The sequence below is a fragment of the Pseudomonas mucidolens genome (assembly GCF_900106045.1).
GTDB lineage: Bacteria > Pseudomonadota > Gammaproteobacteria > Pseudomonadales > Pseudomonadaceae > Aquipseudomonas > Aquipseudomonas mucidolens.
This window is the reverse complement of sequence record NZ_LT629802.1, coordinates 3,439,061-3,496,731: the sequence shown is the minus strand read 5'-3', so window position 1 is coordinate 3,496,731 and position 57,671 is coordinate 3,439,061. Positions and strand designations below refer to the sequence as shown.

The window sequence follows — 57,671 nt, the reverse complement described above, 5'->3', positions numbered from 1 at the left end:
AAAGGATTCCGCAAAAAGCGATCCGAAGGGGAGGGCGCAAACAGGACGCCTGGATCGGCGAATCAAAGGGTCACACGGCCCACTAGTATATAGAGAGGGGGATCGGCACAATAGCGGGGTTCGTGGCGTTGTGAGACTACAGGTAACGAACGGCACGGCTTTCATCCGGCGGTCCGACGTGGGGGGAACTTTTTGCTTGAGTTTCAACTCCATAGCAGGATGCCCGAAAGCTGGGAAAGCGTTGGTTTGACTGATCGACCTGGAGCAAAAGGCGTGTCAGAAATCCGGCGACAAGATTATTCGCGCAGCCGGCGTTGCCCGCGCTGCGTTTTTCGTGTGTGCCAAAACAGTGCGCGCCGGAAACTTGCTTGAAGGGGGGAGAACTTTTGCGAAAAGACCGAGTCTATGTTTGCAAGCCTGATCGTTTAGTTATGCAAGCCTCCTTCAAGTACAACGAGGAGTGTTCATGCTAACCCAGGAAGAGGATCAGCAGCTTGTCGAGCGCGTACAGCGCGGCGATAAGCGCGCTTTTGATCTGCTAGTGCTGAAATATCAGCACAAAATTCTCGGGTTGATCGTGCGGTTTGTGCACGACACCCATGAAGCGCAGGACGTTGCACAGGAAGCCTTTATCAAGGCCTACCGTGCACTCGGTAATTTTCGCGGTGACAGTGCGTTTTACACGTGGCTGTATCGCATCGCCATTAACACGGCGAAGAACTATCTGGTTTCTCGCGGTCGCCGTCCACCCGACAGCGATGTGAGTTCGGAAGATGCTGAATTTTACGATGGTGATCACGGCCTCAAGGATCTCGAGTCGCCGGAGCGTGCTTTGTTGCGCGACGAGATTGAGGGCACCGTCCATCGCACTATCCAGCAATTGCCAGAAGATTTACGTACGGCGTTAACTTTACGTGAATTCGATGGTCTGAGTTACGAGGACATTGCGAGCGTCATGCAATGTCCGGTGGGGACCGTACGCTCCCGGATTTTCCGGGCTCGGGAAGCCATCGATAAAGCCTTGCAACCGTTGTTGCAGGAAAACTAAAGACAGCGGCGACAGCCAAGAGAGGAACCGCCATGAGTCGTGATGCCCTGCAGGAATCGCTGTCCGCAGTGATGGATAACGAAGCGGATGAACTGGAACTTCGTCGAGTGCTTAACGCATTTGATGACGCTGAAACCCGTGATACCTGGTCTCGTTACCAAGTCGCTCGGGCAGTGATGCACAAGGACCTGTTAGTCCCTCGTCTGGATATTGCTGCGGCCGTTTCTGCTGCACTGGCTGATGAAGTCACTCCGGCCAAAGCCACTCGCGGTCCTTGGCGTAGCCTGGGTCGCCTGGCGGTTGCTGCCTCTGTGACTGTTGCCGTATTGGCAGGTGTGCGCCTGTACAACCAGGACGAAATCGCCGGCGTCGAGTTGGCCCAGCAACCTCAGCAACCGGTTATGGCCGGTCCGCAGGTCAAGGGTCCAGCAGTGTTGGCCGGCTACAAGGAAAGCTCCGAAGCTGCCGGTCCAGTGACCAATGGTGTGCTTCAGGGGCAATCCGGCTGGCAAGATCAGCGTCTTCCGGGTTACCTGCGTCAACACGCTCAGGAATCAGCCCTGAAAGGCACTGAAAGCGCACTGCCATATGCCCGCGCTGCAAGTCTGGAAAACCGCTGAACCGCTAAGGAGCCTTATGCGTGCCATACCGCTCCTTGCGCTTCTGCTTAGTGGTTGGTCCACCGTACCTGCCCATGCCGACGAAGCTCAAGACTGGCTGAAACGTCTTGGGCGCGCCGAGCAGCACAGTTATCAAGGCACCTTCATCTACGAACGTAACGGTAGTTTTTCGACCCATGATATCTGGCATCGCGTCCAGGATGGCCAGGTCTGTGAACGGCTTTTGCAGTTGGACGGTTCTGCCCAGGAAATTGTCCGGGTCAACGGGCGTACCCAGTGCGTCAGCGGGACCTTGGTGGCCGGTTTGGAAAGTTCTCCGGGGGCTTCCTCCGGAGCGCTGGATCCACAAAAACTCTCTTCTGTTTACGAGCTTGCCGTCCTTGGCAAATCGCGTGTGGCTGCTCGTCAGGCAGTGATTCTTTCGGTGAAGCCCCGCGACCAGTATCGCTACGGATTCGAGCTGCACCTGGATCAGGAGACCGGCCTGCCGTTGAAGTCGTTGTTGCTCAACGACAAGGGGCAACTGCTGGAGCGTTTCCAGTTCACCCGGTTGAACACTGCCAAGACACCTGACGAGCATGATCTGCAGCCCAGTAGCGACTGCAAGCCGTTGCAACCCGCGAGTCCTGATCCATCAGGTGTGGCAGACATCCAGGCCTGGCATCTGGAGTGGCTACCCCCCGGTTTTCAACTGACCCGCAGCAGTGCCCGCAAGGATTCCCAGACCAAGGCCGTGGTCAACAGCCTGATGTATGAAGACGGCTTGGCGCGCTTCTCGGTGTTTCTGGAACCGGTCAATGATCCCAGTGTGGCCGAAACCCGCGTCCAGATAGGGCCAACCGTGGCCGTATCCCGACGCTTGACGACGCCGCAAGGCGAGATCATGGCGACGGTTGTCGGAGAAATTCCGCTTGGCACCGCTGAAAGGATTGCGCTGTCGGTTCGCAACGGTCCGGCACCTGCCAAACCATGATTCGTTAATCCTGTGCTCATCCCGATCGTTCTCAGCACACAAGCAGGTGTCATCGATACCTGCTTGTGTGCTGAGAACATGAAATGTTCGGAGAGTATTTTCACTTGCAAAATCTCCATATGTTTTTTATAGGTCAGAACCTCTCGGCTCTGGCCTTGTTTTGTTCACGGAAAATTAACGTCGGTAGTAGTAGCCTTCGGCGTTTCTTGAACCCTGTCGCCCAACCTTGTTCGTCGTAACGGGAGCTGTATGTCGATACCACGTTTGAAATCTTACCTATCCATAGTCGCCGCGGTATTGGTGCTGGGTCAGGCCGTTACCGCGCAAGCGGTCGAGCTGCCTGACTTCACCGAGCTGGTGGAGCAGGCATCGCCTGCTGTCGTCAACATCAGTACCACCCAGAAACTGCCGGATCGCAAAGTCTCGAATCAGCAGATGCCGGACCTTGAAGGCCTGCCGCCGATGCTTCGGGAGTTTTTCGAACGTGGCATGCCCCAGCCGCGCTCACCCCGTGGTGGTGGCCAGCGCGAGGCTCAATCCCTGGGTTCGGGTTTCATCATTTCGCCTGATGGCTACATCCTCACCAACAATCATGTGATCGCGGATGCCGACGAGATTCTCGTCCGCCTGGCTGATCGCAGTGAGCTCAAGGCCAAGCTGGTCGGTACTGATCCGCGTTCCGACGTCGCGCTGTTGAAAATCGAGGGCAAGAACCTGCCTGTGCTGAAGCTGGGCAAGTCCCAGGATTTGAAGGCCGGGCAATGGGTCGTGGCAATCGGTTCGCCGTTTGGCTTTGACCACACTGTGACTCAAGGGATCGTCAGCGCCATCGGTCGCAGCCTGCCGAACGAAAACTACGTACCGTTCATCCAGACCGACGTGCCGATCAACCCGGGTAACTCCGGCGGTCCACTGTTCAACCTGGCAGGCGAAGTGGTCGGGATCAACTCGCAGATTTACACCCGCTCCGGTGGTTTCATGGGGGTGTCTTTCGCGATCCCGATTGATGTGGCCATGGACGTTTCCAACCAGCTCAAGGCGGGTGGCAAGGTCAGTCGTGGCTGGTTGGGTGTAGTGATTCAGGAAGTGAACAAGGACCTGGCTGAATCCTTTGGCCTGGAGAAGCCGGCGGGCGCCCTGGTCGCGCAGATTCAGGACGGCGGTCCGGCTGCCAAAGGCGGTTTGCAGGTGGGTGATGTGATCCTGAGCATGAATGGCCAACCAATCGTCATGTCAGCTGACTTGCCGCATCTGGTCGGTGCGCTCAAGGCCGGCGGCAAGGCCAACCTTGAGGTGATTCGTGACGGCAAGCGCCGCAACGTCGAGCTGACCGTCGGTGCTATCCCCGACGAAGGTCAGGAGCTGGATGCCTTGGGCAACAAGGCCGGCACCGAGCGCAGCAGCAATCGCCTGGGCATTGCCGTGGTCGAACTGACCGATGAGCAGAAGAAGAGCTTCGACCTTCAGAGCGGCGTTGTGATCAAGGAGGTCCAGGACGGTCCTGCAGCCTTGATCGGTTTGCAGCCGGGTGATGTGATCACTCACTTGAACAACCAGGCGATCAATTCCACCAAGGAGTTCACCAGCATCGCCAAGGCGCTGCCGAAGAACCGTTCGGTGTCGATGCGAGTCCTGCGCCAGGGCCGTGCAAGCTTCATCACCTTCAAGTTGGCAGAGTAATCCGCTAACCGCAGGTCGATAAAAAGCCCCGTTCTCGGTACACGAGAGCGGGGCTTTTTTGTGCGTCTCGGGTCAGCTCATCATGTCTTTGACCAGGCGCTCCTGTTCGATTAGCTCGCGCTGGCGCGCGTCAATCCGCGACGACAAGGGAAAGTTGTTGCCGGCACGACGCTTGGCGAAGTCCAGCTGCTGAATAGCCTGTTGGTAATCACCGACAAGGGCGAAATATTCGGCGCGGGCCTGATGCAAGCCTATGATGTTGCCCGACAAACCACGGGTCTCGGCCACTTGATACCAGACGTCCGGATCGTCCGGACGCGACTTGAGCAAGCTTTCAAGGGCTTTCTCCGCCTCTGCCGTACGGTTCTGCTTGAGTAGCAGGCCTACGCGTACCTGATTCAGCGGATAATTGCCGGGGTATTGCGCGAGCATCCGGTCCACTCGCTGTTGAGCATCCGGCATACGATTGTTGATGATGTCCAGCTCGATCTGCGCCAGATTGTAGATGACGTCGTTGGGAGCCTTGGCCAGCAACGGCTTGAGGTTTTCCCGTGCTTCATTTAGCTGCGTGCCTTTGATTTGGGCGATGGCCAGGCCATACCGCGCAACGTCGCTTTTCGGGTTTTCGTCCAGTTGCGCGCGGAAACGCTTGGCAGCCAGTCCCGGTGTATCTTCGTAGTACAGCTGAACCCGGGCGCGAATCAGTTGATAGCGCAAGCTGTCTTCCTTGCCACCGGTACTTGCCTGTTCGGCGCGGTTGCGGGTGTCGGCAATACGCGACTCGGTTACCGGGTGAGTCAGCAGGAATTCCGGTGGCTTGGCGTCGAAGCGGTACTGACGCATCAAGCGCTCGAACATGGTTGGCATGGAGCGCGGATCGTAGCCGGCCTTTTCCAGGTTGAGGATGCCGATACGGTCCGCTTCCTGTTCATTCTGCCGGGAGAAGCGTCGCTGTTCCTGGATCGCTGCCGCCTGGCTGCCGGCAATCGCCGCAATGCCGGCATCACCGGCGCCGGCCGCTGCAGCGATGATCCCGCCGAGCAGGACGGCCATCATCGGCAATTGCATCCGTTGCTGAGCTTCCACGCCTCGGGCGAAGTGACGTTGGGACAAGTGCGCCAGTTCGTGGGCCATGACCGAGGCATATTCACCTTCGGTCTGGGCGTTGAGGAACAGGCCGCCGTTGACCCCGACAATCCCGCCCGGTGCGGCAAAGGCGTTCAATTGCGGACTGTCGATCAGGATGAACTCCAGGCGCCGGTCATTGACCTGGCTGGTCTCCACCAGTTTATAAACGCTGGTTTCGACATAATCCTTGAGCTGCGGGTCATTGAGTGCTGACACCTGGCCACGCAGGTACGCCAGCCACGCCCGACCCAGTTGGTGTTCCTGTTGAGGCGAGACAATGGCAGAACTGGCGTCGCCAAGTGACGGCAGGTCGTCAGCGAAGCCTGGAGAGGCAAGCAGGCAAGCCAGCGTCAGCAGGGTAGGGCGCAAAAAAGTCATGCACAAAGCCTTTCGACAAAGATCTTACTGTAGCCGGACACTGAGCTTGGGACCAGATATTCTAAGGGGCCCTTGATGCGCTCCCGGAGTAAGACCATGACTGACGCTGTAGCCCATGATGCCGAGCTGGATGCCAGCGGTCTCAACTGCCCGTTGCCACTGCTCAAGGCCAAGATGGAGCTCAATCGGCTGGGCAGTGGCGCGGTGCTCAAGGTGATTGCCACGGATGCGGGCTCCCAACGGGATTTCCGCACGTTTGCCAAATTGGCGGGGCATGCGCTGTTGCGTGAGGAGGTCGAAAGCGGCGTCTTCTATTACTGGTTGCGTAAAGCCTGAGCCGCCTGAAAGTACCTGTGCCTGTTGTCGGATCGCGGTAATGCTCAGGCCTTGTTCAAGGCCTGGGCAGCTGCCAGTACGGCATCCACATGGCCCGGGACTTTCACCCCGCGCCACGCCTGGCGCAGGACGCCATCCTTGTCGATCAGAAAGGTACTGCGATCAACGCCGAGGTATTCCTTGCCGTACAGTTTCTTCAGCTTGATCACCTCGAACAGCTGGCAAACCGCTTCATCCTTGTCGCTGATCAGCTCGAAGGGAAACGCCTGCTTGGCCTTGAAGTTCTCATGGGACTTCACACCGTCCCGGGATACTCCGAATATTTCGGTGTTGGCGTCCTGAAAGGCTGCGTACTGGTCACGAAAACCCTGGCCTTCGGTGGTGCAACCCGGTGTGCTGTCTTTTGGGTAGAAGTAGAGCACCACTTGCTTGCCCTTGAGCGCGCCGAGGCTGACGGTTTGCCCGCTGGTCGCCTGGGCTTCGAAATCGGCTACCGGTTGGTCGATGACTACAGCCATGAGAATTTCCTTACATCGGGTTCTGTGGGCGCCATGGTTCGATCAGCGCATCGAGGTTCAAGGCATCGGCAAAGTCCAGGAACTGGTCACGCAGCCAACTGATTTGTACGCCGGCCGGCAAGGTCACGGTAAAGGTCGCGTTGAGCATGGTGCCGCCGGTCTGGGGAGCCTGGTAGGTGTCGCAGGTCAGGTTTTCCAGTTCGACGTTGTGGTCGATAAAGAACTGGCACAGTTCGTTGACGATGTCCGAACGGTAGGCCGAGCTGACATAGGCCACATACGGCAGGGCCTGGGGACGATTCTCCAGGGCCGCGCTGCGCACTACATTGACGGTGAAGTCGTGTTTCTTGGCCAAGGTGGGCAAGCCCGCCTCCAGGCGCGCCAAGGCGTCCCAGGACCCGGAAATCTGCAGGACCAGCGCGCTGCATTCGCCATGGCGGGTCAGACGAGAGGTCACGACGGCGCAGCGATTTTCATGGCTGGCGCGGCACAGGACGTTAGTCAGCTCCATGGGGTTGGCGCCAAGGGCACTGATGACAAGGAATTGTTCGCGGACTGTGGGGGTGGACATGCAGCATTCCTAAAGCGATGAGCGGTCGATACGTAAGTACTGATATCGATCAAAGGATCAAGGGTAGCGAAAAGCGCCGCCAAGGGATAGGAGGTGGCGTTTTCATTGCGTGATCGCCCGCCTCAAACCCAGCCGTGCAGCCCGCGTTGGCCCAATGATGGCGTTGCCGGCAACTAAGTTGAGCCAGAACGCGTCCTTGGAGGGTACTTCGCTTGTGCAAGCATCTTGGCGCCAGTACCATTACGGCTCTCTTTTTCCGGCAGGAGCGGTTGCATGATTGCGGGCAGTATGGTGGCACTGGTCACACCCATGGATGCACAAGGTAATCTCGACTGGGATAGCCTTGGCAAACTGGTGGACTTCCACCTGCAAGAAGGCACCAACGCCATTGTAGCGGTTGGCACCACCGGTGAGTCGGCGACGCTTGATGTGGAAGAACACATCGAGGTGATCGAGTTCGTGGTCAAGCGTGTGGCAGGGCGTATCGCCGTGATCGCCGGCACGGGCGCCAACTCGACGCGTGAAGCGATCGAATTGACCAAAAATGCCAAGAAGGCCGGCGCCGACGCCTGCTTGCTGGTGACCCCGTACTACAACAAGCCGACCCAGGAAGGCCTGTACCAGCACTTCAAGACCATCGCCGAAGCCGTCGACATCCCGCAGATCCTCTACAACGTGCCTGGCCGCACCGCTTGCGACATGCAGGCCGCGACCGTGATTCGGCTGTCCACCGTACCGAACATCATCGGTATCAAGGAAGCCACCGGTGACCTGCAACGCGCCAAGGACATCCTGGCCGGTGTGAACAGTGATTTCCTGGTGTACTCCGGCGACGATGCCACCGCTGTCGAGCTGATGCTGTTGGGTGGCAAGGGCAACATTTCGGTGACCGCCAACGTGGCGCCACGCGCCATGAGCGAGTTGTGTGCCGCGGCGATTGCCGGTGATGCGGTTACCGCACGGGCGATCCATGAGAAATTGATGCCGCTCAACAAAACACTGTTTATCGAATCCAACCCTATCCCCGTGAAATGGGCGTTGTTTGAAATGGGCATGATGCCGGACGGTATCCGTCTGCCGCTCACCCAGCTCAGCGAAGCCTGTCACGAACCGCTGCGACAGGCCCTGCGCCAGTCCGGCGTCCTGGTTTAATTGAGGAAGCACTACGCATGAAGCGATTGGCCGGACTTTCCGCACTTGCCTTGATTATCTCCAGCACCAGTGGTTGCGGTTGGGTCTGGGGCCCGGAAGGCTACTTCCGTGACCGCGGCAGCGATTACCTGGAAGCACAACAAACCGCTCCGATGCAATTACCGGCGGACGTCAACGTTGCCAAACGTCTTGATCCGTTGCTGCCGATCCCGCGCAACGTGGCCGACGACACGATCAAGGGCGAGTACGAAGTACCGCGCCCGCAGCCGATTGCCGCAGCCGCGGCGGATGCCAGCGATTACAGCCTGCAGAAGAGTGGCGACTCCCGCTGGATCGTGGCCCAGCGCCCGCCTGCCGAAGTCTGGCCAGTGGCCTTGCAGTTCTTCCAGGACAATGGCTTCCGTATCGACGAGCAGCGTCCACAGACCGGTGAATTCACCACCGCGTGGCAGCCGCCGAGCGAACTCTCGGCCAACCTGGCCAAGCGCTTGCAGTCCGGTGGCATTGCAGCTGACAGCGAAGCGCGGGTCCGCGTGCGTATCGAGCCAGGTGTGCAGCGCAATACCAGTGAAGTCTATGTAGTCAGCGCCGAGCGTCCTGCCGGTAGCACTGCCGCTGTTGAATTCAGCAATCGCTCGGTCAACACCGGTGTCGATTCCGCGCTGGTCGACGAGATGCTCGCGAGCATGAGCCGCATCTCCGAACAGGGTGGCTCCGTGTCCCTGCTCGCGGCCCGCGATTACGACACACCTAGCCGCGTCAGCCTCACCGAAGATGGCAGCGGTAACGTCGTGCTCAACCTGGGTGAAGACCTGGATCGCGCCTGGTCGAGTGTTGGCCGTGCGCTGGAGCAAGGGCCGTGGCGTGTCGAAGACATCAACCGCAGCCTGGGCCTGTACTACATCAACGTCGCGGAAAAAGCCGAGAAGAAAGATCAAGAGCGTGGCTTCTTCAGCAAACTGTTCGGCAGTGAACCGACCAAGGAAGAGGTCGAGACCCGCGCCGAGCGTTATCAAGTGCGCCTGAGCAAGGTCGGCGAGACCGTGCAAGTCACCGTCGAGAAAAATATCAACACCGTTGCGCCAGCTGAAACAGCGCGCAAAGTGTTGGGCGTGATTCAGGACAACCTGGGCTGATTCGATGCGTTTTGCTGTTCTCGGCAGCGGTAGCCAAGGGAACGGCACGCTTGTAGCCCACGACGACACGTACGTCCTGGTGGATTGTGGTTTCTCCCTGCGGGAAACCGAGCGGCGCCTGCTGCGACTGGGGGTTCACCCCACGCAACTGAGCGCGATCCTGGTGACCCACGAACATGCCGATCACGTGCATGGCGTGGGTTTGCTGTCTCGGCGCTACAATCTTCCGGTGTACCTGAGTCGCGGTACCTTGCGCGGGATGCGCAAACCGATTGATCCCGCAGGTTTCCTGGCCGGTGGCGAGCACCTGCAAATCGGCGCTTTGGGTATCGATGTGATTGCCGTTGCGCACGACGCTCAGGAGCCGACGCAATACGTGTTCAGTGACGGCGAGCGGCGTTTCGGCGTGCTCACCGACCTGGGTTCCTACTGCGCCAAGGTGCTGGAAGGTTATCGGGATCTCGATGCGCTGATGATCGAGTCCAACCACTGTCGCGACATGCTGGCCCGTGGTCACTACCCGTACTTTCTCAAGCAGCGGGTCGGCGGCGAGCTGGGACATTTGAACAACCACCAGGCGGCGTACCTGGTGTATGAGTTGGGCTGGCAAGACTTGCAACACCTGGTCCTGGCCCACCTGAGCAGCAAGAACAACCTGCCGCAGCTGGCCCGGCAATGTTTTGTCGACACCCTCGGGTGCGACCCGGACTGGCTGCAACTGGCCGATCAAGATTCAGGGCTCGACTGGCGACACATCGCCTAGCCCACCTACTTAGCAAGCGGAGCCCATCATGGAAAAACGTGAAGAACTCTACCGCGGCAAAGCCAAATCGGTTTACAAGACCGACGACGCCAACCGCTTGATCCTGCTGTTTCGCAACGACACCTCGGCGTTCGACGGCAAGCGCATCGAACAGCTCGATCGCAAAGGCATGGTGAACAACAAGTTCAACGCCTTCATCATGCAGAAGCTCGAAGCGGCCGGTGTCCCGACCCAATTCGACAAGCTGTTGGGCGACAACGAATGCCTGGTGAAGAAGCTCGACATGATTCCGGTCGAGTGCGTCGTGCGCAACTACGCCGCCGGCAGCCTGGTCAAGCGTCTGGGCGTGGAAGAGGGCCTCAAGCTCAACCCTTACACCTTTGAATTGTTCCTGAAAGACGATGCCAAAGGCGACCCGTTCATCAACGAATCCCACGTCGTGGCATTCGGTTGGGGCACCGCTGAGCAACTGGCGCGCATGAAAGAGCTGTCCCTCAAGGTCAACGACGTCCTGAGCAAACTGTTCGACGACGCCGGCCTACTGCTGGTGGACTTCAAGCTGGAATTCGGGGTGTTCCACGACGGCTCCATCGTCCTGGGTGACGAGTTCAGCCCGGACGGCTGCCGCCTGTGGGACAAAGACACGCGCAAGAAGATGGACAAGGACCGCTTCCGCCAGGGCCTCGGTGATGTTATCGAAGCCTACGAAGAAGTCGCCAACCGTCTCGGCGTACCGCTGTAATCGACGCAAGCATCTGATAGCACGGAAAAAAATCGCCTTGGCGCTTTGCTTCCCGGTAACAGGCTGTTATGATGCGCGCCGTTGGAGAGATGCCAGAGTGGCCGAATGGGACGGATTCGAAATCCGTTGTACCTTCACCGGTACCTAGGGTTCGAATCCCTATCTCTCCGCCACATTCTACTGAAAAGCCCCGTTTTTACGGGGCTTTTTTGTGTCTGGCCTTTTTGTTCCCCCATTTGTCCCCCCACGAGGATTTTTGAAAGTTATCTTAGCTGCTACATGGCTGGTAGGGGGGCTAGGGGTCGAGTGTCCGAATCATTCCGTCCCGACCATATTTTTCAATGATTTAGCCCAGTCTGGAAAGATTGGGCTTTTTCATGTCTGCGATTTAGGCTTTCTGGTAGTTAAATGGTAGTGAATTGAGACTTGCTGACGTCTTACGTCGCCCTGTCGGGTTGGCGGTTGCCGGACAGTTGTCAGCGCCAATGCAAGCTGCCCCTCTATCTCCAGGCTATTCAGTTGCAGGATGATTAGGTGATGGGTTGGTGATCGTGGCTGCTGAGCTAGACGTTGCCTCGGAGGGCTGTTCACTCTGGGGTTTTGTAAGTGACTGGTTGCAGGTCGGTGAGTCTTACCTGCGCTGTCATGCTGGTATTTTCTACGAGGCGGCTGACGCGCTTTTCTTTTCGCATGGCGTTACAGAGGCGTCCTGAGGTGCGGAGCCTAAGCCCTGAAGTTTGAATCGCCCCGGATTCTCTAGACACCTTGCAAGCTCATTGCGTAACGCTTTTCAAACTCTACCGGTGACAGCTGATTGTTGAAACCATGGCGGCGTTTTACGTTGTAGAACATCTCGATGTAATCGAACACATCACTCCGAGCATCTTCCCGAGTGGTGTAGATTTTTCGCTTGATCCGTTCCCGTTTCAGAAGCTGGAAAAAGCTCTCGGCCACGGCGTTGTCATGACAGTTGCCTCGGCGACTCATGCTGGCAACCAAATTGTTTGCCTTCAAAAAGCTGCGCCAATCGGAGCTGCTGTACTGGCTGCCTTGGTCGGAATGAACCATCACCTCTTGCTTCGGTTTACGCCTCCAAACCGCCATCAATAACGCATCAATGGCCAAATCACTGGTCATTTGCGACTTCATTGACCAGCCAACGACCTGACGAGAAAACAGATCAAGCACCACCGCCAAATACAACCAGCCTTCATACGTACGAATGTAGGTGATGTCGGTGACCCAAACCTTGTTGGGTTCCACGACATCGAACTGACGCTTCAGCAAATTGGGTGAGGCGACAGCTGGCTTACCGCCATACTTTCCAGGGCGGCGTCTATAACCTGTCTGAGAACGCAGACCTTCAAGACGCATCAGCCTCGCAACACGATGACGACCACAATCCTCACCGACCTCGCGCAGATCGTCATGAATTTTGCGGTAGCCATAAACGCCGCCGCTCTCCAGCCACGAATGCTTGATCAAGCCCAGCAATCGCTGGTCGTCTTTAGCGCGTGCAGATTGCGGTTCAGACAGCCAGGCGTAATAACCGCTGGGATGGACTTTAAGCGTCAGGCAAAGCCGTCGAATCGAATAGTCGCCCGCGCGCTGCTTGATAAAGGCGTACTTCAGCCGCACTCCTTGGCAAAGTACGCGGCGGCCGTTTTTAATATGTCTCGCTCTTCAGTGACGCGCTTGAGTTCCGCTCGCAGACGACGCAGTTCAGCGTGCTGATCTTCATCCTGCTGCCGTTCTTCTTGAGGTTTGCTGTAGCGCTTTATCCAGGCATAGAGGCTATGCGTCGACACGCCAAGACGGGCCGCTACCTCAGCGACAGGCCGCTTCTTTTCGGTCACTTGATTGACTGCTTGAATTTTAAATTCTTCGGGGTAACGCGGGTTGCTCATGGCACCTCCTAATTGGCTTCAGTTTAAGGCAAAGAGGTGTCTACGAAACCCGGGGCGATTCAGCACTTTGCAGTACTCGATTTTGCGCTTGGCCTTGTAGAGCAGGCTGCGTTTATTCAACCTGGAATAGGTGCTGCGCCGCGCTGCGATCTGCCAGATCACTTCACGCGTTTCGTGCTCATCACGCTTCTCTACACCGGTGTACCCGGCGTCTGCGTACACCGCGTTTTCTTCGCCATGTAACAGTTCGGCGACCTGCGTGACGTCGGTCGCGTTCGCCGCCGTGCCATGAACGTGATGAACCGGCCCCGACTCCACATCGGCCCCGATATGTGCCTTCATTCCGAAGAAATACTGGTTACCTTTCTTGGTCTGATGCATCTCGGGATCGCGCTTGCCGTCTTCGTTCTTGGTCGAGCTGGGAGCATGAATAATGGTGGCATCGACGATGGTGCTTTGGCGGAGTGAGAGGCCTTTTTCCTGTAAATAACCATTGATGACCGCAAGGATCGCAGGCGCCAGTTGGTGCTTTTCCAGCAAGTGCCGGAAGTTCATGATTGTGGTGTCTTCGGGGATCGGCGCACTCAGAGTCAAACCCGCGAACTGGCGTATGGGCGTGATTTCATACAGTGCCTCTTCCATCGCTGGGTCGCTCAGGGAGAACCAGTTTTGTAGCAGATGAATCCGCAGCATGGTTTCCAGCGGATAGGGTTTTCGACCACCGCCAGCCTTCGGGTAATACGGTTCGATCAGCTTTAGCAAAGCGCTCCAGGGCACGACCTGATCCATCTCGGTGAGGAAGCGTTCACGACGTGTCTGCTTGCGCTTGCCTGCGTATTCAAAGTCGGAAAAGCTCATCTGGCTCATGGGTAGCTCGGATCAGGGGACGGGCATATTTCAGCACATCTACGGACTTGTTCGGAGAATCCCTAGCTAAATTGAATTTTTAGGAGCGTTCCTATTGCGGGTTTGCTCGGCCAGTTGTTAGTTAATAAAGTAATAAAGAGAAATAGTAGATTTGTGAGTTGTTCAGCTCTGGTTGATTGTATTTTTTTGCGATTAATTGGGATTTAGGAGTACTCCTATATCGCGCGTGTTGCGAGCCCTTTAAGCTTCGGTTCGCAAGTGCAAGTGCAAGTGCAAGTGCAAGTGCAAGTGCAAGTGCAAGTGCAAGTGCAAGTGCAAGTGCAAGTGCAAGTGCAAGTGCAAATTAATTTTGTTTTTCAGTGTTTAAGCACTAATACCTATTCAGGAGCATAAAAATGCGTATTAACTCTTCTGTACAGATTTTTGTGGCGACGTCTTTGCTGATGTCCAGCATTGGTGTTATGGCTGCCCCGGTTCTGTCGAACGGTGGGACCGTGCATTTTAAAGGTGAAATTGTTAATGCTGCCTGCTCGGTCAGTGCCGACTCAGCGGACCAGACAGTAACGTTGGGGCAGTACCGATCTGCGAAGTTCAAAGCGGTAGGCGATAAAACTGGATTGGTTCCTTTCACTATCAAGTTGCAGGATTGTGACAGTACAGTTTCTTCCAAGGCTTCTGTGGCCTTCACTGGTGCCGCTGATGCTGCTGACCCTACCGTGCTTGCTGTCAGCAATATCGGTGGCGGTTCGTCCGGTGCAGCTAGCGGTGTGGGTATTGAAATATCCGATAGTCAGGGGGCAGTGTTAGTGCCCAATAGCGGGAAATTCTCTGCGGCTCACCAGCTGAAAGATGGCGACAACGTGTTGGCTCTCACTGCGCGTTATAAGTCAACGCTTGCGGCTGTGACGCCGGGTGCGGCAGACGCAGACGCAACCTTTACCATGCAATACGAGTAACGCTTCTGTAGCACACGGATACTAAGGACGACAGTGCTGCCAGGGAAGGTGGCAGGGCTAATCGCATCTGGGGGTTGTTTTTGAGTGCTAAACACCGCTATGCGCGACTCTGTTCTGTCGTTCTTTGACTGCTGTTGCTAGCAACAAATACAACGTACTGATCAACGGTGGGGTTGTTCATATCTGTGGTGCAATTACGGCACAAGCCTGCGGTGTTTCGGCCGAGAGCATCGTGCAAATTTCAGCATAGAGAGTGGTGAAAACTCTGCTGCCAGCGTCGAGCTGGCTAATTTTTGTAATGCCGGAAACGGCGTTGTGCCTAACGCTGCATCCGAGTCACTGGTTCTTCTGCGTGAGGGTGCGATGTTGTTTCGTTTTACCGCTCGTGAGAGGAACGATGGTAACGAGAATACCTGTACCTGGTTTGCTGTTTCGTACCAATGATCGATAACGGGCAGGCGGTGTACTTGTTAATTTAAAGGGGTTTTTGTGTTGATAAAGTACGCTTTACGCTTTCGCAATGTAACAGCTGGCTTAATTGTTGTATTCGGCTCCTTTTACACCTTAACGGCACAGGCTGGTGGTGTTGCACTGGGCGCAACGCGAGTTGTTTATCCGGCCGGCGCCAAACAAGTATCGATGGCGGTGAGCAACAGCGACAAAAAAAATCGTTTCCTGATTCAATCGTGGGTTGATGACGTTGCTGAGAAGAAGTCGTCAGACTTTGTGGTGACGCCACCATTGTTTGTCAGTAAACCCAAAAGTGAGAATACCTTACGCATCATGTATGTCGGCGCTGATTTGCCGAAAGATCGCGAAAGTGTATTTTGGCTAAACAGCAAGGCCATTCCTGCTGTTGAACGTGACGATGTACAGGATAAGAACGTACTGCAGATTGCTATCTTGTCGCGGGTCAAGTTGTTTGTGCGACCTGCCAATTTGCCTTCAACTGCTGCTGACGCACCTGGGCAATTGAAGTTCTCGCGTCAGGGCGAAGTGCTGAAGATTGAGAATCCATCGCCTTATTATGTTTCGCTCGTCAGTCTGGCGATCGGTACACGTAACTTGCCAAATACTATGGTTTCGCCGATGAGTAACAGTAGTGTGTCGATTCCAGACAGTGCCTCAGGAGCTGTCAGTTACCAAACAGTAAATGATTACGGCGCCATCACTCCTGTCACAACGGTGCCATTGAAGTAATAAGTTTGAATTACATTACCGCTTAATATTCTCACATGCTCAAGTAAATGATTTTCCATCGCTGCATGGAAACGTTTGAGAAGCGTCATGTTGCGCCGTGCTTTCAGGTGCTGGTAGGGGCTTATGCTAACGATTAACCTTAATAAATCTAAGTCTGTTGGCAGTGTTTTTTTTACGGTCAGCTTTTGCATGGCTTGCGTTGTCAGTACCGCCACGAAGGCAGAGGAGTTCTTTAACCCGGCCTTTCTGTCTGGTGACCCAACTGCGGTCGCCGACCTTTCGCGTTTTGAAAAAGGTGAAGGGGAGGCCCCGGGCAGTTACCGCGTTGAAATCTATTTGAATGATGAATATATGTCCACCCAGAACCTGTCGTTTGGAGCTCGCCAGCCTGCATCACAGGGCGAAGTGCAGTTGGATGACTCCGGGTTGAGTGCCTGCATTACCCGTGAGCATTTGGAGCGTGTGGGTGTGAAAGTTGAATCATTGACCTTGCTGCAAGGCGCTCTGCCGGATAAATGCATCGATCTGGCGGCAGCCATACCCCAGGCTGGGGCGCGGTTCGACTTTGAAGGTCAGCGTCTGTACATCAGCATCCCACAGGCTGCTCTAAAAAGTAATGCACGGGGCTACGTTTCTCCCGATGAGTGGGATGATGGCATTAACGCATTGTTGCTGAACTACAATTTTACCGGCAGCAACACCCGTAACAGTATGAGGGGGGGCAGCGCCAACTACGGTTTTCTGGGGTTGGACAGCGGTGTTAACTCGGGTGCCTGGCGTTTCCGTAACACGTCCAGCTTGATCTACAGCAACGGCCATGGACGCAGCACTAACGAATGGCAGAACATCAGTACCTATGCGCAACGCACGATTGCACCCTTGAAGTCAGAACTGACGTTAGGTGATAGCTCTACCCCGAGTGATGTTTTCAACAGTTTGGGATTTCGCGGCGCGCAATTGGCTTCAGATGACAACATGCTGGCGGACAGTTTGCGCGGGTTTGCACCTACCGTGAGAGGGATTGCCAACAGTAATGCCAAAATCACCATCAAACAAAATGGCTATGTCATTTATCAAACCTACGTCGCGCCAGGACCTTTTGAAATTAGTGATCTTTACCCTACCTCCAGCAGCGGGGACTTGAAAGTTACGGTGACCGAAGCTGATAGCTCGGAAAATACTTTCACTGTGGCCTACTCGGGAGTGCCGGTGCTGCAACGTGAAGGGCGGGTAAAGTATGCGCTGACGGTGGGGCAGTATCGCAGTAACACGATGGAACAGGGTAAACCAGGTTTTGGCCAAGGTACAGTTATCTGGGGCGGCCCGCATGGCATCACGCTTTATGGTGGCTCGCAACTCGCCAACAATTACACTGCCTTCGCCGTTGGGTCGGGGGTTAACCTGGGGACATGGGGCGCAGTGTCGGCAGATTTGACCCAGGCGAATAGCGTGCTCGCCGATGACAGCCGGCATCAGGGGCAATCATTGCGCTTCTTGTATGCCAAGTCGCTAAACCAGTTGGGCACTAACTTTCAATTGTTGGGCCATCGCTTTTCAACCCAAGGTTTTTATACGCTGGATGATACCAGTTACCGCCAAATGAGCGGGTACAAGGTGGATGCTCAAGATGGGCCGGTGGAGGTAAAACCGACCTACCAGGATTACTTCAACCTCAATTACACTCGCAAAGGCTATACGCAAGTGAGCGTCACCCAGCAATTGGGGAATAAAGGCTCGGTATTCCTGAGCGGCAGCCGTCAGTCCTACTGGAACAGCGACAAAACCGATGATCTATGGCAGTTGGGATATAGCGGCTTTTGGCGCGACATCAATTACAACGTGACGTATAGCTACAATAAAAGCGCGAACATGGGCGGTGCGGATAACCAGTTATCGTTGAACTTGTCTTTTCCGTTGGGTGACTGGCTGTTCAAGGGCGGCAAGAGCACCGACATTACCAGCTCCCGAAACACGATGTACGGCACTTATTCGGCTAATACCGATACGCACGGTCAGATGACCCAGCGTGCAGGTGTAAGTGGTACCGCAACGGCGGATAACAACCTGAATTACAGCGTACAACAAGGTTACGGTGACCAGGGGGGCGCAAGCGGAAGTGCGAATCTGCGCTATCAGGGCGGCTATGGCAACGGCTCTGCCGGTTACAGTTACAACCGAAACTACCAGCAAGTCACCGTTGGGCTGAGCGGCGGTTTAGTGGGCCACGCCGACGGCGTGACCTTCAGCCAGCCATTGGGGGATACCAACGTGTTGATCAAGGCGCCAGGCGCCACTGGAGTCAAGATTGAAAACGCGACCGGCGTCAGGACCGACTGGCGCGGCTACGCGGTGATGCCTTATGCAACCACCTATCACACCAATCGAATCGCACTGGACACCACCTCGCTCAAAGACAATGCCGATCTGGACGAACCCGTCATGAACGTAGTGCCTACCCGCGGTGCACTGGTAAGGGCCGAGTTCATCACGCGCGTCGGTGTAAGAGCACTGGTGACTCTGTTGCAAACCAACGGCCAACCTGTGCCGTTCGGTTCTACCGTTGAACGGCAGGACGGCAAAGGCGGCAGCATCGTCGGTGAAAACGGTCAGGTTTATCTGGCGGGCTTGCCGCTCACGGGAGACTTGTCTGTGAGCTGGGGACCGGGCACACGTCAGGCGTGTCACGCCCGCTATCAGTTACCCAAAAGCAGCGAAGGCAACGTCGTCAGTTACGCCAAAGTAGAGTGCCAGTGATGGTGGGGAGTAGGGTGGTAATCATGTTAAGCAGAGCGATTGGACTGTTGCTAATACTCAGTAGCGTCCCGGCAATGGCCGATTGTACTGGCTGCAATCAAGCAATCAATTTGACGCTGACTGAAACATTGGACAGCCATGCCAATGAGCCAGGGCAAACGAAGATTTCGTCAAACTTTGCCGTGAATCAATTTGATACTGGCTTCGGGATCGGGGAAAAGAGCAGCTCATTCACAAGTTTGAACGGTTCTATGCCGCGTTACGGCAGCCGACCTGATGGCTGGGTTTATCAGTCCGTGGATGATTATCTCGCGGTTGCTGTTCGAGCTCGCGGGATTTGCGGATATTCTTATGCTCCCTACAATCGGCCAGCTAATAACACGAGGACCTGTAAGCCTGGCCGAACAAGCGGACAAATGGTGGCTACGACTTGGGAGAGCTCAATTAAAATTACGAAAAAGATGGTAGGAGGCGTTTACCGGAAGAACCTATTACTAGGTACTTGGGGAGGATGTAAGGGGGTGGGGTGCAATACTCAAGAAGCTGTTTATGCAAAGGTATATTTGAACTATAGTATTACCGTCCCTGAAAATTGCGTGCTCAATGCGGGTGACATAGTAACAGTGGATTTTGGCAGCATCTCCACAGGCGCTTTCAAAACGGCCGGTGCCCAGGCAGAGGGGGTTAACCCCATAGCGCGATCCATCGCCCTGCAGTGCAGTAATATCCAACAGCAGGCCAGCCTGACGATGCGTGTTCAAGCCGATAATGTCAGGGGCAATGCCATTGTCTCGAATAATCCGGACGTCGGCTTCGTGGTCACCGACAAGAACGATAATCGCCTGACACCGAACGATATGAGAAGCCTTATTCCATTTAAGCTGGACAACAACGGTAGCGCGAACGTCACAATCAAAACCTTTCCGATCAGTGTTACCGGGCAAACGCCTACGGAGGGGCCTATTACCTCGCGGGCGTATCTTCGGGTGGACTTTGAATAACAGGAGGCTGCTATGCGAACATTAAATCGGCAGCTCGGGTTGTTGCTTCTATTGTTGTCCGGCTTTTCAAGCGTGACACAGGCAGAGTTGGCCAGGATTAACTTACACATGACCGCAACGTTAGTAGCCGCCAGCTGTGAGGTGAGTGTCGGTTCAGACGAGCATTATGTGTATATGGGCAAATGGTCGGTGCGGCAATCCACCAGTGCATTGTCAACAATGCCTGCGGCACGGTTTGTTATTAACCTGGAAAATTGCAGCGGTCTGAAAAAAGGCATTTCGGTCACCTTTAACGGCACTGCAAACCCGACTGACCCGACGCTGTTGGCTCTCACCGGGAACGGGTCCGCGAAAAATGTCGCGATTGCCCTTTTGGATCAGAACCGCTCATTCCTGCCACTCGGGCGAACCCTCTTAGTGCCTGCGCCTGGCAACGAGAGCCGAACTGCCGCGCTGGTGTTCTATAGTCAGTATCGTGCTACCGGTCCAGTGACGCCGGGGAAGGGAGATGCCGACGCAACCTTTAAGTTGAGTTATGAGTAGTCGCGACCGCGTACAGGAGCATCATGACCCTTTCACCTACCGAACAAGAGCTACCGCAAGGTCTGCGCAATGGTCGGTTCAAATCGTACTTCCAGCCGCAACTCGAATTGGGCAGCGGAGCGGTGATTGGGTTTGAAGTGCTCGCACGCTGGCAGCATCCCGTACTGGGAGTGCTGCCTCCGTCGCACTTCTTTTCACGCCTTACGGCGTATGGAGTGCTGGATGAGCTGCTGTTTCAGCCGTTTCATGATGGTGCGATCTTGCTGCGGCTCCGGCACGTCCAGGAGGATCGATTCAATTTTTCACTCAACATTTTTCCCGAGCAACTAAGCCATCCACAGTTGCTTTCACGACTTCATTCGATGTTCAAGTGCTACGGCTTGAGTGGTGAGAGCCTGACGTTCGAGGTGCTCGAAATCGAACTTGTCCGTAAGCTCGACGGTTGCCTGGACAGCTGCGAGCAGCTGCGCAGGTTGGGCTGCGGCCTGTCCATGGACGACTTCGACAATGGTCTTTCTTCGTTACATCGCCTGTGCCAACTGCCGTTTACGGAGGTCAAGCTGGATTGCGAGTTTACTCGTTCAATTGAGGGCGAGCTGCGTAGTTGGGTCTTTATTGTCAAAACCGTGGTGCTGGGTGTCGCGTTGAATGTCTCGGTGGTGATCGAGGGCGTTGAAACCCGGGCTCAACGTGATGACTTGCTCGCGTTGGGAGGCAAATTGGCTCAAGGTTACCTTTGCAATCAACCCATGAGCCGCCAGACGCTATTGTCCTGGCTGTCTCGCAGAACGCCGTGGCCATTTGAAGTGTACGCTGGATTGGCTGACACGGTCGTTGCGCATCCTGATCGTCGACAACCGTTATCCGCACGGTCTGGACGTAGAGCAAAACTGAACTTGCTGGGCCACTGGTGGATTTTTCGTTGTCAATACGGGCATTTTTTTATGCGCTATATCCAAGGTGAAGATCGTACTCAAGGCACTCTATTTCCAGTTTCGCTGGATGAACTCATTCCGGAGACCATCTGGTTCGGGTGATCGAGGCCTATATTTCCCTGCTGGACCTGCAGCATCTGGGGTTCGACAAAGCCGTCCCGAAAGCAACCGGACGCCCCTCTTACCACCCCAGCGACTTGCTCAAACTCTACCTCTACGGCTATTTCCAACAGGTTCGTTCCTCCAGGCGGCTGGAGGCTGAGTGCCAGTGCGACGTCGAAGTCATGTGGCTGTTGGGGCGATTGGCTCCGGACTTTAAAACCATCGCTGATTTTCGCCGAGACAACAGCACAGCTTTTGTCGCAATGTGCCGTGCCTTTGTTCGCTTTTGTCGGGGCGCCGGCCTGATTGCTGGCGACTTGGTGGCTATCGATAGCAGCAAGGTCCAGGCTGTGGCTTCGAAAGGATCGTCCGGTGGACGGGAGGCTATCGCGCTACCCATATCTGATTTGTAACCAGCAGCGATTGTAGTGGTCTAATGATTCCGGACACTCATTTAGGCGAGAATGCTCGCCAGATCGAGGTGTCAGATGACCAAACAACGCCGCTCCTTTACTCCTGAATTCAAGCGCGAGGCCGCCGACCTCGTGCTCAAACAAAACTACAGCTACATCGAAGCCAGCCGTTCACTCGGCATTGGTGAGTCGGCATTGCGCCGCTGGGTTGACCAGATTCAGAAAGAACATAAAGGCATCACCCCGCAGAGCAAGGCGCTGATGCCGGAACAGCAAAAAATTCAGGAGCTGGAGGCCCGGATCGCTCGGCTTGAGCGAGAGAAATCCATATTAAAAAAGGCTACCGCGCTCTTGATGTCGGAAGATCACGAGCGTTCGCGCTGATTGACCAGTTGAGCGCCCATGAGCCGGTTGATTGGCTGTGCAAGGTGTTTGACGTCACTCGCTCGTGTTACTACGCCCAGCGCCTGCGGCGCCGCACGCCCGATGTTGAACGGCTTCGATTACGTAGTCGCGTCAGTGAGCTGTTCTCGCAAAGTCGCAGCTCTGCGGGCAGTCGTAGCATTCTGTCTCTGATGCGTGAAGACGGTGAGCAACTCGGTCGATTCAAAGTGCGTAGCTTGATGCGCGAGCTTGATTTAGTCAGCAAACAACCCGGCTCCCATGCCTACAAACGAGCAGCAGTAGAAAGACTGGATATCCCGAACACATTGAACCGCGAGTTCGACGTGCCAGAGCCCAATCAAGTCTGGTGCGGCGATATCACCTACATTTGGGCGCAAGGAAAGTGGCATGGCTGCCTTGGTCGGAATGAACCATCACCTCTTGCTTCGGTTTACGCCTCCAAACCGCCATCAATAACGCATCAATGGCCAAATCACTGGTCATTTGCGACTTCATTGAGCAACCAACGACCTGACGAGAAAACAGATCCAGCGCTACCGCCAAATACAACCAGCCTTCATATGTACGAATGTAGGTGATATCGGTGACCCAAACCTTGTTGGCTTCGACGACATCGAACTGGCGCTTTAGCAAATTGGGTGGGGCGACCGATGGCTTACCACCGTACTTTCCAGGGCGACGTCGATACCCTATCTGAGAACGCAGCCCTTCAAGACGCATCAGTCTCGCCACACGATGGCGACCACAGTCTTCACCGACCTCGCGCAGATCGTCATGGATTTTGCGATAGCCATAAACGCCGCCACTTTCCAGCTATGAATGCTTGATCAAACCCAGCAGTCGCTGGTCGTCTTTGGCGCGTGCAGATTGCGGCTCAGGCAACCAAGCGTAATAACCGCTGGGATGGACTTTAAGCGTCAGGCAAAGCCGTCGAATCGAATACTCGCCCGCGCGCTGCTTGATAAAGGCGTACTTCAGCCGCACTCCTTGGCAAAGTACGCGGCGGCCTTTTTTAATATGCCTCTCTCTTCAGTCACCCGCTTGAGTTCCGCTCGCAGACGACGCAGCTCAGCGTGCTGATCATCATCCTGCTGCCGTTCTTCTTGAGGTTTGCTGTAGCGCTTTATCCAAGCATAGAGGCTATGCGTCGACACGCTGAGACAAGCAGCTACATCAGCGACAGGCAGCTTCTTCTCGGTCACTTGATTGACCGCTTGGATTTTGAATTCTTCGGGGTAACACGGGTTGCTCATGGCACCTCCTAATTGGCCTCAGTTTAAGGCAAAGAGGTGTCTACGAAACCCGGGGCGATTCAACTTGCTTTTAGTCCCATTCCTATTTTTTTATTTTTTGATGCTGATAAGATTTTTTCTGAAATAGTATTGGGAAATTTCTATCATGATTTTAAATGTCGCTGTGCCTCACGAGTTTGATGCGCTACGCGTTATCACGTTGGCAACTGACACTATGTGTGCACATCGACTCGCCGGCGCGCTGAGTTGCTTGGGTATTACACCACTGACCAATGTCAAATCCTTGAGTGCAGTGACGGCCTGGCTATGTGAAAATCCGGTCGATGTGATTGTCTGCGAAATCAGGCCCAAATGCAGCGACGGACTGATGTTGCCAAGCCTGCTCAAGGAGCTGCGCGAGGTCGGCACCCTGACGCAGCTTCCCAGCATTTTTTGGACGGGGGAAACGACCTTGAATGCCCAGGTTTGCGTCGTTGATGAGACGCGATCACTCCTCAACGAGCGGCTAACCAATCAACTCTGGATCAAGCACGTAGGCGGGGTGGCCGTCAGTGCGCTGGAGTCTCACGCACGGTTGGCTCGGGCGGCAGGGGTTCAGGTGGCGATTCTGCGTGAGGGCGGCGGTTTGGAGCTGGACGATGCCTTGCGAGCTGTGATGTTGACTCGTGCTCAACCGGGGCCCAAGTTGCAAATGGCTACGTTCGACTCTCTGGCTGAGGATGAAGTGATCAACGCGCTGACCACGGGGGAAGGGCTGCGTTTTGTGTTCCAGCCGCAATTCGAATTGTTGACTCGGCGCGTCGTGGGGGCTGAGGCATTGGTGCGCTGGAAGCATCCACGCTTTGGCGAAATCCCTCCTTCAGTGCTGGTACCTCTGGTTAACCGGTTGGGCCTTGATCTGTTGTTGTTCAGCCTAGTGAAAATGTGGAGCATGAGGGCTATGACGGCGCTGAAACGTGAAAACATCCAGATTCCCATAGCGGTGAATGCGTCGGCAAAGACTATTTGCACGCCGCACTTCGCCGATCGGCTAGCGGCAGGCATGCATGAGGCCGGCTTGCCGACCCGGTTGCTGAAAATCGAACTTACTGAAGATGTGCCTGAGCCGGACGAGCTCTACCTTTCCGCTTCGTTGACGGCCATTCGTGCCAAGGGTTTTCAGGTGTCCTTGGATGATTTCGGTACCGGGGCGGCCACTATGAATCTGCTGGCGAACCTATCGTTCGATGAGATGAAAATCGACGGTTCGTTCGTCCGTGATGTTGAGCGGTATTCGTCGTCACGCAAGGTCATTACCGGCATCGTCAACTGGGCTGAATTGCTCAATCTAAGTCTGGTGGCCGAGGGAATTGAGGACGAATCTACGATCCCGTTGCTGCACCGTCTAGGGTGCCGTGTAGGGCAGGGCTATGCCTTGGCGCGCCCGATGGAAATTGATGCGTTCTTAAGTTTTTTGATCTCGCGGGAAAAGAGTTTATAAGGCGACCCCTCTCTTGGTTCGCTCGCTCCTATTTTTGTGTGGCCTATCCGCGCGTTTGCTCGGTTTTTCACAGTGTAGTGGCTAAACTTTTAGGAGTTTTCCGATGTTCATCAGCACGCTATTAAATTAAATTCCTAGTCGTGGGTTTTATTGGTTTATTTGCCGTTGATTCAATTCTCCTGTCCGTCCGTTATAGCGCGCCGGATGCCATTAGAGTCTATAAGTCTCATGGTCTGAGCATTTGCGTGGTTGGCTGAAAAGTTACTTTGTGTGCTTGGTAGTTGTTATGCTTACTCTTTGTAATGCGCGATTTTTCAGCTGCACGGATGTAATTGATATTGTTGTTTTGTCTTAAGTGACGACAACTTGCTAATGATGAAATGACTGTATTGTTCATCTATTGCTCGTTATGCAGAGTGCCTTGTGATTTATGAAACGTTTACAAATTGCTTTGTTGGATGATCATGCAATCGTGCGACATGGTTTGGTTAGTCGATTGGTACTGGAGCCTGATTTTGAAGTGGTCGGCGTCTACGCCAGCAGTCGAGAGCTGATGGCAGGGCTTGCGACTAATCCCGCGGAGGTGTTGCTACTGGATTTTGCTCTTGGGCCATACGAGTTGGACGGTGTGTCACTGATTCGGGCCTTGCGGGTAAAGTTTCCTAAATGCCGCATCCTAGTGTTTTCCACTCACCATGACGCAGCGACAGTGATATTGGCACTGCGTATCGGTGCCAGGGGGTTTCTCGGCAAGGGTGAAGGCATGTGCCAGTTGATCGACGCTGTTCGATTGGTTGCCTCGGGGGCGGTGTACCTGAGTCCAGACATGGCTTACAGGGTGGCGGAGGCTACTGCAGTGAATGATGGCGGTGAAGAAAAGAGTCGAGATCATGCGTTGCGCTTTGTCAGCCTGTCTGCCCGGGAGCAGGAGGTGATTCGATGTTTTCTGGCAGGTATGACCATCACCGACATTGCTGAGAAATTCAGTCGAAGCATCAAGACGATCAGTACCCAGAAGTCCTCGGCTTTTCGCAAGTTAGGGGTGATATCGAACAATGAGTTATTTCGGCTTAAACACATTATTGAAGGCGTTTGAGTCTGGGTGCCCTAATCTGTCGAGGGTCGTAAAAATAGTGAGAGTACGGCGTGTAACTCATCAGTTCTTGCATATACTCATCTGCATGCCGGGATTGATGGCTGATCCCTTTAGTTAGGCAGCGTCGTGTTCGCTGGGCAGAGTGGGTTAAATCACTGTGAAACCTATACGCATTGCTTTATTGGATGACCATGCTGTTGTTCGGCACGGACTTGCCAACACCCTGGCAGCCGAGGCGGGCTTTGAAGTGGTTGGCATTTATGAGCGAAGCCGCGACCTTATCAGCGGGTTACCCTCGGCCCCGGCGGATTTGCTGCTTCTGGATTTCTCCCTGAGTCCAGATGAGTTGGACGGTGTATCACTGATCCGTGCCTTGCGGGTCAAGTTTCCCAACTGCCATATCCTCGTATTGTCTGCGCACCATGATCCCGCGACGGTCGGGCTGGCTATGCGTGTCGGTGCGCGGGGGTTTGTCGGCAAGGGTGAGGACATGAGCCACTTGGTCCAGGCGATACGTAAAGTGGCATCGGGCGCGGTGTACCTGAGTACCTCTATGACCTATCGCCTGGCAGAAACGGTCACCAGTGATACTCGTAAGGACTCTGGCGAGACTCCGGACGCGTTGCTCCAGGCGGAGTTGACCAGTCGTGAACAGGAAGTCATTCGCTGTTATCTGGCGGGCATGACCGTGAGTGAAATTGCAGATAAATTCAATCGCAGCATCAAGACCATCAGCACTCAGAAAACCTCGGCGTTCCGTAAGCTTGGGGTCACGTCGAACAATGAGCTGTTCAAGCTCAATAAGATCATTAGCCCACCATGAAGCAATGCCTGCACTGGATCCTGTTGCTGTTGTCGCTGGTGGGTGGTGCTCCCCTCGTCCAGGCCACCTCGGTTGAACTGAGCCCTGAAGAGCGACAGTGGATTGCGTTGCATCCGGTGTTACGGGTAGGGGTGGTTGAAGACCTGATTCCCTTCGAGTATATGAAAGGCGGAATGTTGCATGGGCGGTCAATGCACTATCTGCAATTTTTGACGGCTGCCACGGGACTTCAGTTCATGTACGTGGTGGGAAAAAGGATTGATGTGCGCGAGCAAATGCTGCTGGACGGTCAGGTAGACATGCTGTCCTCCCACATGCGTTTGAGGTCTGAGCCCGTTAATCCCGACATTAAAAAGCTGATCTACCATACAACTTCGCCCATTATCGTGACTAGGATCGACAATCCCGACATTTTCGACCTCGAACAGCTGCAGGGTAAAACCGTAGTGATCCCTGATGTAGAGCGCTACGCGAAGATGTTCAGTACGCGTGAAATCCAAGCCAATCTCCTCAGAAATACTTCGGCCGTGGACATGCTCACCATGGTCCAGGATGGCAGGGCTGACGCGGTGGTGGCCACGGAAACCTTCCTGATGCCGTATCTGTACCGACGGTTTCAGGGGGTTCTGGAAGCCTCGGGTGTGGTCGGGAGTCAGATGCTGGATGTAGGTATAGCGGTCCGTGCAGACCAGACAATACTGATATCCATTCTTGAGAAAGTTCTGAAGTCGATTACTGCCGAAGAGCGCAAGGTCATCTATGAGCAGTGGTATCACGATCTGGATGTGGATGCTCCATCCCTGTCCAGCATCTCCGGCCATTACTTACATGCCCTGATCCTTTCAGCCCTGGCCTTGGCCGGGTTGTGTGCACTCGCCTATCTCGGTCATCGCCAGCGACATCGCGCGGTGCGTAGTGAACAAGAAAAAACCATGTTCCTGGCGGTCATGAGCCATGAAATACGCTCGCCGATGAATGCCGTGCTCGCGGCGATGGAGTTGCTGTGGCACACCCGACTCAATGAGCAGCAACGCCACTTTGCTCATTTGGCCAACAGCGGTGTCAATGCGTTGGTGCGCTTGCTTGATGATGGGCTGCACCTGTCCGATCCGGACGCTCGGCCGTTACGACTCACCATCGAGCCGACTGACGTTACCGCGCTGGTGGAAGGAGTGGTAGGTTTGCACCGTTTGCGTGCACGGGAAAAGCGCCTGAGCTTGACCCCGAATATCCAAGCGCAGTTGCCCCTGTTATTACTCGATAGTTCACGGTTGACGCAGATTTTTCACAACCTGCTTTCCAACGCCATCAAGTTCACCGATACCGGCGGTGTGGACATCAACGTACGCCTGTCTGCTTCGCAGGTTGACGTCCAGCAGTTGCAGATTGAGGTCCGGGATACCGGGATCGGTGTTGCCGAAGCCGTAAGCGCGACTTTATTTCGGCCCTATGCCCAGGCCAGCTACACCAATAATCAAGCGGGGGGGACCGGCCTCGGTCTGGTGATCTGCCAGCAACTGGTCAGTTTGATGGATGGCGTGTTGATGTTCAGTAGTGAGCAGGGAGTAGGCACTACAGTGACTATCAGTTTGCCTGCGACCACGGCACCTGAGCCTCTGGCACTACCTGAGACAGAGGCTGCACCAGCACAGATGGCCGACAGCAGCCTGCAGATTCTGATCGTGGAAGATACCTTGGCCAACCAAGAGGTATTGCGGGCGCAGATCAGCGGCTTCGGCTGTCGGCCTGCGGTGGCTGGCGATGCCGCCCAAGCCAGTGCTTTGTTTGGGGAGAGTGCTTACGATCTAATTCTCATGGACTGTGATCTGCCGGATCAAGATGGCTACAGCCTGGTCCGCGAGCTACGGGTATTTGAATTGCAGTTGGGGCGCACGCGCTGCCCGATCATTGCTATCTCCGCCTTAACCGGCGATCAGCACCTTCAGCGCTGCCTCGACGCCGGGATGGATGCAGTATTGAGCAAGCCCATACGCCTTGGGCAGTTGGGTGAGGTCATTGAGCGCTGGTGCGGCGTCAAACTGGCAGCTCCCAGTGCGAGTTTGATGGCCCCAACCCTGGATCAAGCTGCGATTAACCGGGAAATGGCCAGTGATCTTGGGAGCCTGATCAAGGCTTTGGCGCTGTGTGATCGTCCTTCTGCGCTGCACGTTGCCCACCGGTTGCACGGCGCGGCATTGATCATGGAATGGTCGGCTTTGGGCCTGGCGGCAGAGCATATGGAGCGACTGCTGCGCGGGGGGGAGGGTTGGGACGATCCCGTCTACGGGCAATCCCTGCAAGTACTGGTTCAGCACTGGCAAGCCTTAAGCGGTGATACGCTGCTTTATGTGCTGCCGGTAGTACGGGCACATCGGATGGAGCCGCTGTGAGCGGCAAATTGCAGCGTTTGCTGCTGGCATTGGTCCTGCTGGGCCAGCTGGGTGGGGCTGGAGCAGAAGACAGCCCACCGCTGATGGAGTTGACACAAGAGGAGTTGGATTGGATCAGAACCAATCCGGTGCTGCATGTCGGGGTGTTTGACGACTTGTTGCCTTTCGAATACATCGGCGGTGATCAATTGCGGGGGTTGTCGGCCAAGTACTTGCAACTGATAACGCGGCGCACAGGCCTGCACTTCAAGCCTGTGATTACCACCACCCGTAGCGACCGCAAAGACATGCTGATTAACGGTGAAGTCGATATATTGTCCACTCGACGAAAGTCTGACGACCCAGTTCAGGACCGTGGAATGCTCTACACTCTGCCTTACAGCAGCAGTTCGACCATTCTCGTCAGCCGCTTTGACGGTCTACCTTTCGCAGACTTGGAACATCTCGCCGGGAAGCGCCTGGTGATGCTGGGGCGTGAAGGTTACTCCTCGTTCCTGAGCAAGACCGTTCCGGGTATCACGATCATCGCAGCCCAGAACGCGGTCGACATGATGGCGATGGTCAAGGACGGCCGTGTCGACGCGGCCATTGCTTCCGAATGGTTACTCATTCCGTACTTGTCTCGCCAGTATCAGGGGGTATTGCAGATTTCCGGCGTAGTGCCCCAGTTGCATACCGGTGTAAGCATGGCGGTACGTGAGGAGGATGTAATCCTGTTCTCCATTCTGCAGAAAATATTGGCTTCCATCACCGGAGAAGAGCGCAAGGCGATCTATGACGCATGGCTTGCCGACATGAACGTGGATATCCCGACCATCAAGGCCATTGCCAAACATTACGATGGCGAGTTGTGGCTGTTGCTGGCCGTTGTGCTGTTGCTAGTCATGCTGGTTTGGCAAAGTTGGGTTCAGCGTCGCCGTGCTGTGCATCGCGAGAGGGAGAAGGCGATGTTCCTTGCGGTCATGAGCCACGAAATTCGCTCGCCTATGAATGCGGTGCTGGCTGCTGTCGAGTTGTTGGAGCACACACCTCTCGACGAACAACAACGACACTTTACTGATCTCGCCAATAATGGCGCCAATACGTTGTTGCGTTTGGTGGATGATGTGCTGGACATCTCCAAGATGGAGGCTGGGCAGTTCAAGCTCAATCCAGGGGCGGTGGATCTCTGGGCGTTGGCTCAACAAGTGGTGGATGATCACCAGCCGAATGCCGAGGAAAAAGGTCTAGAGCTGACGTTGACCGGTGAGAGATTCACCACTCCCATGATGCTGGACGAGCTGCGTTTGGCTCAGGTTTTGCGCAACCTGATTTCCAATGCTATCAAGTTCACCGAAAACGGTCAGGTAGAAGTGCAGTTGCAGATGCTTGAGGGGCATTCGGGTGGCGTCAGGTATGTGCTGATTCGGGTTATTGACAGCGGTATTGGTTTGTCCGAACAGGCGCGGCTCTCGCTGTTCCGGCCTTATGCCCGAGCCCAGCACTCTTACAAACGCACTGGCGGTACGGGTCTGGGCCTGGTGATCTGCCGGCGGTTGGTGAGGTTGATGCATGGAGAGCTGGCGCTCACGAGCACGTTGGGAGTCGGCACCCGGGTAGACGTGACGATACCCATCAAGTGGGCCTCGGTCCCAGACTCGCCTTCACAGGTTGGGGCAGCGGTAGCCGCACCAGCGGATATTGAAGTGGCGGGAAAAGGTTTACAGGTGCTGGTGGTGGAAGGCTCGCCGGCTAATCAGCACGTGTTGCTGGACCAACTGCGTAGTCTTGGCTGCGTGGCCCTGCTGGCGGTTGATGCTAATCAGGGGTTAGCGATCTTCGATGAGCACAGGGTTGATATGGTGCTGATGAGCTGTGACTTGCCAGATGACGATGGCTACAGTCTGGCCGGCGCCCTTCGTGAACTGGAGTACGAGCAGCAACGGCGGTACTGTCCGATTGTTGCTATGTCACAAGTCGCCAGCAACGAACAGCTCGAGCGTTGTTTTGATGCAGGAATAGATGGCTTGCTGAACCGACCCGTCAGTCAGGTCAAACTGCAGCAGATGATTGAACTTTGGTGTGACGTATCCCAGGTACCCGAGCTGCAACCGCAGGCTGAGCAGAAGCCGGAAGGGGAGGGGGAATATGCTGGGCTTCGCAAAAACCTCAGTAGCCTGATTGAAGCAATCGCCTTGCGTGATCGCAGCCAGGCATTGCATGCACTGCATCGATTGCACTGCGCGGCGTTGGCTGTCGGTTGGGCGGATATCACGATCCCGGTTGAAGTGATCGAGCAGTTGTTGAGCGATGATGTGAATTGGCCCGCTGAGGCTATCGCAGATCGCCTTAACATTCTGCTCAAGCAGTGGGCTGACTTTCTCTGTGGTGCTCAGGCGAGCTGATTTACTTGCACGTCCAGCAACTATGCTGTCGGCAATTTAAAAACCTTTCTTTTGGCTAAATTGAGTTTTTAGGAGCGCTCCTATTGCAGGTTTGCTCGAGGAGTTGTTAGTTAATAGAATAATAAATTGAAATGGTAGATTCATGAGTTGCTCAGCTTTGGTTGGTTGTGGTTTTTTGGTTTTTAGGAGCACTCCTATATTACATATGTTGTAGGCCTCTTAAACTTCACCCCGCAACAAAGCAGGAGCGCTCCGCATAAGGAAGCTCCACAATTTAATGTAAAACATTGCTTTCTTGGAGTTACTCATGAATTACAAAGCCCGCGTCCTTGCTCTACTGGTCGCTGCTACCGCCACCTCTGCCGCGATGGCTTCGGACGGCACAATCAACTTTAACGGCGAATTGAAAGCCGAAACCTGTAAGGTTGCTGTGAACGGTGCTGGCGCAAGTGGTACGGTCGTTACGTTGCCAACGTTGTCTACCTCGGTGCTGGCTACAGCTGGCCAGGTTGCGGGCCAGACCGGTTTCAATATCCAGTTGAGCGATTGCTCCGCTGCGCTCAAAACAGCATCCGCGTTCTTTGAGGCCGGTGGTACTGTTGATCCGAAAAACGGCAATCTGAGGAGCTCGGGTAGCGCTACCAACGTTCAATTGCAATTGGTCGATGCTACTAACGGCGAAGCTATCAAAGCCGGTGACACTGGGCAGGTTGCTTCCACTAGCCGCATTGATATTGACGAAGCATCTTTGACTGCAGACCTGCCATACGCTGTTCAGTACTTCGCTGAAGCCGCTACTGGCCCAGGTACCGTTATTAGCAACGTGACTTACTCCATTAATTATCAGTAAGTCGCAACTAATGGATACACGCTCTGCTCCATTTGGGACAGGGCGTGCTTTCAGGCGGCGATGGGATGACGTAATGCTTCGCACACTTCCATTCAAGCAACTGCTTCTGGCAGGTTTTACAGCGCTGGTATGTTTTCAGGCGTCTGCTGGTGTGGTGATTACGGGGACCCGGTTGATCTACCCAGCGGATCAGAAGGAAATCACCGTAAAGCTCAACAATAACGGTACACAACCTGCGTTGACGCAGTCGTGGATCGATACCGGTAGCGTGGAGTCCACACCTACCAGTTCCAAGGCTCCATTCTTGCTCTCGCCACCCGTGGCACGGATTGATCCCGCCAAAGGGCAAACCCTTCGGGTGCTGTTCACTGGCGCCCCATTAGCCCAAGACAAGGAGTCGGTGTTCTGGCTCAACGTGCTGGAAATTCCGCCCAAGCCTCAAGTGGCTGGAGACCTCAACATCCTGCAGATGGCTTTTCGGTCGCGAATCAAGTTGTTCTATCGCCCAGTAGGGTTGCCGGGCACTGCCACCGAAGCAATTGAGCAGATGCAGTGGCAGTTGGTTCCTTCCCGTAATGGGCAAGGCTTGGCTTTGCAGGCGTTCAACCCGTCGGCGTTCCACGTCTCGCTGATTGAGCTGGATCTGGTGGTGGGTGCCCAGCGTACCCGTAGCGAGGATGGCATGGTCGCTCCGGGTGAAACCCGGCAGTTTTTGCTACCAGCGCTCAAAGCCCGGCCTGTCGGCGCTGCCCAGGTTGAGTTCAACGCCATCAATGATTACGGCGCTCTGGTCCCAGCCCGCAAAACACTCAAGCCCTGATTAATCACTGACGATTTACGCGCGAGTTAATTATGCAGACCTCTTCCCGCTCCAGATTGTTTCTGGGGGCGCAGCCTCGCTTCGCCTTGAATCCGCTGACGACCTTGATTCTCAAGGTGCTGGCTATTGCTCCAGGTGTGTGGAGTGTGCAGAGCGCGCTGGCGCAAGAGGTGCAGTTCAACGATGCGTTTCTGCCTGAAGATTCACGTAATCTTGACCTCGGTGCGTATCAGAGCGGCAACCCGGTGATGCCTGGGCAGTATCGCGCGGACGTGATACTCAACGGTCAACTGAACAGTCGCCAGGACATTCGCATCGAGGCTCAACCCGATGGTAGCAACCCCGTGGTCTGCATGAGCCGTGGGCTGCTGGAGCGTCAGGGCGTGAAAATGTCCAGCTTGTCACCCGAGGCTGGTCTGGCCCTAGACAGCCAGGATTGCGCGGCATTGGGAAGTTTGATCCCGGGCGCCACTGTGAGTTTTTCACCCGAGAACCAGGCCCTCGACCTCAGTATTCCCCAAGCGGCGCTCAAGCGTAATGCGCGGGGCTATGTCAGTCCGGAGTTGTGGGATCGCGGTGTGACCGCTGGAATGCTCAGCTACAACTTCAGCGGCAACCGCAACCGTACCCGCGCCGGCAACTATGACTCGGCCTACCTGGGGCTCAATGCAGGCCTCAACCTGGGCGATTGGCGCCTTCGCCACAACGCCTCGATGAGTTGGCAGTCACGCCAGGGCAATAAGTACCAGGCCCTGGACAGTTACGCACAACGCGATATCACCTCGCTGAAAAGCCAGTTGACAGTGGGTGAGTCCAACACTACGGGCGAGATCTTTGACACCTTGTCTTATCGCGGAGTGCAATTGGCCAGCGACGACCGCATGCTGCCCGATTCGATGCGCGGTTACGCCCCGGTGATTCGCGGCATTGCCCGTACCAACGCGCGGGTGACCATTCGCCAGGCTGGCAACGTGCTGTTGGAAACCACCGTGGCCCCTGGCGCTTTTGTAATCGACGACTTGTATTCCACCGGCTATGGCGGCGACTTAAACGTGACCGTTGCCGAAGCGGACGGCACCGAACAGAGCTTCATCGTGCCGTACGCTTCGGTCAGCCAACTGCTGCGTCCCGGCACCTCACGTTTCAGCCTGACCGCAGGTGAAACCCGCAACAACTTTATCGACGATCAGACTCGCCTGCTGCAAGGTACGCTGCAATATGGCCTGAACAACACCTTCACCGGCTTTGGTGGTGTGCAATCGAGTGACGATTACATGTCGGTACTCGCCGGCGTGGCTTTTGGCACACCCATTGGCGCCATGGCTGTGGACGTGACCCACGCCCAGACCGATCTGGCGAGTGGTTCTGCCAAAGGGCAGAGCATGCGCCTGTCCTACAACAAAAATGTACTCAGCACCGGCAGTAACTTTTCAGTAGCGGCCTACCGGTTTTCAACCCCTGATTACCTGGACTTCAGTAACGCAGTGCAACTGCTGAGTGCCGAGAAAAATGGCTGGGACTCCAGCGTGTTTGGGCGCCCTCGCAGTCGTTTGTCGGTCACGGCAGACCAGAGCCTGGGGCCGTGGGGCCAGGTAGCGATCAGCGGTTATGCACAGAACTACTGGAACCTGCCAGGCAGCGATGTGCAGTACCAATTCAGTTACAGCAAGCAGTTCAACCGTGTGAGTTTCAGCTTGAATGCCAACCGCAGCCGCATCGGCCTGGGCGACATGGAAAATAGTTTTTTGCTGACCATGAGCATGCCCCTGGAGTTCGGCGCTTCAGGCTTTGGCCCACAAGTAACGGCTCAAGTTGGCCGAGATACTCAAGGCAACTTCAATGAGCAGGCAGGTATCAGCGGTACCGCTGGTGAAGACCGTCAATATGGCTACGGCGCCACCTTCGCTCATGACGGTGCCAGCAACAGCAAAAGTGCCTCGCTGAACGGCCAATACACTGGTGCCCGCGCCATGCTCAGTGCTGCGTTGGGGCGTGGCGATGGCTATACCAGCACGTCACTGGGGGCCAGCGGCACGGTGGTTGCGCATGCCGATGGCGTGACAATGACACCTTATCGTGGTGAGACCATGGCAATCGTCAGCGCACTCGGTGCCGAGGGGGCCAAAGTGGCCGGCTATCCGGGGCTCAAGCTCGATGGCAGTGGCAATGCCGTAGTGCCGTACCTGCGCCCTTATGAACTGAACGAAGTGGCGATCGACCCGATTGGCAGCTCGCTGGACGTCGAACTCAACGAAACCAGCCAACAGGTGGCGCCGCGTGCTGGTGCCGTCGTACACCTCAAATACACTACCAACCAGGGCCGTGCCGTACTGCTCAATGTACGCCTGGACGATGGCAGCAGTCTGCCTTTTGGTGCAGGCGTGACGGATGGCGACGGGGCCTCGGTGGGCATGGTCGGGCAGGGTGGCCTGCTCTATGCGCGGATCAAGCCCGAAACCCGCCAGTTGCTGATCAACTGGGGTAGCAAGACCCATCAACAGTGCGCACTGATGATTCCTCCTGGCCCTGGCGAGGGACAGCAATTGCAGCAAGTGGACGCCGTTTGCGCGGCCGGTAAACAGGTCGCAGACAACGCGCGGTCCAACAACATGCAAAAGGTACCGTTATGAAACTTGGCTCTTTGATCAGCTCAGTGTTGCTATCTGCTGCACTGTGGGCTTCGGCCGACAGTGCCATGGCGCTCACCTGTACCTACTTGGATGGCATTCATCCGCCAAATGGTTCTATGCCGCTGCAGATATCAGCGATCAACGTCGGGCGCGATGTGCCAGTCGGCACTGAGGTTTATCGCCAGACATTCAAAATCGCTTCGGGCCAGGCACCGACGGCAGAGTGCCTATACGCGCCGCTTCAGATGTGGACCGAGATGAGTGTAGATTCCTCTTATAGCTTGACCAATTGGTCCAGTGGGAAGTATGCCAACAAAGTTTACAGAACCAGTATTCAGGGGCTAGGGGTCGCCTTCGACAGTTCGGGCGGCCCGTTGCCAAGGAAGACCACTGCGCGGCCGGCTACATTATGTACCACGGGCTACAGATGTCTTGTACCCATGAATGGTCCTTCCAACTTTGAGTTGGTCTTGATCAAAATTGGCGATGTGACTCCGGGCGTGCTCAGGGGTGGTGATTTGCCGTCGACGAGCCTGCATGCCAACTTCAGGGGGGGCAATACGGTCAGGCTGCTGGGGTTCAAAATGGGAATCTCGGGAAGCCTCCAAATTGTCTCGCGCACTTGCAGTACGCCGGATGTGTCTGTGCCCATGGGAACGCACCAAACCAAGACATTTACCGGGCGCAACAGCGCCACTGGCTGGAAGGATTTTTCCATTGCCTTGAACAACTGCCCGGCGTTTCACGGTACATACAGCACGAACGCTCCAGGCTGGACTTCGCAGAGCGGCAATAATCCTAGCGGCATCGGTACCAGTGGATCCCGAAACAACAACAGCTTGCAATTTCGTATTGACCCGGCCAGGACAGCGATTACTCCTGGTACTGGAGTGATGACCCTCGACCCGAGCGCTGCGGGTAGTGCACCTGCCGCCACCGGCGTCGGTTTACAGATTGCCACGCCTAATGGAGTCGGTTTGCCCCTGGCAACGAACCGAAGTAGTGGGCTCAACCTGTTAACCACCGAGGGTAGTTATACCATTCCACTGAAGGCCCGCTACCTGCAGACCGGGAGCAGCGTGACACCCGGACCGGCCAATGCCTCGGCGACGTTCACGATTATTTACCAGTGATTGTTTAAGACAACGGGGAAGCGCAGCCTGATATCCACTTGGTACGTTGAGGATTTCAGTACTGCAAGTTCAGAATGATCTGATTGGATTTTTCATCTTTTCAGATAAAAATCGGCTCTGTCAGCTTGCCACCCACTCAAATGCAGCCTAGGTGTGATGATGGATACTTTACGCGAGATTCAAACGTTACAACTTCGATTGATCGAGTCAGCTTCGGTGAGCGAAAACTGCGCATCTGACTTATTGAGTCTGATACGTAAGCTAACGGCCGCGGAGGCTAGCAGTGTAATTAACATGATCACCTTGCTACAAAACGAGGCAAATTTTTTACGCAAATTTTCGCAAGAAATGACCTCTTTACGCATGACTAAATAACATCCTCACGAGAAAAATTTACAAACCTTTGGGGGGGGCGTGGTCCAGTTGTCATAAACTGGAGAAAAGTCTGAGATCGTCAACCGCCGTGATGTAGTGGCCGAGCGAATATCTAATCCCCTAAATGTATCTGGCGGTTGAAGCACAGCGAAGAGATCGTCGAAAAATCAGATTCGATTTATTTTATTTCGAAAGACTTTTTTTCTGCGATTATTGGGGGAATGTCCACGTTAGAGATTTCGCTGGCTGAATAAACACTAATGTCCATGTTTTTTTCATTTGATAGTGATGCTCGCAAGGTTTAAAATAGAGTTTTTTGAGACCCGAGAGCATCATGTTGTTATCGTAGTAAAGTAGTGCTGAGTCGTAGTTGCCAGATTTTTCTTTATATACTTTTTATCCATCGCTGGAAGATATTTAGGTGGATATTGGTCTTCGATGTTTTGCCTATTGATTGAATAGTTAAAAACCGCTGTTGCCATGCACACAACTTCAAGTTTGCTTACGTCTACCAGGCTTGATGATGGATTTTTCCTTGCCTGTGGTTCGTAACGCTTTCCTCTGTAGCCTGGACCGGTGCCCTCAACGGCTCCCGCCGTATCTGTGCCCAGGTACCATCCAGTTGTGGTCCCTTAGATACCTTCAGGAGCATTGCCCATGAATTCACCACGGTGTGCACAGGTCCCTGCGCTGTCGCAGTTGACGTTCCTTCTTCCATTTACACGCTGCAAAGTTTTGTTGCCGTTCTGATCTACATAGACGCGATTTATTGAAGAGGGCGAGTAGGGGATGGAGCAATCAATATGCTTGATTGCGAGGATAGGCATTTCATGGCTTGGCTGCTCTGAGTAGCGCCTCTAACTGCCCTGCTTCGCGGGCAATAGCCGGGCTCGGAAAACGGCTGTCTTGCTCAGTTGCAGCCGGCTAGGGAAGTGAAAGGCTAGGTAGATGTTATGCCCGAACACAAAGTTTCTGACCGTCTCCGGCTCGCTTCCCTGCGAGACCGCCTCAATAGCTATGTCGAGCGTCTGCATTGCCCGCACCGCAATGGCTACACCCGCCGCAGTCGCCGCAGTCGCCTCAACCCCCAGCTATGCAGCACCCGAAATCCTCGAAGGTAAACCGTTGACCCGCACGGCAGACGTGTACGCGCTCCGCTGTCTGCTCTATGAACTGGCGAGCGGTAATCCCCCTACAATCGAATGCTTGCGACCGAAGCCCACGAACGCCTACTGTCGAGAAAGCAACTCGCCCTCGGCCATTCTGGATATGGCTGTATGCAGACGTTCTAACAACATGCTTATCCTGCGAATGGAGACTGTATTCAAGGGGGCATGCAGCAAGGCTATTTCGCACTCATTACACGCCGCCGCCAGATTGACTGCACACACTGTGGCCAGTGAACCATTCATGCGGTGCAAGTGGCTGACCAGTGTCGATGTGTTGGAGGCCTTTAAAGCCTGTTCGGCCCGAGTCAGGTCCTCTTGCATGGTCGTGATGAACAGGCGATGCATGGCAGGCGAAAGCGTGATCCATCCCTCAAGATCGTCAGTTTTCAACGCCGAAGTTTCAGTCTTGAATGTCGACGAGTCGACCTGCTGTGATTGCGGGCAGTAGTCTGACAAGGTCTGGTGCAGTGTTTTCAGGCTTAAGGGTTTGACCAGCCATGCGGTCATTCCTGCCTCGAGACACTGTTCGCCCTCTTCACGCATGGCATTGGCGGTCACGCCTATAATAGGTACATCTGGATCAACTTCACGTAAGCGGCGGGTTAGTTGATAACCGTCAAGCTTAGGCATATTGACGTCGGTAATAACCAGGTCGAACGAACCGTCACCCCAGCGCAACAGTGCTTGTTCACCATCTTCTGCCAGCGTAACCCGAACGCCTAAAGTGCAGAGTTGCTCCTTGAGGATCTCTCGGTTGATGGGATTGTCTTCTGCCACCAAGGCGCTCAATGCCATTCCTGCAACGGGCCCTGGTGCACCGTCGGTCACCTCTGGCGCAGTTCCTCGAGCCACTTGCATCAAGGCCCTGGCAATGGCTCGAATGTCATAGGCGTTGACCTCCCAACCGCGTACCGTTTTTAGAGGATGACTGCTACCCGATTCAGTCGCGATCACATGCTTGCCCTGCCATTCTCGGGCCTGGACTGGAACAGGATCGATATCCAGAAGTATTGCATTGCTGTTTTCAATGTCTGAAACCGGCAATGTCTGGGCCCGTGCGCCCCAACGTGCCAACCATTCAATCAGGCTCTGTTCGACATCTTTCAGTGGGGCGCGAACAAAGATGTTCATGCCTTCAAGGTCAATATCGGTACTGTTTGCCAGCGAGCCGGCAATGGTGGGTAGGCGTATATGCAATGAGAAACTGCTGCCCAACCCGGGTTCGCTGACCACTCGCAAGTTCGCGCCCATCATTTCACTCAGTCGAGAGCAAATAGATAAGCCGAGCCCGGCACCACCTGTACGCTCGCTGTTTCCTACCTGGGAAAAAGGTTTGAACAGGTGCGAGAGTTGCTGTTCGCTGATCCCGATACCGGTATCTGAAACCTGCCACTGCAATGACACATGGTCGTGTTCGATGTCTGTCACTCTAAGCCTGAAGGTGATATGGCCTGAGTCGGTGAATTTAATTGCGTTACTCAGCAGATTATTAATGACTTGCCGTATCCGAACGGCGTCTCCGTACAAGAGCGGCGGTAAGGTCGCATCCGCACAGGCAAATATCTTTAAACCCTTATTGTTTGCGGCGGCCGAATAACTGCGGACGGTGTCTTCAAATACATCCAGAGGAGAGAACGTTTTGGCTTCTACCGCCATTTGTCCAGACTCTATCTTGGACACATCCAGTACATCGCTGATCAGCTGAAACAGGACCGCTGACGAACGCTGAATGGTTTGTAGGTACTCGTGCTGGCGTCCGTCAAGAGAGGTGAGCTCCAATAATTCAAGATTGCCAAGGACACCATATAAAGGCGTACGAATTTCATGGCTCATGGTGGCCAGAAACATGGTTTTGGCTTTGTTGGCTTCATCTGCCGAGCGCCGCGCCTGCTCCAACATGTTGGAGTCATCCACTCGGCGAGTGATGTCGTTGAAACCACAGAGCACCACATCTTCCCCCTGGTAGCGGGTGAATGCGAAACAGGCCTGAAGATGACGACCTGCCACCTCAAGCTGCACTTCACCCGGTACGAGCTCGGGGTAGTCACGCTTCAGTAATGCAATCAGCTCAGGCGTGCCCTGCCATTGTTGTGCTCGCTGGTTCTCCAGCAATATCGTTTCGGTACTGCGTTGAACCACACATAAACCAACGGGCGCGCTATCCAGCATGACTCGATTGAATTCTTCGCTTTCAGCTAAGGACTGGCTGGACCGCTGGGCGGGCTCGATAATGTGCACCCGATACCAACGGTTGAGGCGCCAGCCGATAAGCATAAATAGCAGGAGCAGGCCGGTAGCAGCCATTAATGGTCGTTTGGCATAACCTAAGAATTGCTGATAACTGATTGCGTATAGACCGATCCATGGATCCGTTCCTCCGGAGCTCAACTTAAAGCGCAAGCCATCGCGGGTAAAACTCAACCCTAGCGGCAGTACTTCCACATCCCGATTCTCCCCGAACAGGACGTCACCGGTCGGTGAGATCAACGTCAGGCGACTATTGGTGGGGCGCATCAACAAGCGTTCAAGGTCATTGATATCACTGACATCCACCAATGCTGTGAGGATCACCGAACCGCCGTCATCAGGCGCAGGTACAAAGCCAGAGGAAAGATCGACGCCAATGGCGCCCACAATGTATCTACGTTTTTGGATAAGCCCAAGCGGGCCTCTCATCCAGAACAGTTGACTGTTTTTTAGCCTATGACGCTGGGCTAGAAGCTCATCGTACAAACGCTTGGTGACATCAAAAAAATTGTTTTTGAGCAACACCGGGTACTGCCGGTTGCCATCAATTCCAGGCACGGCAATGGTGAACTGGTCGGTGGGAGAGAAGACAAACACTTGCGGTGCCGAGTAATAGGCGTCGGACCAGTAAGCGGTGAAAAGGTCAGTTAACTGGGCTCCAAACGAGTAGGTCCCCTGCATTTCGTTGAGGTTGAATTTATCTCGCTGGCTCACAGTAAATGGCAGTGATTTGGCTCTATTACGGCTCTGAAACAAGCGCTCATCACCTTGGCGCATGAGCTCGACATGTGAGTACGGCTTGCTGTCCAGCGACAAAATTTCGTTGGGCTTGCCAAAGCTCTCGGCGGCACTTCGTAAAAAAACGGCATGCTCATGAATACTTTCCATCAAGCGTGCGAAGTGGAAGTTCGTCTTTTCGCTTTCTTCCTGCAACACCCGGTTAACAGCCCAATAGCTCATGCTCACCAGCAACAGGGCAAGGCCGGTTAGCAGGAGCAACAGCTTGTTGAGTCTGAGTGAGCTCAGTGCCAATACACCGAGACGTACCTTTGCTTGCTTCATGGTTGGGTACCGTCCCAGGGAGGGTCTGAAATAAACAGCTACTTTAACAGGCAGGCTGTTTGAGGTTTAAAAAAGCCGATTTAACCAAGCAGTCAGATATTTCCTGCTCAGCATTAACTGTTTTTGCGAAATAGCCTAAAGAAGTCGGTTGATATGAGCCCGGTTCTGCTTGGTATCGCTGACGTTGCCAGCACCGTAGGTGCTGTCGCCGGTTCCACGCCGTTCTCGATTTCTCTGGAGAACTGCAGCGATTTGCCCCTGAAAAATGCTCCCATCAATTCAACGGCCAACAAGCTGACACTGATGCAAGCATCTTGGGCATGACCGGTGACAACCAGGTGTCCGGCATCGGCATTCAAACCCATGACGCGCGTATGCCGAAGACACTACTCAGTTAGAGATCATTGGAGCTCAGATTACACCACCGTGCACGGCCAGTTTTCCAGCCTCACAGAGTATCGATATCTCCAAAGTGAACCTGAATTCGCTGAGGTCAGGATATTTCTGAGCAGACTGATGTTGTCCTGACCTTTCAGTGCATCAAAGGTCATCAGCTCAATGTGCGCTTTAGTGCTAACAATGGTTCTTTTGACAGCAGTACCTTGCGTCCAACGCTGGACAAGTCGCGCTTGAAAACCCATCTGAGCGACACGAGCAGTACCCTCAAAGTGGGGGGCTGAGCTTTCCTCTCGAGGACACGTCGCTAAAGCTCGCGTTATCCGTCAGACCGGTCAAGACTGGGGATGAGCTGCCCGCTATCGGCAGTTACAGTTCAACGCTGCTGATGGAGATTACGTATATGTTACTCAGTAGGCGAACCTGTCAGGCGAACAGATTGGCCTTGATACACAGAATCAGCAGCGCCTGATCACTGTCGACATCGAGTTTGCGCATCCCCGAGATCTTTAGTGTGCTAATGGTTTTAACGCTGCGATTCAGATTTTGCGCAATATCACTCACGCTCATACCTGAGGCGAACAGACGCAAGACTTCAAACTCCTTGACCGTTAACTGGCTGAGTTTTTGCGAAAAGCCATGATCGTCTTCAGCTGGTATTCCGTCCAGTGAGTCGTACTGGTAGTGACCTTCACGGTAGAACGCATCCAATGCCTCCAGAATTTTTTCCAAGCCGGCGTTCTTGGAAATTACCCCGCTGATACCTAGTTCATACAACCAGGTCAAAATCTGCGGGTTTGAAATTGCCGTAAGAATTAGCACCCGAGGCCTTGGGAAGCGCCGTCGCAGGTACTCCACCAGGCGAGATCCATCGCCGTATTGTTCGTCTCCCGGCATGTTGTAGTCGGTGATGATCACGTCAGGACTAAGCTGCGACACTTTGCTGATCAATTCAGACGAATTCATTGCCGTGCCTACGACCTTGAAGCGTGGGTCGCGTTCAATGATTTCATGTACGCCCATCAGCACAATCGGGTGATCGTCAGCCAGTAACACTTTCATTTGCGGCATGAGGAGGCTCCGGACCTGAAAAACAGCTTGAAGGAAATACACCTACTCAAAGGGGGTGGCCTTGATGCAATAGGTGAGTAAAGCATGGTCATTAAGCACTTCCAGCTTGCGCATCGCGGATATTTTTTGGGCGCTCACGGTTTTAACGCTGCGATTCAACTGACGGGCAATATCACTCACGCTGCTCCCCGCCACAAACAGTCGTAAGACCTCGATTTCGCGTGGGGAAAGATTGAAGAAACGTTCGTCGATGACCATCGGATTTGTGATCACCGAGGTGGCTTTAACAGACGGTGCTGTATACGTCCGATTATTGGCCAGTGCGTTCAGCGCCTTGCCGATTTCTTGATGGATATGGTTTTTTGTGATAACGCCCACGACGCCCATTTCCAATAAACGCGAAATGATCAGGTGATTACTTTCCACCGTGAGCACGAGGATTTTCACCGCGGGGAAATGTACGGTGATGTGTTCGATCAATTGCAGCCCGTCTCCATACATCTCATCCCCCCGGCATATTGAAATCGGTAATCACCAAGTCAGGTTGATGCAACGCTAACAGCTCAACCAACGGCGACGACCCTATCGCTTCACCGACCAGGTTGAAGCACTCATCGCGTTGAATCACTTCCCGAAGGCCCAGCAAAACCACCGGATGATCGTCAGCAATCACTACCTTTAATTCGCGCATTATCAGACTCCAGATTGATGACGACTGATGAGCGATGACGTTTTTTCTCTATCAGCGTGCCGAGAAACGAACTCAATACTAATGGGTACACTCTGCGCCTCCGCCCAGTCAACCGTACGAACAGGGAACAGCACTTGAACACAAGGAAAATACACAGGGCAGGGAGGAGGAAACCCTCGCATACGCGGGAAGAAGCGCCCCTTGGACCCGATATTTAAGAGTCGATGGGGTTGCAGCCCTAGGGACGTTCCGATCAACTTGCTGCAACTGCGCGGCAAGTTGAAAATCCCGTGCCGTTCGGAGCTATTACTCGCGAAACGTCCCCGTGGGTTAGCCCATTTCTCCGTGTTACACGCGTAGATCGCCCATCCCCATCAGCTGTTTTCGAGCCATCCACAGGTTTGATAGAGCGAACAGCGTGGTCAACCGTGACCCGTGTCTGGGCTTTGAAGTACTCAATTTTGCGCTTGCCTTTATAAAGCACTCTGCGCTTACTCAGCCTGGAGTAGGTGCTGCCTCGAGCTGCGATCTACCCAACCACCTCCCGACTCTCATGATCTTCGAGCTTTTCGACACCGGTGTAGCCCGAATCGGCATAGGCCGCGCTTTCTTCGTTTGGTACATCACGCGGATCGCGTTTGCCCTCTTCGTTTTTGGTCGTACTGAACGCGTGAATAGTCGTCGCATCAACGATGGTGCCCTGGCGCAGGCTAAGACCTTTTTCCTGCAAATAACCGTTGATGACGGCAAGGATCGCAGGGGCCAACTTATGCTTCTCCAGTAGGTGCCGCAAGTTCAAGATCGTGGTGTCTTCCGGGATCGGCGCGCTCAGCGTCAGCTGTGCGAACTGGTGCATGGGTGTGATTTCATACAGCGCTTCTTCCATAGCTGGATCGCTCAGGGAGAACCAGTTCTGTGACAGGTGAATGCGCAGCATAGTTTCCAACGGATAGGGTACCACCGCGGGCCCTCGGGTAATACGCTTCCATCAGCTTCAGCAAACCGCTCCAGGGCACGACATGATCCATCTCGGCGAGAAACCGTTCGCGGCGAGTTTGCTTACGTTTGCCGGCGTATTCGAAGTCGGAAAAGCTCATCTGGCTCATGAAGGGCTCGGGTCGGGTGATGAGGCTGTATTTCAGCACGATTGAGGGCTTGTTCGGAGCTTCCCTAGAACACATTGTGTGCTTTGAACTATCCTCGTGATGGCTTAGAGCTATCCTCGAGCAAAAGAGTTTCAAAATCAGTGGAAGACACGGCGCCACAAATAAGAAAACCTTGTGCCTGATCACACTCAATGCGCCGCAGAAGTTCGAGTTCTGCCTGTGTTTCTACGCCTTCTGCGACGATAGTCAATCCCAGCTTTCGCCCCAGTTCTACCAAGCTGCGCAACGCAGATGCCAGGTGGTCATTTTCAACACAGCCGTGTACCAGAGAACGGTCGATCTTCAGCTCACTGAAGGGGGTGGATACCAGATTGAAGTAGGAGCTAAATCCCTTACCGAAGTCGTCCTGAGCCAGGCCAAACCCCATCATTCGTAAACGACAAGCGCCTGCATAGTAATTACTGAGTTTTTTTGTGGTTGAACTCTCCATCAGCTCAAAGACAATACTGCGTGGTTCTCCGCCATTGATTACCACGTAGTCACGCAAACGGTCAGGCAGATCGGAGCCGTCCAGAAAGTGTGTCGGCAAGTTGATTGACACGGGGATATCCCAGCCTTTCTGGCGCCATTGTTTTTGGGCTTGCAGGCTTTGCTCGAGCATTAACCACAGCAGACGCTCTTCCAGCCCCTGGTTTATCAACAACGGTAGGAAGTCTTTGGGTAATAACAGTCCGACCTCTGGAGACACCCAGCGAGCCAAGGCCTCAGCGCTGAGAATAGTGCCGTTAAAAAGGGACTTTTTGGGCTGAAACCACGCTTGGATCTGACCATTTTCCATGGCCTGTGCAATGCATTGCGGATCGACTTCTATCGCCAGCCCCGGATCGATGTCACCAGCGCCCAGACGAAAAATCACCATTCGCTCTTTCAAACGTTTGATGTCATTGGACTCGACTGGCTTGGAAATCAAATCGACTACTGAAATACCCAGGTTTTTCGCTGCGAGCCCTGCGCTGACCAACATTCTGCGTGAAGATGAACTCATCAGGGCCAGCGCCGGCGGTTTTTTCAAGGTTGCCATTTTCTGGATTAACTGCACTCCGTCCATGACGGGCATCTTTAAGTCGCTGAATAACAGGTCATAGTTATTACGCACCAGGCACTTCAGGGCCTCATCGCCATCCCATACGGTGTCAACTTCGAAGCCGCCCACCTCACTAAAGATATTCAACAAATATTCATGTTGAAAAGGATGATCTTCAACGACTAATACACGATAGGGTTTCACTGGACCGTCCTTTCGAAGTGTCGAAGGCAGTTGTATAGAGTGTGCAGCGTAAAAGGTTTGATCAAACAGTTGTTCATTCCGGCGTTCAGGCAGCGCTCACTTTCATCGCGCATGGCATTGGCCGTTGCGCCAATAATGGGCGTTGTCACCTTCATGCCCCGCAACTGAGTCGCCAGTTCATATCCATTCATGTTGGGCATGTTGACGTCGGTCAGTACCAAGTCGAACTTGGCCGCTTGCCAAAGCCCCAAGGCTTCCAGCCCATCGCTGGCCAATGTGACTGAGCAGCCCAGTTCTATAAGCTGGTCCCGCAAAATCAGCTGATTTATTACGTTATCTTCTGCCACCAGAATACGTAGATTGAGTTTGAACTCTGACGTGTCTGCTACGGCCGCAAACTGAGAGTCTGTCCTCGTTCCCTGGGCCATGTGCAAGCTCCGATGCACATCTTGCAAACTGTTGAGGTCAGCCTGCCAGAAAGCATTTTCAGTGCTGAGCGGTACGGTCATGTCGCCGGTTGCTACCACCCGCGCTCCTGTCCACCCCGGTGCCAGTAAATGCTGGGCGCTGCCGGGGTGCAGCTCAAGTAACACTGCGTCATCGTGAGCATCGCCCGGCCTGGGAACTCCCATGTAAGCGCGTGCGCCCCAGCGGCGTAACCAGGCGCAATAGCATTCAGCGAGTTCTCGTAGTTGAGACACCACATAAACAACATTGGGAGACAGTTCACCAAAGGTCCCAAGCCGCTCTGGCTCGGTGACCTGTACCAATGGCAAATGCAGCGTAAAACTGCTCCCCAGACCTGGCTCGCTAACCAGTCGCATAGTTCCATTCATCAAGTGCATGAGTCGCTTGCAAATGGATAGGCCCAAGCCTGTTCCCGCGACGACATTTGTTGTTGATTCGACCTGATAAAAAGGTTCGAACAGGTGAGCCTGGGCTTCGCGCGGGATGCCTTTACCGGTGTCTGAAACCTGCCAGTGCAACATGACGCGCTCATCATCACGGCTGTCCATTTTCAGACGCAGCACAATCTTTCCGTTGTCGGTGAATTTCAGTGCGTTATTGAGCAGGTTGTTCAGTATTTGACGAATGCGGGTGACATCACCGCTGAGCCACTCGGGCACCGTTGAATCAATTAATGAAAATAACTGCAGGCCCTTGGCATGCGCTGCACCGCAATACCCTTGAACGACCTCTTCAATCAGCTCTAAAGGGCTGAATGTATTGAGTTCCAGTTGCAGTTGACCGGCCTCGATACGTGACACATCCAAGACGTCGCAAATCAGCTGCAATAAGTTGCCGGAAGAGCGCTCAATCGCTTTCAAGTAATTGCTTTGTTGATCGTTGAGGCTGGTACGCGCCAGTAATTCAAGCGTGCCTAGCACGCCATATAAAGGTGTTCTGATTTCATGGCTCATGGTCGCGAGGAAGAGTGTTTTGGCTTCATTGGCCCGATCAGCCAACTGGCGAGCCTGTTCCAGGGTCACCTCAATGTGTTTGCGGGCGCTGATGTCGCTGAAGGCGCAAATCAGTACATCCTCACTTTTGTAGCGCGTGGGAGCGAAAGTGAGGTGCAGAAGCCGCCCATCTTCCATTTCTATTTCATCGTTGTTGCATAGGTCTCGTTCATCGAACGCACGATAAATCCAGTCATGACATAACTTGTCGCGCTCGCTATTGTTCCCTAGCCATTGTTTCGATAGTGGGTTCTCCAGCACCACGACGCCGTCTGTGCGGCGTATTACACACAAGGCGACGGGTGCAATTTGCAGCGTGGCACGACTGAATGCTTCACTTTCCACTAGGGCTTGAATGCGGTTTTCGCCTGGCGTGATCAGGCGTCGGTCAATGCGCACTATCAGAAAATGCAGGCCGATACTGACCGCGATGCACAGCAGTGCACAGCCCAGTAATGGCCAGCCCAATACGGGAAGCAGGGAGCGAATGTCCACGACATAGACAATTTGCCAGCCTGAATACCCCAATTGTTTTCTGATCGCCAATCGATCGGGAAACCAGCCTGATCCGATAAAGCCGAATGAACTTTGTGTGTTGAAAGCGTGCAGTGAATCGAGCACGGGAGAGTGTGCCGCATTCGTGAAAATGATCTGTCCTTGACCGTCAAGCAAGATAAAGTCGCCAGCGCTATCACTGCGCAGTGCCTCGACCAGATCCGGCACTTCGACTTCAATTCCCAACCAGCCAGAAGACGCCTGGCGATTATCCAGACGCTCGAACAAGTAGAACGGTGAATCGATAACACGGTTATCGGTCAGCCACACTTCATCGACCGAACTCTGTACCGGACTGCCCATTTCAGTCAACCGTTGCAACACCACTTTGGGCACGGGCTGCGAAGGGGGTGAAACATCAAACAAACGTGTTACTTCGGGGGCTGCCGCGTGAGGGACATACAGCAAGTTGACTTTGTTTTCACGCAGATAGCCCATTATTCGTCGGGTCAGCCACAGGCTCCAATGAGCCTCTTTATTACCCAAGTTGATATTCATCTCTTCGTCTGGATTCACGCTGGCTAAGGGCTCAGCCCCATGTTTGTCCGGCACCGTCGCCAGCACTAGACTTTTGAGCAGGGTCTGGCGACTGACGAAAAAATCCTGAGCATTGAACACGGCTTCGTTCATATGGCTGCGGCGAAGAGAAACCTCTTCGTTAAATACCGAGCGCAAATAAATATACGAGCCTGAGACGACCGCGATAATCAAGCCAATGGCAAATAAGTGGAGAAGTTTTCGTGCGGCTAGAGGCGTCGATTTCATGCGACAAGCCTGAGGCTTGGGCATGCAAAAAATAATAAGACAATTCCTGAAGCGCTAGCGCTGCGGGTACAGGCTGGAGCGGAGCGGGATTCTGTACCCGGGTTCTTCAGTGTGAACTGCATCGATCAGGTGGGCGCATACATAGGCATAGATGGGTCATTCAAAACAGGAATCTTCTTATTCAAAGAGGTAAATGAAGCACCTAAGATTCGTCACCTCAGAGGCCTTAGTACTGGTATTACGCTTGCAATCGGTCGTTCTGATAATTAAATCATGGGAAATAATTAATGAAAAAAGTTCTGATCGCACTCGCCGCCAGCGCAGCTGTTGCTACTTCCTTCAATGCTTCAGCAGCAGACGGCACCATAAACTTCACAGGTGAAGTGAGCAGCCAGACCTGTGCCATCGAAGGTAATACAACCGATGCTACTACCAAAACCGTGACGCTGCCGCGAGTTGCTGCTTCGTCGCTGGCTACTGTAGGTCAGACTGCTGGCCGAACAGGGTTCACGTTGGCACTTACGGGATGCACCGGCTCTAGTGCATTGGTTCGCTTTGAACAAGGCCCTACGGTCGATGCGGCCACTGGCAATCTGATCAACCAGACCACGAGTGGTTCCAATGCTCAGATCCAGTTGCTCAACGCGAGTTTTGCTCCGATCAACTTGCAGACCAACGACGGATCTTTGTCGAGCGCCATTACCACTAAAGCGGCAACCCTTCAGTTCTACGCTCAGTACATCGCTGCGAACGCCGCGGCTACAGCAGGGCAAGTGACGTCCAACGTACAGTTCTCGATGGACTACAACTGATCTTCAACGTTCGCAGCTCGGCTGCGAGCGTTTTTTCGGGACAATATTATGAAAACCTCCCTTCTTTGTCGCGCGGTATGGGCGCTTGGTGGTGTGCTGCTGCTCGCGTATGTGACCCCGGTCGCGGCTAATGTGGTGATTTCAGGCACTCGAGTGGTCTATCCCGCCAATGAGCGCGAGGTCACCATCAAGCTGGACAACGTCGGCAATGAGCCCGCCCTGATACAGGCGTGGGTAGATAGTGGCGATCCTGATTCGCGAGCAGATCAGGCAGATGCTCCTTTTCTGCTGATGCCTCCGGTGGTGCGCATTTCGCCTCAGCGTTCGCAAACCCTGCGCATGACCTACACCCATGACCCTCTGCCGCAGGACGTCGAATCAGTGTTCTGGTTAAACGTACTGGACGTTCCGCCGCTGCCGAAAAGTACCGATAGCAACTTCATGCAGGTGGCCTATCGATCACGTGTCAAAGTGTTTTACCGACCTGAAGGCTTGAAGGGTTATGCCGAAGATACCCCTGCAGCAGTTATCTGGACGCTGGTTGCGAACGGAAAAGGCTTTGCATTACGTGGCACTAACCCAACGGAGTTCAGCGCCTCGTACAACAAAACCGAGCTTGTGGTAGAGGGCAAAACCTACAGCAGCAAAGGCGGAATGATTCCAGCGCGAGGCGTTTCCGAATTCCCGCTGGAAAACCTGCAAAGTCGCCCGCAGGGCAGCACCAGCGTTCGTTACGAATGGCTCAACGATTATGGTGCGGCCAAGTTGGCTGAGACCAAGCTGGCCAATTAATGCTGCGCAGTTGTCCCCTTCATTCCCGTCGCACTTGCCCATAGAAAAGCCAACCTATCTGGCAGGACTTTGATTGCTTGCTGTCATGTAGCAGGCCTACTCAGGACGCCTACTGATGTTTGAATTCGACCGTCTGCGTGTCCGGACCAAGGCACGGCATCTTCGTGTCTGTGCTTTGCTTCTGACTGTGTTCACTCCCTGTGCGGTATTGGCAGATGACGCCGAACAAGTCGACTTCAACCCCGGCTTCATGACCGATAGCCAAGGGCGCTTGATGGACGTTTCGGCCTTCAAAAACGGCAACCCGTTGACTCCGGGCACCTACCGTACTGACATTTACCTCAACGGTGACTGGCAAGGCCGTGGACCGTTGATCATCACCAAAGAGCGAGTTGGCGCGCCTGCGTATTTCTGTTTCAAGCTCGATGATCTCAAGCGCTGGGGCCTAAACCTCGAATCGTTGCCCAATCAGGACAAGCTGGCTTCACTGCTGAGCGATACCGATTGCGTCGAACTCTCACGCCTGGCCCCGGATATCGATGTAGACGTGGATATGAGCGAGTTGCGCGCGGATTTAACTATCTCCCAGGCCTACTTGAAGCGGGTTTCACGTGGCTATGTTGACCCTAAAAACTGGGACAGCGGTGTGACCGCAGGCTTTGTGAATTACAACTCGAATTTATATCAGAGTGAGGCTCAGGGTGTCGCCAGCACTCAGTCCTACCTGGGACTGAACACGGGCATCAACCTGGGCGATTGGCGCTTGCGTCATAACGGTTCCTACAGCTACAACCGCTCGGCTCACGCCACTTCGCAAAGTGGCTACCAGTCGACCAGCAGCTATGTACAGCGTGATCTCACCGGGTTGAAATCGCAGTTGACCCTGGGTCAGTACTACACCCCTGGAGAAGTGTTCGACAGCGTGCCGTTCAAGGGTGTACAGGTCAGCAGCGATGACCGCATGCTGCCTGACTCCATGCGCGGTTTTGCCCCACCTGTTCGTGGCGTGGCGGACACTAATGCCAAGGTTACCATTCGCCAGGGCGACAACATTCTTTACGAAACCACAGTCGCGCCCGGCCCCTTCGTCATTGATGACCTGTACAGCACTGGTTACTCGGGCGACTTGTCGGTGACCATCACTGAGGCTGACGGGCGTACTCGCTCATTCGTAGTGCCGTTCTCCTCTGTGGCGCAATTATTGCGTCCAGGCACTTCGCGTTTCAGCGTGACCGCCGGCAAGTACCGTGACGAGTACCTGAGCCAAACACCCAGTTTCATTCAGGGTACCTACCAACGCGGGATCTCAGACAAATGGAGCGCCTACACCGGCAGCATCATCGCCGAACGTTACCTGGCGGTGCAGGCAGGTGTGGCCTGGAGTACACCGTGGGGCGCGATGGCTTTGGACGTGACGGAGTCCAAAGCCAATGACCTGGCGCATACCCACGAAGACATCGACAGCACCATGCGTGGTCGCAGCTATCGGTTGACCTATAGCAAGCTGCTGGACGCTACCCAGACAAACTTCACCGTGGCCGCCTATCGCTTTTCCAGTGAGGGTTATCTGAATTTCAGCGATTACGCCCAACTGCAAAGTCGCGACAGCACCCCACTGTATCGTCAGCGCAGCCGGGTTCAGTTCAACGTCAATCAACCTCTGGGTGACAGCCGCGGCAGCGTCTACTTCACTGGCTCTGCCCAGAACTACTGGAATACCGAGCAGCGCAGCAACGTGACCTATCAGGCTGGCTACAGTAATGGCTACAGTTGGGGCTCATTCAATCTCAGTGCCAGCCGCACTCGTGACTACCAAGGCGCATTTGAGACCCAATACATGGTCGGCCTCAATATTCCCTTCGGTCGTACCCGCTCCAACTACGTCAGCACCAATGTGCGTTACACCGACAACGGCAACAGTAATACCCAGGTCAACCTGGGCGGTAGTGCAGGCAAGTACAACGAGTTGAACTACAACCTGTACGGTTCAGCCGACAAGAACTCGGCCACCTCCACCACCAGTGCAGGTTCTTCAGTGCAGTACCGCACGCAAGCAGCCTTGCTCAGTGCTGGCGCCAATACTGGCAAAGACTACAAGCAGGCCAACGCCGGTATCAGCGGCAGCCTGGTGGCCCATGCTGGTGGCGTTACGTTTAGTTCGGAACAGGGCGAAACCATGGCGCTGGTTGAAGCCAAGGGAGCTAACGGCGCGCGCGTAGGCAATACCTCAAGTGCCGTGGTCGACAATAACGGCTATGCACTTGTCCCAGGATTGATGCCTTATCGCCAGAACGACATTTCCATCGACCCAAAGAACACGCCTGACTCGGTTGAGCTTGAAACAACCTCACAATTGATTGCGCCTCGGTACGGAGCAATTGCCCTGGTTCAATACCCGACGATTTCCGGTACGCCAGTCTTGCTGCACGTCACCCGTGACGATGGTAAAAGCCTGCCCATGGGCGCACAGGTCGAAGACACTGAAGGCAACTACCTGACCATGGTCGGTCAGGGTGGACGGTTGTTTATGCGAACTAATCAGAATCGGGGCGAACTGGTGATTCGCTGGGGCAGCAAAAAGCGTCAGAGCTGCCGTGCGCAGTACACCCTACCGGTAACGGCCGACTCTCTGCAAAGCGGATACACCCTAATGGACAGCACCTGTGCAGTGCGCTGACCCCACAGTTATCAACCGCTAGAGTTCTGTCCGAATTAAGAGAGATTATCTATGAAACCTTTCACACTAAAACCTGCCTTGTGGAACTCTGCCATCGCAGGTGTATTGCTGGCCTTGTGTTCCACCTCGTCATGGGCCATATGCACGGTCAAAGGGCCGGTTTTTTTAAATGTCGCAGTGCCGACCTCTCTGCACGTCCCCAAAAACACACCCAACGGTACAGAACTTTACCGATCAACACCGGCTGCCGTTATCTCAAGCACAAACTCATTTACATGCCAGGCTGGGGATCATTGGGGTTATCTGAACAGCCGAGGTGAGACGATGCTCAATGACCCCAGCCCAATCGGCAGCACCGGCTTGGGCTGGCGCTGGGTGTACAACGGGAGATTTCTGGGGGCTTACCCTAGTAGCGACACGCTAGCGCCGAACTATGCTTACACACTCATAAACACCACCTACGCGATTGCTCTTTACAAGATCGGTGAAATTACACCTGGCTCAATCCCAGCGGGGGAGGTGGGGACCCACGCGGTAACCGGCGGGACGATTGCCACCATGACCCTGTCCAACGCCATTGCGCTTACCGAAGTCAGTTGCCAGACACCTTCGGTCAACGTCGATTTAGGCAAACAACGCAGCAGTCAATTTGGAGGCGTCGGCACAACCATCGGTAAAAAAGCCTTCAATATAAATCTCACTAATTGCCCGCTTGGTCTGGGTGGTATCAGCTATCGGTTAGATCCAGTCAACACTGCTTTTGACGCCCAAACCGGGGTTCTTGCATTGGACGAAGGAGGGGCTACAGGCGTCGGCATTCAGATCACCGACGACAGCGATAAAGCCGTAAGCCTGGGTGAGACTCATCAGTTTCGCCGCGGCACATCTTTAAACCACGTCATTCCTCTGAAGGCCGCCTATTACAAGACTGCCAACACGGTGACGGGCGGCAAAGCCAATGCGTCGATGCAATTCACCATTACTTATCAATGAATTGAAAGTCTAGTCACGTTTTGAAGTGCCTCCTGATGTCTATGATTGGTGGCGAGGCTACCGATGACAGGGCGGCATAAGTAGCCAGTGTGTTCGTCCACTGTTGAGCATGTCTGACGTTTTCCAGCCGGCACGATGAGCCTCAATGTAATCGACTGACTCGTCCGGGAACGTGATGGATTTATTTTTGCGTTGGTGCTCAGCTACCACCTGCGCCGCGCGTTCTTCGTCCCGAGCCTGTAAGGTGTCAATACCATCGCGCAGTAAGCGGTGTTTATCGCTGCTGTTTTGTCGAGGGGTGTAGGGCTTTTTGTTGTGCGCGCGTTCAATATCAGCAATGCTGCCAACAGCACCCGTCACTCGTGCAGTCGATAGGGTTTGAGAAAACGATCGAACAGAAAGAACGGCACCCATGCTATGACCCGTTGGGTGATTTCGGGCATGCGCGTCTCCGGTCAGTTCTTGATGATCCGGGCCCGCGGCGATAGACCGTGTGCGGGGCTGAGGGTCAAACCGCCGTACACAGCTCCACCAGTGTCCCATCCGGGCAGCGCACATACGACACCCTCTGGCCCCAGGGTTTTGAAAGCGGTGCTGACAGTTCGGTCGCACCAGCGGCCAGCGCTTTGGCGTGGGCGGCCGACACATCTTCAGTGACAAACCCCAGCTCCATGCCCAGCGGCTGTGTTGAGGTGTGGGCTTCTACATGGCCGCCCCTGAAGTTCATTTCGCCTAATTCGTGAGCTGCGAAAGAGAGGGTGGTGTCCCCGGTATCCAGTTCGCCGTACGTCCCTGATTCATGCAGGAAGCGACGAGTGAAACCAAAGGCCTTTTCGAAGAATTCCAGGGAAGCGGCGACGTTTGGCACGTAGACGATGGTGTAGGCGAATTTCATGGCGCAGCGATCCTTGCTTGATGTGGACCTCCATTAGAGTGAAGCGCACCACGCTCGTCAACCGATCACAAGAGGCTCGAACGCGCTGCGCATAGACGCCGCCCCCCGGGGTTTCTAAACTGCCGTCTGTCCTGGGCAGTAAGGCGCTCGCCATGAATCGCAATGAACTACGCAAGACCGATATCAACCTGATGGTCGTCTTTGAAACGCTGATGCTTGAGCGCAATGTGACACGCGTGGCGGAGAAGTTGTTCCTCGGCCAACCGACCATCAGTTCTGCCCTCAATCGACTGCGCACGCTGTTCAATGGCCCGCTGTTTATCCGTGTCGGCCACCGTATGGAGCCCACGGCACGGGCCGAAGAGATTATCCGCCACCTGTCGCCGGCGCTGGACTCACTGTCGGTGGCCTTGAGCATGACTCATGACTTCGACCCTTCCGTCAGCACCATGACCTTTCGCATCGGCCTGTCCGATGACGTCGAATTCGGCCTGCTACCGCCGCTGTTGCGTGCCGTGCGCATCGAAGCACCGCAAGTGGTGTTTGTGGTGCAGCATGTCAATTATTGGCGCATTCCCGACTTGCTGGCGTCCGGTGATATCACCGTCGGTATCACCCAGACGCGCGGCCTGCCGGCCAATGCCAAGCGCAAGTTGCTGCGTCATATCCGCCCCAGCGTGTTGCGCGCCGATGCCTCGGACACGCCGCTGACCCTCGATGAATACTGCGCGCGTCCCCATGTGCTGGTGTCCCACACGGCGAACGTCGCAGGCTTCGCCGATGAGTGGCTGGCCGAGATCGGACGCAAGCGGCATGTGGTGTTGTCGGTACCGCAATACAGTTCTTTACCGGCCTTGCTGGCGGGCACGGATATGATTGCCAGTTTGCCGGACTACACCGCTGAAGCCATGGCCGCGGCGGGCAGTGTGTTTTGTGAACCTTTCCCGTTCGAAACGCCCAGCCTGGATTTATCCATGGTCTGGCTCAGTCACGTGGACAGCGATCCCGCGGAGCGCTGGATGCGCTCGCGACTGGAAGCGTTTATGGGGAGGTGAGAGCGGCAAGTTGGTTCTGCGCCTTTCTCGCAGCGTTTAGCTGGAAGCTTGAAGCTCGCGGCTTGCCGCTTGCAGCACCCCCCCACAGACCTTCGTCACCTGTTCGCGGAACCAGGCATTGGCGCTGTCCTGTTCGTTGGTTTCATTCCATTGCATATCCAGGGTGAACCCCGGCAGGCCATTGGGCGCTTCGCAGTGGCCGAACACCGGCTCCAGCGCCAGCAGCGCCTGCACCCGGCGGGGCAGGGTGACGATGAAGTCGGTGCCGGTGATCATTTTCAGTGCGGCGCTGTAGCTGTTGGCTCGGGCAATCACCTGGCGCTTCTGGGATTGGCGAGCCAGCCAACCGTCGATCATGTTGGTGCTGGAGGTCCAGGGCGTAGGGAACACATGGCGCCGGGCGACAAAGGATTTCAGACTGAACGCGGGCTCCCGTGGCGCGGCGCGCTTGTCGAAGACGCAGACCAGGTCGTCCTCCAGTAGCATCTGGGTCTTGAAGTCTTTATGTGCGCGATGAAAGTTCGGGCCGAAGCAAATCACCAGGTCCAGACGTCCTTCGCGCAGCGCTTCGGCGGGGATGTCGCTTTCCAGTTTTTGCACATTGACGATCACCGGCAGGTTGGCGTGATCGAAATTCCTCAACAGCCTGGGCAGGATCAGTTGCTCGAAATACTCGGGGGCGCAGATGTTGAACGTCACCGCTTTCTGGGTGGGGTCGAACGCGGCGGCGCCAGAGTGGCAGAGATTGATGCTTTCGAGGATTTTCTGCACGTGACCATACATGGCACTGGCCTTGTAGGTCGGGCGCATGCCGGCACGCGTGTTGATAAACAGCTCATCCTCGAAGCTGGTACGCAGTTTCTTCAGGCTGTAACTGACAGTGGACTGGCTGACGAACAGGGTTTCAGACACATCGGTGACGCTGCTTTGCTCATACACAGCGATAAACACCATCAGGTCCTGCATATCGAGCTTTCTAAGCAAGTTGCTGTTTAACATCTGCGTCGTCCGTGAGCCTTTTGCGCAACCGCAGCGCAAACAGGACAAAATGGTACCGGAACGCTCGTGCCAATAGAAAGATCTGTAGGCTGTTTCTATGTCTGTTGTGGGACAAATACTGTTTGGAGCACGACGCGCTAGCGGATATGCCGCGCATAGTGCTGTGGATCGAAGCGCAAGACGATCACCAGCATCACCCCCATGACCGCGGTGAGTGACCACCAGGCCCATTCAAAGCTGCCCAGTTGATCGCGGATCATCCCGGCAATCAGTGGT

At 54.7% G+C, this 57,671-nt stretch carries 40 protein-coding genes, 1 tRNA gene and 9 pseudogenes (1 of these 50 cut by a window edge); 34 read left to right on the top strand and 16 right to left on the bottom strand.

The features are described 5' to 3' along the window. Positions 1–466 precede the first annotated feature (466 nt). From rpoE to BLU75_RS16085, 4 genes are all read left to right on the top strand, one after another. On the top strand, positions 467–1,048 hold the full coding sequence (rpoE, locus tag BLU75_RS16100; RefSeq protein ID WP_003172477.1) for an RNA polymerase sigma factor RpoE: 582 nt from the start codon (positions 467–469) through the stop codon (positions 1,046–1,048). Positions 1,049–1,080: 32 nt separating this feature from the next. Then, complete coding sequence (locus tag BLU75_RS16095) at positions 1,081–1,668, top strand: sigma-E factor negative regulatory protein (protein ID WP_084376948.1); 588 nt, start codon at positions 1,081–1,083, stop codon at positions 1,666–1,668. Positions 1,669–1,684: 16 nt separating this feature from the next. Beyond that, positions 1,685–2,641, top strand: coding sequence for a MucB/RseB C-terminal domain-containing protein (locus BLU75_RS16090; protein ID WP_084376947.1), 957 nt, complete (start codon positions 1,685–1,687; stop codon positions 2,639–2,641). Between the two features lie 249 nt (positions 2,642–2,890). Further along, positions 2,891–4,321 carry a DegQ family serine endoprotease gene (locus BLU75_RS16085; RefSeq protein ID WP_084376945.1) on the top strand — a complete coding sequence of 477 codons (1,431 nt, stop codon included), beginning with the start codon at positions 2,891–2,893 and terminating at the stop codon, positions 4,319–4,321. Between the two features lie 72 nt (positions 4,322–4,393). Here the strand turns inward: BLU75_RS16085 and BLU75_RS16080 are convergent, their stop codons facing one another. Continuing rightward, positions 4,394–5,827 (bottom strand): M48 family metalloprotease, encoded by a 1,434-nt coding sequence (locus BLU75_RS16080; protein ID WP_084376943.1) that lies wholly within the window; start codon positions 5,825–5,827, stop codon positions 4,394–4,396. Between the two features lie 96 nt (positions 5,828–5,923). Between BLU75_RS16080 and BLU75_RS16075 the strand changes: the two genes are divergently transcribed. Beyond that, positions 5,924–6,163: a sulfurtransferase TusA family protein gene (locus tag BLU75_RS16075; protein WP_084376941.1), complete on the top strand. Its 240-nt coding sequence runs from the start codon at positions 5,924–5,926 to the stop codon at positions 6,161–6,163. 44 nt (positions 6,164–6,207) lie between these two features. Here BLU75_RS16075 and BLU75_RS16070 read toward each other — a convergent pair whose 3' ends face one another. After that, the gene (locus BLU75_RS16070) at positions 6,208–6,681 is read right to left on the bottom strand and encodes a peroxiredoxin (protein WP_084376940.1); all 474 of its coding nucleotides are present in this window, start codon (positions 6,679–6,681) and stop codon (positions 6,208–6,210) included. Positions 6,682–6,691: 10 nt separating this feature from the next. After that, positions 6,692–7,252, bottom strand: a complete 561-nt coding sequence (locus BLU75_RS16065; protein WP_032857877.1) for a glycine cleavage system transcriptional repressor — start codon at positions 7,250–7,252, stop codon at positions 6,692–6,694. Positions 7,253–7,525: 273 nt separating this feature from the next. On the opposite strand from BLU75_RS16065, the gene dapA reads away from it, so the two are divergent. From dapA to BLU75_RS16040, 5 genes are all read left to right on the top strand, one after another. Next, positions 7,526–8,404 (top strand): 4-hydroxy-tetrahydrodipicolinate synthase, encoded by an 879-nt coding sequence (gene dapA, locus BLU75_RS16060; RefSeq protein ID WP_084376938.1) that lies wholly within the window; start codon positions 7,526–7,528, stop codon positions 8,402–8,404. A gap of 17 nt (positions 8,405–8,421) precedes the next feature. Then, entirely contained in the window at positions 8,422–9,540 is a 1,119-nt protein-coding gene (gene bamC, locus BLU75_RS16055; RefSeq protein ID WP_084376936.1) for an outer membrane protein assembly factor BamC, read from the top strand. Between the two features lie 4 nt (positions 9,541–9,544). Next, complete coding sequence (locus tag BLU75_RS16050; RefSeq protein WP_084376934.1) at positions 9,545–10,303, top strand: MBL fold metallo-hydrolase; 759 nt, start codon at positions 9,545–9,547, stop codon at positions 10,301–10,303. Between the two features lie 28 nt (positions 10,304–10,331). Beyond that, entirely contained in the window at positions 10,332–11,045 is a 714-nt protein-coding gene (gene purC / locus BLU75_RS16045; RefSeq protein WP_084376932.1) for a phosphoribosylaminoimidazolesuccinocarboxamide synthase, read from the top strand. Between the two features lie 83 nt (positions 11,046–11,128). After that, positions 11,129–11,218: transfer RNA gene (locus tag BLU75_RS16040), tRNA-Ser, on the top strand. Between the two features lie 583 nt (positions 11,219–11,801). Here the strand turns inward: BLU75_RS16040 and BLU75_RS16035 are convergent. Both BLU75_RS16035 and BLU75_RS16030 read right to left on the bottom strand, forming a co-directional pair. Next, positions 11,802–12,952 (bottom strand): IS3 family transposase gene (locus tag BLU75_RS16035; RefSeq protein WP_090221506.1). Its coding sequence is split into 2 segments (ribosomal slippage): positions 11,802–12,709 and positions 12,709–12,952, totalling 1,152 coding nucleotides; the frame shifts between segments, so codons are not numbered across the junction. Positions 12,953–13,018: 66 nt separating this feature from the next. Beyond that, positions 13,019–13,819: pseudogene (locus BLU75_RS16030) on the bottom strand (IS5 family transposase); the annotation flags it as partial. A 395-nt stretch (positions 13,820–14,214) separates the two neighbouring features. On the opposite strand from BLU75_RS16030, the gene fimA reads away from it, so the two are divergent. The 8 genes and pseudogenes from fimA to BLU75_RS15990 all read left to right on the top strand — a co-directional run. Next, complete coding sequence (fimA, locus tag BLU75_RS16025; protein WP_084376931.1) at positions 14,215–14,775, top strand: type 1 fimbrial major subunit FimA; 561 nt, start codon at positions 14,215–14,217, stop codon at positions 14,773–14,775. Between the two features lie 489 nt (positions 14,776–15,264). After that, complete coding sequence (locus BLU75_RS16020; protein ID WP_231982572.1) at positions 15,265–15,975, top strand: fimbria/pilus periplasmic chaperone; 711 nt, start codon at positions 15,265–15,267, stop codon at positions 15,973–15,975. A 123-nt stretch (positions 15,976–16,098) separates the two neighbouring features. Further along, on the top strand, positions 16,099–18,729 hold the full coding sequence (locus BLU75_RS16015) for a fimbrial biogenesis usher protein (protein ID WP_084376929.1): 2,631 nt from the start codon (positions 16,099–16,101) through the stop codon (positions 18,727–18,729). 74 nt (positions 18,730–18,803) lie between these two features. Beyond that, a complete protein-coding gene (locus BLU75_RS16010) occupies positions 18,804–19,730 on the top strand; it encodes a fimbrial protein (protein ID WP_157720779.1) in 927 nt (308 codons plus the stop codon). A gap of 12 nt (positions 19,731–19,742) precedes the next feature. Continuing rightward, the gene (locus BLU75_RS16005; RefSeq protein WP_084376925.1) at positions 19,743–20,273 is read left to right on the top strand and encodes a fimbrial protein; all 531 of its coding nucleotides are present in this window, start codon (positions 19,743–19,745) and stop codon (positions 20,271–20,273) included. A 23-nt stretch (positions 20,274–20,296) separates the two neighbouring features. Further along, positions 20,297–20,962 (top strand): annotated as a pseudogene (locus tag BLU75_RS16000) (EAL domain-containing protein); the annotation flags it as partial. A gap of 255 nt (positions 20,963–21,217) precedes the next feature. After that, positions 21,218–21,669 (top strand): annotated as a pseudogene (locus BLU75_RS15995) (transposase); the annotation flags it as partial. A gap of 129 nt (positions 21,670–21,798) precedes the next feature. Beyond that, positions 21,799–22,517 (top strand): annotated as a pseudogene (locus tag BLU75_RS15990) (IS3 family transposase); the annotation flags it as partial. A gap of 1 nt (position 22,518) precedes the next feature. Here BLU75_RS15990 and BLU75_RS15985 read toward each other — a convergent pair. Beyond that, a pseudogene (locus tag BLU75_RS15985) lies at positions 22,519–23,381 on the bottom strand (IS3 family transposase); the annotation flags it as partial. Between the two features lie 145 nt (positions 23,382–23,526). Between BLU75_RS15985 and BLU75_RS15980 the strand changes: the two are divergent. The 10 genes and pseudogenes from BLU75_RS15980 to BLU75_RS28340 all read left to right on the top strand — a co-directional run. Beyond that, a complete protein-coding gene (locus BLU75_RS15980) occupies positions 23,527–24,861 on the top strand; it encodes an EAL domain-containing protein (protein ID WP_084376923.1) in 1,335 nt (444 codons plus the stop codon). Positions 24,862–25,291: 430 nt separating this feature from the next. Next, entirely contained in the window at positions 25,292–25,957 is a 666-nt protein-coding gene (locus BLU75_RS15975; RefSeq protein WP_084376922.1) for a response regulator transcription factor, read from the top strand. A 157-nt stretch (positions 25,958–26,114) separates the two neighbouring features. Next, the gene (locus BLU75_RS15970; RefSeq protein WP_084376921.1) at positions 26,115–26,780 is read left to right on the top strand and encodes a response regulator transcription factor; all 666 of its coding nucleotides are present in this window, start codon (positions 26,115–26,117) and stop codon (positions 26,778–26,780) included. Between the two features lie 131 nt (positions 26,781–26,911). Then, positions 26,912–29,170 (top strand): ATP-binding protein, encoded by a 2,259-nt coding sequence (locus BLU75_RS15965; protein WP_231982571.1) that lies wholly within the window; start codon positions 26,912–26,914, stop codon positions 29,168–29,170. A 29-nt stretch (positions 29,171–29,199) separates the two neighbouring features. Further along, positions 29,200–31,554, top strand: a complete 2,355-nt coding sequence (locus tag BLU75_RS15960; protein WP_231982570.1) for an ATP-binding protein — start codon at positions 29,200–29,202, stop codon at positions 31,552–31,554. 307 nt (positions 31,555–31,861) lie between these two features. Beyond that, positions 31,862–32,404: a fimbrial protein gene (locus tag BLU75_RS15955; protein WP_084376918.1), complete on the top strand. Its 543-nt coding sequence runs from the start codon at positions 31,862–31,864 to the stop codon at positions 32,402–32,404. 73 nt (positions 32,405–32,477) lie between these two features. Beyond that, a complete protein-coding gene (locus tag BLU75_RS15950) occupies positions 32,478–33,224 on the top strand; it encodes a fimbrial biogenesis chaperone (protein WP_084376916.1) in 747 nt (248 codons plus the stop codon). A gap of 32 nt (positions 33,225–33,256) precedes the next feature. Then, a complete protein-coding gene (locus BLU75_RS15945; protein ID WP_084376914.1) occupies positions 33,257–35,854 on the top strand; it encodes a fimbria/pilus outer membrane usher protein in 2,598 nt (865 codons plus the stop codon). Beyond that, on the top strand, positions 35,851–36,987 hold the full coding sequence (locus tag BLU75_RS15940; RefSeq protein ID WP_084376913.1) for a fimbrial protein: 1,137 nt from the start codon (positions 35,851–35,853) through the stop codon (positions 36,985–36,987). The genes BLU75_RS15945 and BLU75_RS15940 overlap by 4 nt, the downstream gene beginning before the upstream one ends. Positions 36,988–38,310: 1,323 nt before the next feature. Next, positions 38,311–38,568: pseudogene (locus tag BLU75_RS28340) on the top strand (protein kinase domain-containing protein); the annotation flags it as partial. A gap of 23 nt (positions 38,569–38,591) precedes the next feature. On the opposite strand, the gene BLU75_RS15925 reads toward BLU75_RS28340, so the two are convergent. Next, positions 38,592–41,840: a hybrid sensor histidine kinase/response regulator gene (locus BLU75_RS15925; RefSeq protein ID WP_084376910.1), complete on the bottom strand. Its 3,249-nt coding sequence runs from the start codon at positions 41,838–41,840 to the stop codon at positions 38,592–38,594. 132 nt (positions 41,841–41,972) lie between these two features. On the opposite strand from BLU75_RS15925, the pseudogene BLU75_RS15920 reads away from it, so the two are divergent. Then, a pseudogene (locus BLU75_RS15920) lies at positions 41,973–42,214 on the top strand (fimbrial protein); the annotation flags it as partial. A gap of 448 nt (positions 42,215–42,662) precedes the next feature. Here BLU75_RS15920 and BLU75_RS15915 read toward each other — a convergent pair. The 5 genes and pseudogenes from BLU75_RS15915 to BLU75_RS15895 all read right to left on the bottom strand — a co-directional run bounded on the left by BLU75_RS15915 (position 42,663) and on the right by BLU75_RS15895 (position 49,172). Beyond that, positions 42,663–43,307: a response regulator gene (locus tag BLU75_RS15915; protein ID WP_084376908.1), complete on the bottom strand. Its 645-nt coding sequence runs from the start codon at positions 43,305–43,307 to the stop codon at positions 42,663–42,665. A gap of 42 nt (positions 43,308–43,349) precedes the next feature. Then, positions 43,350–43,998, bottom strand: a pseudogene (locus BLU75_RS15910) (response regulator). A gap of 348 nt (positions 43,999–44,346) precedes the next feature. After that, positions 44,347–45,104: pseudogene (locus BLU75_RS15905) on the bottom strand (transposase). Positions 45,105–45,192: 88 nt separating this feature from the next. Beyond that, positions 45,193–46,392, bottom strand: a complete 1,200-nt coding sequence (gene pvrR, locus BLU75_RS15900; protein ID WP_084376907.1) for a response regulator cyclic di-GMP phosphodiesterase PvrR — start codon at positions 46,390–46,392, stop codon at positions 45,193–45,195. Continuing rightward, positions 46,389–49,172, bottom strand: coding sequence for an ATP-binding protein (locus BLU75_RS15895; RefSeq protein ID WP_111769975.1), 2,784 nt, complete (start codon positions 49,170–49,172; stop codon positions 46,389–46,391). Before BLU75_RS15895 ends, pvrR begins: the two co-directional genes overlap by 4 nt. A 287-nt stretch (positions 49,173–49,459) precedes the next feature. Here BLU75_RS15895 and BLU75_RS15890 point away from each other — a divergent pair, with 287 nt between their 5' ends. From BLU75_RS15890 to BLU75_RS15875, 4 genes are all read left to right on the top strand, one after another. Next, positions 49,460–49,984, top strand: a complete 525-nt coding sequence (locus tag BLU75_RS15890; protein ID WP_084376905.1) for a fimbrial protein — start codon at positions 49,460–49,462, stop codon at positions 49,982–49,984. 48 nt (positions 49,985–50,032) lie between these two features. Next, positions 50,033–50,776: a fimbrial biogenesis chaperone gene (locus BLU75_RS15885; protein WP_084376903.1), complete on the top strand. Its 744-nt coding sequence runs from the start codon at positions 50,033–50,035 to the stop codon at positions 50,774–50,776. Positions 50,777–50,891: 115 nt separating this feature from the next. After that, positions 50,892–53,453 carry a fimbria/pilus outer membrane usher protein gene (locus tag BLU75_RS15880; protein WP_084376902.1) on the top strand — a complete coding sequence of 854 codons (2,562 nt, stop codon included), beginning with the start codon at positions 50,892–50,894 and terminating at the stop codon, positions 53,451–53,453. A gap of 51 nt (positions 53,454–53,504) precedes the next feature. Beyond that, positions 53,505–54,446 carry a fimbrial protein gene (locus BLU75_RS15875; RefSeq protein ID WP_084376900.1) on the top strand — a complete coding sequence of 314 codons (942 nt, stop codon included), beginning with the start codon at positions 53,505–53,507 and terminating at the stop codon, positions 54,444–54,446. A 57-nt stretch (positions 54,447–54,503) separates the two neighbouring features. Here BLU75_RS15875 and BLU75_RS15870 read toward each other — a convergent pair whose 3' ends face one another. Continuing rightward, on the bottom strand, positions 54,504–54,860 hold the full coding sequence (locus tag BLU75_RS15870) for a hypothetical protein (protein WP_231982569.1): 357 nt from the start codon (positions 54,858–54,860) through the stop codon (positions 54,504–54,506). 94 nt (positions 54,861–54,954) lie between these two features. Continuing rightward, entirely contained in the window at positions 54,955–55,341 is a 387-nt protein-coding gene (locus tag BLU75_RS15865; protein WP_084376898.1) for a VOC family protein, read from the bottom strand. A 152-nt stretch (positions 55,342–55,493) separates the two neighbouring features. Between BLU75_RS15865 and BLU75_RS15860 the strand changes: the two genes are divergently transcribed. Beyond that, on the top strand, positions 55,494–56,396 hold the full coding sequence (locus BLU75_RS15860; protein ID WP_084376897.1) for a LysR family transcriptional regulator: 903 nt from the start codon (positions 55,494–55,496) through the stop codon (positions 56,394–56,396). Positions 56,397–56,432: 36 nt separating this feature from the next. Here BLU75_RS15860 and BLU75_RS15855 read toward each other — a convergent pair whose 3' ends face one another. Both BLU75_RS15855 and BLU75_RS15850 read right to left on the bottom strand, forming a co-directional pair. After that, entirely contained in the window at positions 56,433–57,395 is a 963-nt protein-coding gene (locus BLU75_RS15855) for a LysR family transcriptional regulator (RefSeq protein ID WP_084376895.1), read from the bottom strand. Positions 57,396–57,532: 137 nt separating this feature from the next. Next, positions 57,533–57,671 carry the end of a cyanate transporter gene (locus BLU75_RS15850; RefSeq protein WP_084376893.1) on the bottom strand. Its footprint extends 1,049 nt past the window's final position, so only the last 139 of its 1,188 coding nucleotides appear in the window; its start codon lies beyond the right edge, outside the window; the stop codon is at positions 57,533–57,535.

Bases quoted from the DNA above. Each gene is read 5' to 3' on its own strand.
- rpoE (WP_003172477.1), top strand. From the start codon at position 467: ATGCTAACCCAGGAAGAGGATCAGCAGCTTGTCGAGCGCGTACAGCGC.
- BLU75_RS16095 (WP_084376948.1), top strand. From the start codon at position 1,081: ATGAGTCGTGATGCCCTGCAGGAATCGCTGTCCGCAGTGATGGATAAC.
- BLU75_RS16090 (WP_084376947.1), top strand. From the start codon at position 1,685: ATGCGTGCCATACCGCTCCTTGCGCTTCTGCTTAGTGGTTGGTCCACC.
- BLU75_RS16085 (WP_084376945.1), top strand. From the start codon at position 2,891: ATGTCGATACCACGTTTGAAATCTTACCTATCCATAGTCGCCGCGGTA.
- BLU75_RS16080 (WP_084376943.1), bottom strand. From the start codon at position 5,827: ATGACTTTTTTGCGCCCTACCCTGCTGACGCTGGCTTGCCTGCTTGCC.
- BLU75_RS16075 (WP_084376941.1), top strand. From the start codon at position 5,924: ATGACTGACGCTGTAGCCCATGATGCCGAGCTGGATGCCAGCGGTCTC.
- BLU75_RS16070 (WP_084376940.1), bottom strand. From the start codon at position 6,681: ATGGCTGTAGTCATCGACCAACCGGTAGCCGATTTCGAAGCCCAGGCG.
- BLU75_RS16065 (WP_032857877.1), bottom strand. From the start codon at position 7,252: ATGTCCACCCCCACAGTCCGCGAACAATTCCTTGTCATCAGTGCCCTT.
- dapA (WP_084376938.1), top strand. From the start codon at position 7,526: ATGATTGCGGGCAGTATGGTGGCACTGGTCACACCCATGGATGCACAA.
- bamC (WP_084376936.1), top strand. From the start codon at position 8,422: ATGAAGCGATTGGCCGGACTTTCCGCACTTGCCTTGATTATCTCCAGC.
- BLU75_RS16050 (WP_084376934.1), top strand. From the start codon at position 9,545: ATGCGTTTTGCTGTTCTCGGCAGCGGTAGCCAAGGGAACGGCACGCTT.
- purC (WP_084376932.1), top strand. From the start codon at position 10,332: ATGGAAAAACGTGAAGAACTCTACCGCGGCAAAGCCAAATCGGTTTAC.
- fimA (WP_084376931.1), top strand. From the start codon at position 14,215: ATGCGTATTAACTCTTCTGTACAGATTTTTGTGGCGACGTCTTTGCTG.
- BLU75_RS16015 (WP_084376929.1), top strand. From the start codon at position 16,099: ATGCTAACGATTAACCTTAATAAATCTAAGTCTGTTGGCAGTGTTTTT.
- BLU75_RS16010 (WP_157720779.1), top strand. From the start codon at position 18,804: ATGGCCGATTGTACTGGCTGCAATCAAGCAATCAATTTGACGCTGACT.
- BLU75_RS16005 (WP_084376925.1), top strand. From the start codon at position 19,743: ATGCGAACATTAAATCGGCAGCTCGGGTTGTTGCTTCTATTGTTGTCC.
- BLU75_RS15980 (WP_084376923.1), top strand. From the start codon at position 23,527: ATGATTTTAAATGTCGCTGTGCCTCACGAGTTTGATGCGCTACGCGTT.
- BLU75_RS15975 (WP_084376922.1), top strand. From the start codon at position 25,292: ATGAAACGTTTACAAATTGCTTTGTTGGATGATCATGCAATCGTGCGA.
- BLU75_RS15955 (WP_084376918.1), top strand. From the start codon at position 31,862: ATGAATTACAAAGCCCGCGTCCTTGCTCTACTGGTCGCTGCTACCGCC.
- BLU75_RS15950 (WP_084376916.1), top strand. From the start codon at position 32,478: ATGCTTCGCACACTTCCATTCAAGCAACTGCTTCTGGCAGGTTTTACA.
- BLU75_RS15945 (WP_084376914.1), top strand. From the start codon at position 33,257: ATGCAGACCTCTTCCCGCTCCAGATTGTTTCTGGGGGCGCAGCCTCGC.
- BLU75_RS15940 (WP_084376913.1), top strand. From the start codon at position 35,851: ATGAAACTTGGCTCTTTGATCAGCTCAGTGTTGCTATCTGCTGCACTG.
- BLU75_RS15925 (WP_084376910.1), bottom strand. From the start codon at position 41,840: ATGAAGCAAGCAAAGGTACGTCTCGGTGTATTGGCACTGAGCTCACTC.
- BLU75_RS15915 (WP_084376908.1), bottom strand. From the start codon at position 43,307: ATGCCGCAAATGAAAGTGTTACTGGCTGACGATCACCCGATTGTGCTG.
- BLU75_RS15895 (WP_111769975.1), bottom strand. From the start codon at position 49,172: ATGAAATCGACGCCTCTAGCCGCACGAAAACTTCTCCACTTATTTGCC.
- BLU75_RS15890 (WP_084376905.1), top strand. From the start codon at position 49,460: ATGAAAAAAGTTCTGATCGCACTCGCCGCCAGCGCAGCTGTTGCTACT.
- BLU75_RS15885 (WP_084376903.1), top strand. From the start codon at position 50,033: ATGAAAACCTCCCTTCTTTGTCGCGCGGTATGGGCGCTTGGTGGTGTG.
- BLU75_RS15880 (WP_084376902.1), top strand. From the start codon at position 50,892: ATGTTTGAATTCGACCGTCTGCGTGTCCGGACCAAGGCACGGCATCTT.
- BLU75_RS15875 (WP_084376900.1), top strand. From the start codon at position 53,505: ATGAAACCTTTCACACTAAAACCTGCCTTGTGGAACTCTGCCATCGCA.
- BLU75_RS15870 (WP_231982569.1), bottom strand. From the start codon at position 54,860: ATGGGTGCCGTTCTTTCTGTTCGATCGTTTTCTCAAACCCTATCGACT.
- BLU75_RS15865 (WP_084376898.1), bottom strand. From the start codon at position 55,341: ATGAAATTCGCCTACACCATCGTCTACGTGCCAAACGTCGCCGCTTCC.
- BLU75_RS15860 (WP_084376897.1), top strand. From the start codon at position 55,494: ATGAATCGCAATGAACTACGCAAGACCGATATCAACCTGATGGTCGTC.
- BLU75_RS15855 (WP_084376895.1), bottom strand. From the start codon at position 57,395: ATGTTAAACAGCAACTTGCTTAGAAAGCTCGATATGCAGGACCTGATG.